General features: G+C 69.1%; 64 protein-coding genes and 2 tRNA genes (2 of these 66 only partly in view). 15 read left to right on the forward strand and 51 right to left on the reverse strand.

The window, feature by feature from the left end:
• Positions 1-979, reverse strand: partial view of an alanine racemase gene (gene alr / locus ACWJIO_RS10625; RefSeq protein ID WP_480313390.1) — the 5' portion only. Its footprint begins 209 nt before the window's first position; the window shows 979 of its 1188 coding nt (coding positions 1-979); its start codon is at positions 977-979; its stop codon lies off the left edge, out of view.
• A gap of 77 nt (positions 980-1056) precedes the next feature.
• Between alr and ACWJIO_RS10630 the strand changes: the two genes are divergently transcribed.
• Complete coding sequence (locus tag ACWJIO_RS10630) at positions 1057-1581, forward strand: HNH endonuclease (RefSeq protein ID WP_186697307.1); 525 nt, start codon at positions 1057-1059, stop codon at positions 1579-1581.
• A gap of 13 nt (positions 1582-1594) precedes the next feature.
• Here the strand turns inward: ACWJIO_RS10630 and prfA are convergent, their stop codons facing one another.
• The 30 genes from prfA to rplC form a co-directional block, all read right to left on the reverse strand.
• The gene (prfA, locus tag ACWJIO_RS10635; RefSeq protein WP_480313314.1) at positions 1595-2692 is read right to left on the reverse strand and encodes a peptide chain release factor 1; all 1098 of its coding nucleotides are present in this window, start codon (positions 2690-2692) and stop codon (positions 1595-1597) included.
• Between the two features lie 77 nt (positions 2693-2769).
• Positions 2770-3045, reverse strand: a complete 276-nt coding sequence (gene rpmE, locus ACWJIO_RS10640; RefSeq protein ID WP_480313315.1) for a 50S ribosomal protein L31 — start codon at positions 3043-3045, stop codon at positions 2770-2772.
• Positions 3046-3095: 50 nt separating this feature from the next.
• Positions 3096-3497: a 30S ribosomal protein S9 gene (rpsI, locus tag ACWJIO_RS10645; RefSeq protein WP_186697304.1), complete on the reverse strand. Its 402-nt coding sequence runs from the start codon at positions 3495-3497 to the stop codon at positions 3096-3098.
• Positions 3494-3946 carry a 50S ribosomal protein L13 gene (rplM, locus tag ACWJIO_RS10650; protein ID WP_480313316.1) on the reverse strand — a complete coding sequence of 151 codons (453 nt, stop codon included), beginning with the start codon at positions 3944-3946 and terminating at the stop codon, positions 3494-3496. The genes rpsI and rplM overlap by 4 nt, the downstream gene beginning before the upstream one ends.
• 74 nt (positions 3947-4020) lie before the next feature.
• The gene (truA, locus tag ACWJIO_RS10655) at positions 4021-4974 is read right to left on the reverse strand and encodes a tRNA pseudouridine(38-40) synthase TruA (protein WP_480313317.1); all 954 of its coding nucleotides are present in this window, start codon (positions 4972-4974) and stop codon (positions 4021-4023) included.
• Positions 4975-5049: 75 nt separating this feature from the next.
• Positions 5050-5400 carry a 50S ribosomal protein L17 gene (gene rplQ, locus ACWJIO_RS10660; protein WP_186697301.1) on the reverse strand — a complete coding sequence of 117 codons (351 nt, stop codon included), beginning with the start codon at positions 5398-5400 and terminating at the stop codon, positions 5050-5052.
• A 37-nt stretch (positions 5401-5437) separates the two neighbouring features.
• Positions 5438-6376, reverse strand: coding sequence for a DNA-directed RNA polymerase subunit alpha (locus tag ACWJIO_RS10665; protein ID WP_480313318.1), 939 nt, complete (start codon positions 6374-6376; stop codon positions 5438-5440).
• A gap of 58 nt (positions 6377-6434) precedes the next feature.
• Positions 6435-6827 (reverse strand): 30S ribosomal protein S11, encoded by a 393-nt coding sequence (gene rpsK, locus ACWJIO_RS10670; protein ID WP_186697299.1) that lies wholly within the window; start codon positions 6825-6827, stop codon positions 6435-6437.
• Between the two features lie 192 nt (positions 6828-7019).
• Complete coding sequence (gene rpsM / locus ACWJIO_RS10675; protein WP_186697298.1) at positions 7020-7385, reverse strand: 30S ribosomal protein S13; 366 nt, start codon at positions 7383-7385, stop codon at positions 7020-7022.
• Between the two features lie 126 nt (positions 7386-7511).
• Positions 7512-7625 carry a 50S ribosomal protein L36 gene (rpmJ, locus tag ACWJIO_RS10680; RefSeq protein ID WP_006173336.1) on the reverse strand — a complete coding sequence of 38 codons (114 nt, stop codon included), beginning with the start codon at positions 7623-7625 and terminating at the stop codon, positions 7512-7514.
• 80 nt (positions 7626-7705) lie between these two features.
• A complete protein-coding gene (locus ACWJIO_RS10685) occupies positions 7706-8266 on the reverse strand; it encodes an adenylate kinase (RefSeq protein WP_480313319.1) in 561 nt (186 codons plus the stop codon).
• A gap of 50 nt (positions 8267-8316) precedes the next feature.
• Complete coding sequence (secY, locus tag ACWJIO_RS10690; RefSeq protein WP_186697296.1) at positions 8317-9636, reverse strand: preprotein translocase subunit SecY; 1320 nt, start codon at positions 9634-9636, stop codon at positions 8317-8319.
• 151 nt (positions 9637-9787) lie between these two features.
• Positions 9788-10237 (reverse strand): 50S ribosomal protein L15, encoded by a 450-nt coding sequence (gene rplO / locus ACWJIO_RS10695; RefSeq protein ID WP_480313320.1) that lies wholly within the window; start codon positions 10235-10237, stop codon positions 9788-9790.
• A gap of 10 nt (positions 10238-10247) precedes the next feature.
• Positions 10248-10904, reverse strand: coding sequence for a 30S ribosomal protein S5 (gene rpsE, locus ACWJIO_RS10700; RefSeq protein ID WP_480313321.1), 657 nt, complete (start codon positions 10902-10904; stop codon positions 10248-10250).
• Positions 10905-10918: 14 nt separating this feature from the next.
• The gene (gene rplR / locus ACWJIO_RS10705) at positions 10919-11284 is read right to left on the reverse strand and encodes a 50S ribosomal protein L18 (protein ID WP_480313322.1); all 366 of its coding nucleotides are present in this window, start codon (positions 11282-11284) and stop codon (positions 10919-10921) included.
• Between the two features lie 32 nt (positions 11285-11316).
• A complete protein-coding gene (gene rplF, locus ACWJIO_RS10710; protein ID WP_480313323.1) occupies positions 11317-11856 on the reverse strand; it encodes a 50S ribosomal protein L6 in 540 nt (179 codons plus the stop codon).
• Between the two features lie 16 nt (positions 11857-11872).
• Positions 11873-12274 (reverse strand): 30S ribosomal protein S8, encoded by a 402-nt coding sequence (gene rpsH, locus ACWJIO_RS10715; RefSeq protein WP_480313324.1) that lies wholly within the window; start codon positions 12272-12274, stop codon positions 11873-11875.
• A gap of 20 nt (positions 12275-12294) precedes the next feature.
• Positions 12295-12834 (reverse strand): 50S ribosomal protein L5, encoded by a 540-nt coding sequence (gene rplE, locus ACWJIO_RS10720; protein WP_480313325.1) that lies wholly within the window; start codon positions 12832-12834, stop codon positions 12295-12297.
• A 70-nt stretch (positions 12835-12904) separates the two neighbouring features.
• Complete coding sequence (gene rplX, locus ACWJIO_RS10725; protein ID WP_480313326.1) at positions 12905-13261, reverse strand: 50S ribosomal protein L24; 357 nt, start codon at positions 13259-13261, stop codon at positions 12905-12907.
• 2 nt (positions 13262-13263) lie between these two features.
• Positions 13264-13629 carry a 50S ribosomal protein L14 gene (gene rplN / locus ACWJIO_RS10730; protein WP_087068059.1) on the reverse strand — a complete coding sequence of 122 codons (366 nt, stop codon included), beginning with the start codon at positions 13627-13629 and terminating at the stop codon, positions 13264-13266.
• Positions 13630-13642: 13 nt separating this feature from the next.
• Positions 13643-13894, reverse strand: coding sequence for a 30S ribosomal protein S17 (gene rpsQ, locus ACWJIO_RS10735; RefSeq protein ID WP_480313327.1), 252 nt, complete (start codon positions 13892-13894; stop codon positions 13643-13645).
• 17 nt (positions 13895-13911) lie between these two features.
• Positions 13912-14136 (reverse strand): 50S ribosomal protein L29, encoded by a 225-nt coding sequence (rpmC, locus tag ACWJIO_RS10740; protein ID WP_480313328.1) that lies wholly within the window; start codon positions 14134-14136, stop codon positions 13912-13914.
• Positions 14137-14138: 2 nt separating this feature from the next.
• A complete protein-coding gene (gene rplP, locus ACWJIO_RS10745; RefSeq protein ID WP_480313329.1) occupies positions 14139-14630 on the reverse strand; it encodes a 50S ribosomal protein L16 in 492 nt (163 codons plus the stop codon).
• Positions 14631-14646: 16 nt separating this feature from the next.
• Positions 14647-15375: a 30S ribosomal protein S3 gene (gene rpsC / locus ACWJIO_RS10750; protein WP_186697285.1), complete on the reverse strand. Its 729-nt coding sequence runs from the start codon at positions 15373-15375 to the stop codon at positions 14647-14649.
• A gap of 20 nt (positions 15376-15395) precedes the next feature.
• A complete protein-coding gene (gene rplV, locus ACWJIO_RS10755; RefSeq protein ID WP_480313330.1) occupies positions 15396-15764 on the reverse strand; it encodes a 50S ribosomal protein L22 in 369 nt (122 codons plus the stop codon).
• Positions 15765-15767: 3 nt separating this feature from the next.
• Entirely contained in the window at positions 15768-16043 is a 276-nt protein-coding gene (gene rpsS, locus ACWJIO_RS10760; protein WP_186697283.1) for a 30S ribosomal protein S19, read from the reverse strand.
• Between the two features lie 35 nt (positions 16044-16078).
• Entirely contained in the window at positions 16079-16942 is an 864-nt protein-coding gene (gene rplB / locus ACWJIO_RS10765; protein WP_480313331.1) for a 50S ribosomal protein L2, read from the reverse strand.
• A 15-nt stretch (positions 16943-16957) separates the two neighbouring features.
• The gene (locus ACWJIO_RS10770) at positions 16958-17260 is read right to left on the reverse strand and encodes a 50S ribosomal protein L23 (RefSeq protein WP_186697281.1); all 303 of its coding nucleotides are present in this window, start codon (positions 17258-17260) and stop codon (positions 16958-16960) included.
• The gene (gene rplD / locus ACWJIO_RS10775; RefSeq protein ID WP_480313332.1) at positions 17253-17888 is read right to left on the reverse strand and encodes a 50S ribosomal protein L4; all 636 of its coding nucleotides are present in this window, start codon (positions 17886-17888) and stop codon (positions 17253-17255) included. Before rplD ends, ACWJIO_RS10770 begins: the two co-directional genes overlap by 8 nt.
• Positions 17889-17902: 14 nt before the next feature.
• Positions 17903-18550 carry a 50S ribosomal protein L3 gene (gene rplC, locus ACWJIO_RS10780; RefSeq protein ID WP_480313333.1) on the reverse strand — a complete coding sequence of 216 codons (648 nt, stop codon included), beginning with the start codon at positions 18548-18550 and terminating at the stop codon, positions 17903-17905.
• Positions 18551-19198: 648 nt separating this feature from the next.
• Here rplC and ACWJIO_RS10785 point away from each other — a divergent pair.
• The 6 genes from ACWJIO_RS10785 to recA all read left to right on the forward strand — a co-directional run bounded on the left by ACWJIO_RS10785 (position 19199) and on the right by recA (position 24913).
• Positions 19199-19663: an NAD(P)H-quinone oxidoreductase subunit N gene (locus ACWJIO_RS10785; RefSeq protein ID WP_480313334.1), complete on the forward strand. Its 465-nt coding sequence runs from the start codon at positions 19199-19201 to the stop codon at positions 19661-19663.
• 20 nt (positions 19664-19683) lie between these two features.
• Positions 19684-20733 (forward strand): Light dependent period protein LdpA domain-containing protein, encoded by a 1050-nt coding sequence (locus ACWJIO_RS10790; protein WP_480313391.1) that lies wholly within the window; start codon positions 19684-19686, stop codon positions 20731-20733.
• 74 nt (positions 20734-20807) lie between these two features.
• Positions 20808-22406, forward strand: coding sequence for an AAA family ATPase (locus ACWJIO_RS10795; protein ID WP_480313392.1), 1599 nt, complete (start codon positions 20808-20810; stop codon positions 22404-22406).
• 214 nt (positions 22407-22620) lie between these two features.
• Positions 22621-22692, forward strand: a tRNA-Gln gene (locus ACWJIO_RS10800).
• 161 nt (positions 22693-22853) lie between these two features.
• Entirely contained in the window at positions 22854-23603 is a 750-nt protein-coding gene (locus ACWJIO_RS10805) for an HAD family hydrolase (RefSeq protein ID WP_480313335.1), read from the forward strand.
• 116 nt (positions 23604-23719) lie between these two features.
• Positions 23720-24913, forward strand: a complete 1194-nt coding sequence (gene recA / locus ACWJIO_RS10810) for a recombinase RecA (RefSeq protein WP_480313336.1) — start codon at positions 23720-23722, stop codon at positions 24911-24913.
• 32 nt (positions 24914-24945) lie between these two features.
• On the opposite strand, the gene ACWJIO_RS10815 is transcribed toward recA, so the two are convergent.
• The 3 genes from ACWJIO_RS10815 to ACWJIO_RS10825 form a co-directional block, all read right to left on the reverse strand.
• Positions 24946-25278 carry a DUF1815 family protein gene (locus tag ACWJIO_RS10815; RefSeq protein ID WP_480313337.1) on the reverse strand — a complete coding sequence of 111 codons (333 nt, stop codon included), beginning with the start codon at positions 25276-25278 and terminating at the stop codon, positions 24946-24948.
• Positions 25279-25373: 95 nt separating this feature from the next.
• Positions 25374-25616 carry a DUF2839 domain-containing protein gene (locus ACWJIO_RS10820; protein WP_480313338.1) on the reverse strand — a complete coding sequence of 81 codons (243 nt, stop codon included), beginning with the start codon at positions 25614-25616 and terminating at the stop codon, positions 25374-25376.
• Positions 25617-25664: 48 nt separating this feature from the next.
• A complete protein-coding gene (locus ACWJIO_RS10825; protein WP_480313339.1) occupies positions 25665-27173 on the reverse strand; it encodes a helicase in 1509 nt (502 codons plus the stop codon).
• A gap of 55 nt (positions 27174-27228) precedes the next feature.
• Between ACWJIO_RS10825 and ACWJIO_RS10830 the strand changes: the two genes are divergently transcribed.
• On the forward strand, positions 27229-28128 hold the full coding sequence (locus ACWJIO_RS10830) for a prephenate/arogenate dehydrogenase (protein WP_480313340.1): 900 nt from the start codon (positions 27229-27231) through the stop codon (positions 28126-28128).
• On the opposite strand, the gene crtD is transcribed toward ACWJIO_RS10830, so the two are convergent.
• Positions 28091-29656 (reverse strand): C-3',4' desaturase CrtD, encoded by a 1566-nt coding sequence (gene crtD / locus ACWJIO_RS10835; RefSeq protein WP_480313341.1) that lies wholly within the window; start codon positions 29654-29656, stop codon positions 28091-28093. The genes ACWJIO_RS10830 and crtD overlap by 38 nt on opposite strands.
• A 35-nt stretch (positions 29657-29691) precedes the next feature.
• Here crtD and ACWJIO_RS10840 point away from each other — a divergent pair, with 35 nt between their 5' ends.
• Positions 29692-30585: a fructosamine kinase family protein gene (locus tag ACWJIO_RS10840; RefSeq protein ID WP_480313342.1), complete on the forward strand. Its 894-nt coding sequence runs from the start codon at positions 29692-29694 to the stop codon at positions 30583-30585.
• 25 nt (positions 30586-30610) lie between these two features.
• Here ACWJIO_RS10840 and ACWJIO_RS10845 read toward each other — a convergent pair whose 3' ends face one another.
• Complete coding sequence (locus ACWJIO_RS10845; RefSeq protein ID WP_480313343.1) at positions 30611-31015, reverse strand: CAAD domain-containing protein; 405 nt, start codon at positions 31013-31015, stop codon at positions 30611-30613.
• A gap of 45 nt (positions 31016-31060) precedes the next feature.
• On the opposite strand from ACWJIO_RS10845, the gene ACWJIO_RS10850 reads away from it, so the two are divergent.
• Together ACWJIO_RS10850 and moeB are read left to right on the forward strand one after the other, a co-directional pair.
• Positions 31061-31510, forward strand: a complete 450-nt coding sequence (locus ACWJIO_RS10850) for a M67 family metallopeptidase (RefSeq protein WP_480313344.1) — start codon at positions 31061-31063, stop codon at positions 31508-31510.
• A 39-nt stretch (positions 31511-31549) separates the two neighbouring features.
• A complete protein-coding gene (moeB, locus tag ACWJIO_RS10855; protein WP_480313345.1) occupies positions 31550-32722 on the forward strand; it encodes a molybdopterin-synthase adenylyltransferase MoeB in 1173 nt (390 codons plus the stop codon).
• 26 nt (positions 32723-32748) lie between these two features.
• Here moeB and ACWJIO_RS10860 read toward each other — a convergent pair whose 3' ends face one another.
• A complete protein-coding gene (locus ACWJIO_RS10860; protein ID WP_480313346.1) occupies positions 32749-33957 on the reverse strand; it encodes a cob(I)yrinic acid a,c-diamide adenosyltransferase in 1209 nt (402 codons plus the stop codon).
• A 115-nt stretch (positions 33958-34072) separates the two neighbouring features.
• On the opposite strand from ACWJIO_RS10860, the gene larE reads away from it, so the two are divergent.
• Positions 34073-34954 (forward strand): ATP-dependent sacrificial sulfur transferase LarE, encoded by an 882-nt coding sequence (larE, locus tag ACWJIO_RS10865; protein WP_480313347.1) that lies wholly within the window; start codon positions 34073-34075, stop codon positions 34952-34954.
• Here the strand turns inward: larE and speD are convergent.
• Positions 34923-35414, reverse strand: coding sequence for an adenosylmethionine decarboxylase (gene speD / locus ACWJIO_RS10870; RefSeq protein ID WP_480313348.1), 492 nt, complete (start codon positions 35412-35414; stop codon positions 34923-34925). The two genes, larE and speD, sit on opposite strands and share 32 nt — an antisense overlap.
• Before the next feature lie 76 nt (positions 35415-35490).
• On the reverse strand, positions 35491-36600 hold the full coding sequence (gene recF / locus ACWJIO_RS10875; protein ID WP_480313393.1) for a DNA replication/repair protein RecF: 1110 nt from the start codon (positions 36598-36600) through the stop codon (positions 35491-35493).
• Positions 36601-36718: 118 nt separating this feature from the next.
• On the opposite strand from recF, the gene ACWJIO_RS10880 reads away from it, so the two are divergent.
• Positions 36719-36792 (forward strand) — tRNA-Arg (locus ACWJIO_RS10880).
• 65 nt (positions 36793-36857) lie between these two features.
• Here the strand turns inward: ACWJIO_RS10880 and ACWJIO_RS10885 are convergent.
• The 8 genes from ACWJIO_RS10885 to ACWJIO_RS10920 form a co-directional block, all read right to left on the reverse strand.
• Positions 36858-37310, reverse strand: coding sequence for an N-acetyltransferase (locus tag ACWJIO_RS10885; RefSeq protein ID WP_480313349.1), 453 nt, complete (start codon positions 37308-37310; stop codon positions 36858-36860).
• Between the two features lie 33 nt (positions 37311-37343).
• Positions 37344-40370, reverse strand: coding sequence for a phosphoenolpyruvate carboxylase (gene ppc, locus ACWJIO_RS10890; RefSeq protein ID WP_480313350.1), 3027 nt, complete (start codon positions 40368-40370; stop codon positions 37344-37346).
• Positions 40367-41527, reverse strand: coding sequence for a glutamate--cysteine ligase (gene gshA, locus ACWJIO_RS10895; protein ID WP_480313351.1), 1161 nt, complete (start codon positions 41525-41527; stop codon positions 40367-40369). Before gshA ends, ppc begins: the two co-directional genes overlap by 4 nt.
• Positions 41528-41547: 20 nt before the next feature.
• Positions 41548-43107, reverse strand: coding sequence for an anthranilate synthase component I family protein (locus ACWJIO_RS10900; RefSeq protein WP_480313352.1), 1560 nt, complete (start codon positions 43105-43107; stop codon positions 41548-41550).
• A 92-nt stretch (positions 43108-43199) separates the two neighbouring features.
• A complete protein-coding gene (gene psaD, locus ACWJIO_RS10905; protein ID WP_480313353.1) occupies positions 43200-43631 on the reverse strand; it encodes a photosystem I reaction center subunit II in 432 nt (143 codons plus the stop codon).
• 127 nt (positions 43632-43758) lie between these two features.
• Positions 43759-45156: a sensor histidine kinase gene (locus tag ACWJIO_RS10910; protein ID WP_480313354.1), complete on the reverse strand. Its 1398-nt coding sequence runs from the start codon at positions 45154-45156 to the stop codon at positions 43759-43761.
• A gap of 13 nt (positions 45157-45169) precedes the next feature.
• Positions 45170-46447, reverse strand: a complete 1278-nt coding sequence (gene rodA, locus ACWJIO_RS10915; protein WP_480313355.1) for a rod shape-determining protein RodA — start codon at positions 46445-46447, stop codon at positions 45170-45172.
• Positions 46448-46456: 9 nt separating this feature from the next.
• Positions 46457-47575, reverse strand: coding sequence for an Mrp/NBP35 family ATP-binding protein (locus tag ACWJIO_RS10920; protein WP_480313356.1), 1119 nt, complete (start codon positions 47573-47575; stop codon positions 46457-46459).
• A gap of 162 nt (positions 47576-47737) precedes the next feature.
• Here ACWJIO_RS10920 and hemF point away from each other — a divergent pair, with 162 nt between their 5' ends.
• Positions 47738-48820, forward strand: coding sequence for an oxygen-dependent coproporphyrinogen oxidase (gene hemF / locus ACWJIO_RS10925; protein ID WP_480313357.1), 1083 nt, complete (start codon positions 47738-47740; stop codon positions 48818-48820).
• On the opposite strand, the gene ACWJIO_RS10930 is transcribed toward hemF, so the two are convergent.
• On the reverse strand, positions 48747-49601 hold the full coding sequence (locus ACWJIO_RS10930) for a dehydrogenase (protein ID WP_480313358.1): 855 nt from the start codon (positions 49599-49601) through the stop codon (positions 48747-48749). The genes hemF and ACWJIO_RS10930 overlap by 74 nt on opposite strands.
• A gap of 34 nt (positions 49602-49635) precedes the next feature.
• The gene (locus tag ACWJIO_RS10935) at positions 49636-50187 is read right to left on the reverse strand and encodes a cofactor assembly of complex C subunit B (protein WP_480313359.1); all 552 of its coding nucleotides are present in this window, start codon (positions 50185-50187) and stop codon (positions 49636-49638) included.
• A 108-nt stretch (positions 50188-50295) separates the two neighbouring features.
• Here ACWJIO_RS10935 and ACWJIO_RS10940 point away from each other — a divergent pair, with 108 nt between their 5' ends.
• Entirely contained in the window at positions 50296-50970 is a 675-nt protein-coding gene (locus ACWJIO_RS10940; protein ID WP_480313360.1) for a ribonuclease D, read from the forward strand.
• Positions 50971-50991: 21 nt separating this feature from the next.
• Here the strand turns inward: ACWJIO_RS10940 and ACWJIO_RS10945 are convergent, their stop codons facing one another.
• Together ACWJIO_RS10945 and ACWJIO_RS10950 are read right to left on the reverse strand one after the other, a co-directional pair.
• Positions 50992-51249, reverse strand: coding sequence for a hypothetical protein (locus ACWJIO_RS10945; protein WP_480313361.1), 258 nt, complete (start codon positions 51247-51249; stop codon positions 50992-50994).
• Between the two features lie 92 nt (positions 51250-51341).
• Positions 51342-51613: the final stretch of a lipid-A-disaccharide synthase-related protein gene (locus tag ACWJIO_RS10950; protein WP_480313362.1), read on the reverse strand. 988 nt of this gene lie beyond the right edge of the window; 272 of the gene's 1260 nt are visible here — the last part of the coding sequence; the start codon falls outside the window, past its right edge — the gene reads right to left on this strand; the stop codon is at positions 51342-51344.

Below are 51613 nucleotides of genomic sequence, written 5' to 3' on the forward strand. Positions count from 1 at the left end.
CCACCTGCGCCAGGCGCTGACCCTCGAACAGCACCTCCATCTGGTTGGAGAGTTGCCGGGGCACCCCGTCGGCATAGCCGATGCCCACCACCGCCAGGCGGCTGGGGCGCGCGGTGTGGAAGCGGTGGCCGTAGCTCACCCCCACGCCCTCAGGCACCTCGCGCACCAGGGTGACCCTGGCGTGCAGGTGCAGGGCAGGCTGCAGGTCGAGCACCCGGCGCAGATGGGGGGCGGGGCTGTGGCCATACAGGGCCAGGCCCACCCGCACCATGTCGTAGTGGAGCGCAGGGCTACGCAGGGTGGCGGCCGAATTGGCCAGGTGGCGGATCCCCGGCTCGAGCCCCTGCTGCTTCAGGTTCGCCAGCACGTTGTCGAAGCGGCGTTTCTGCTCCGCCGTGGTGGGGTCCAGATCCCCGGCCGCGGCGGCTTCCGGCTCGGCGTCAGCGTTGGCGAAGTGGGAGTAGACCCCTGCCAGGTGCACGGCATCCAGCTCCTGGATGGCTCTCACCAGCCTCGGCCCCTCTTGCCAGTCCGCTCCCAGCCTGGTCATGCCCGTGTCGAGCTTCAGTTGCACGGCCATCGGGGCGCCGCCGCCGCTGGCCAGGTTCTGACAGAGCAGGGCCTCCCGCATGCCGCTGATCGTGGGCATCAGCTGCCAGCGCTGGCAGCTGCGCAGTTCCTCGGGATGGCTGAGCCCGCCCAGCACCAGCACCGGCGCCTGGATGCCGGCCTGGCGCAGCTGGATCCCCTCGCCGAGGGTGGCGACCCCGAAGCAGCTCGCTCCCCCCTCCAGGGCGGCCCGGGCCACCACCACGGCACCATGGCCATAGCCATCGGCCTTGACCACGGCCATCAGGGAGCAGTCGGGGCCGATGGCGCGCTTCAGCGCCCGGGCGTTGGCGGTGATCGCCCAGGCCTCCACGTCCACCCAGGCCCGTCGCCGCTCCAGACCGGCCTCCACCAGGGGCAGGCTGGGCAGCCAGCCTTGGTTCGTGGCCTGCGTCACGGATTCCTCAATCCAGCGCAATTAGCATGCCGCGTAATCCCGGCTCTGGCATGGGCCACGTCCTCGTCCTCAACGCCTCCTACGAACCCCTCAACATCACCACCTGGCGGCGCGCCATGGTGATGCTTCTCAAGGGCAAAGCTGAAGGCCTGGAACACGACCCAACACATCTGATCCGCGAGGATACTCTCCTCCCCACGGTGATCCGGCTGCGGCAGTTCGTGCGCGTGCCCTACCGGCAACTGCCGCTCACTCGGCGCAATCTGTTCCACCGGGACGGCCACTGTTGCCAGTACTGCGGCTATGGCGGAGACCAGCTCTCGGTGGATCACGTCGTTCCCCGCAGCCGCGGTGGGCTGGACAGCTGGGAGAACGTGACCACCGCCTGCCTGAGCTGCAATGTGCGCAAGGGCAACCGCACGCCGCGGGAGGCCGGCATGGCCCTGCGCCGCCAACCCCATCGCCCCGCCAGCGGCCTGGGCTATGAGGCCACCCGCCATCTGCGGGCCGGCCGCCACCACGAGTGGGCCAAATACCTGATCGGCGTGGAGTCCGGCGCTGAGCTGCTGGTCTGAGGGCGGCGGCCCCTCAGGCGCTCACCCGGGCGGCGAGGGCATCGAGGCGGCGGTTCTGGTCGGCGGTGATGCAGGCCCCGATCAGGTCCTGGAGCTGGCCGTTGAGAATCGGTTCGAGCGAGAAGTTGCGCCCCAGACGGTGGTCCGTGGTGCGGTTGTCCTTGTAGTTGTAGGTGCGGATCTTTTCGCTGCGGTCGCCGCTGCCCACCTGCGCCAGCCGGTCGGAGCGCTCCCTGGCGTTGGCCTCAGCGAGCTGGCGCTCGTAGAGCTTGGCCCTCAGGATCTCCATGGCCCGCTCCCGGTTCTGCAGCTGCGAGCGCTCCTGGGTGCAGAACACGCGAATGCCGGTGGGTCGGTGGATCAGGTCCACCGCCGTTTCCACCTTGTTGACGTTCTGGCCGCCGGCCCCGCCGGAGCGGGCGGTGCTGATCTCCACGTCGCCAGGCTCGATCTGCACCTCCACCGGATCGGCCTCCGGCATCACGGCCACCGTGGCCGTGGAGGTGTGCACCCTCCCCTGGGACTCCGTGGCCGGCACCCGCTGCACCCGGTGCACGCCCGCCTCGAATTTCAGCTGGCTGAACACGCCCTCGCCCCGGATCGCCAGGATCAGCTCCTTGTAGCCCCCCAGCTCCGCCTCCGAAGCCGACACCGCATCCACCCGCCAGCCCAGGCTCTGGGCGTAGCGCTCGTACATGCGGGCCAGGTCGCCGGCCCAGATGGCGGCCTCGTCGCCGCCGGCACCGGCCCTCACCTCCAGCATCACGCTGCGCTCGTCGCGGGGATCCCGCGGCAGCAGAGCCACGGTGAGGGTCTGTTCCAGGGCGGCGATGGCCCTCGCCAGCTGCTGCAGCTCCTCGCTGGCCAGCTGCTCCATGGCGGTGTCGCCACGGTGCTCGCGCAGCAGCTGGCGAGCCTCGAGTTCTTCCTGCTTCAGCTTCTCGAGCCGCTCGTGATCCCGCACCAGCGGTTCCAGGTGGGAGCGCTCGCGAGCGATCGCCTGAAGTTGGACGGGGTTCGAAGCCACCGCCGGATCCGCCAGTTGCCGCTCCAGGGTCTCAAAGGTGGCCCTGGCGGCCCTGAGGCGGTCATCGAGTAAGGAGGGGTCCATGGGCCAGCGGTTCCGGAGCTGTCAGTGGGGCCGCTCCGGGCTGGGGTGGACCTGCGCGGAGCAGGGCTCCGTCGGGCTCAGGCTTCGGTGGTGTCGGCTTCGGGCTTCGCCTCTGGCTCGGCCTTGATCCCCGCACTGCTGTCGAGGCTGGCCATGCCGTACTTGCGCATGAAGCGGTCCACCCGGCCCTCGGTGTCGAGGATCTTCTGGGTTCCGGTGTAGAAGGGGTGGTTGCCGCTCCACACGTCCACATGGAGCTCGGGAGAGGTGGAGCCGGTGGTCATCACCACCTCTCCATTGCAGATCACCTTGGCATCGGGGTACCAGGTGGGGTGAATGTCGGCCTTGGGCATGGCTGGAAATGTCTGAAGAAGATCGAAGCTCGGTGCTTCGCGATGGAAGATCAGCGCTTCGAGAACTGGGGCGCCTTACGGGCTTTCTTGAGGCCGTACTTGCGGCGTTCCTTGGCCCGGGGGTCGCGGCTGAGGTGACCCTCCGTCTTGAGCGGTTTGCGGTTATCCGGGGACAGCTCGCACAGCGCCCGGGCAGCGCCCTGCTTGATGGCATCGGCCTGGCCGGTGAGGCCACCGCCGCGCACGTTCACCAGCAGGTCGTAGTCGGTGGCGAGCCCCAGGGTGTTGAGGGGGGCTTTGACCGCCGCCAGGTAGACGGGGTTGTAGTTCAGGTAGTTGTCGCCGGGACGGCCGTTGATCGTGACGCTGCCGCTGCCGGGAACAACACGGACACGGGCCACGGCGGTCTTGCGGCGACCGGTGCCCCAATAGACGACGTTGGAGGTGCTCATTGGGCGGCGGCGGCAGGATCGAGGGCGAGGGGCTGGGGCTTCTGGGCGGTGTGGGGATGCTCGGTGCCCTTGTACACCTTCAGCTTGCGGAACAGCTGACGGCCGAGGGCGTTGTGGGGAAGCATGCCCTTGATCGCCTTTTCCACGATGCGCTCGGGAAGGCGGGCCTGGAGGTGGGCGAAGGTTTCGGTCTTCATGCCACCGGGGCGCCCCGAGTGGCGGCGATAGAGCTTCTGGCTGGCCTTGTTGCCGCTCACGCGCACCTTGTCGGCGTTGATGATGATGACGAAGTCACCGGCATCGAGGTGAGGGGTGTAGCAGGGCTTGTTCTTGCCGCGCAGCACGGAGGCCACTTCGCTGGCCAGGCGACCGAGGGTCTGATTCTCAGCATCGACCACAAACCACTGGCGGTCGAGGGAATCAACGGAGGGCAGGGGAGTCTTGTTCATATCGCCTGGTCAGGCACCGGCAGGCCGTAGAGGGCTGGGCAGGTGGTCGGGGTGGCAGGTGGAAACCAAGCCGTTCAAACGACCATACCGCTTGGCCGCGGCGGGCCCTGCGGATCGACGGATAGGCCAGCTGTAACCCCCGGTGAATCGGTGGTGTCGAGCTGATACCGCGGTTGGCAATCATACCAGGCAGCTCTGGGGAACACGGGCTCGGGGTAGCCCACCCGCAGCAGGCACAGTCCGTGGGGTGGGGCGGCCTCCTTCACCGCCTGGCGCTGTTGCTGCCGCCAGCGCTGCTCGAAGGCCGCCGGGCTCAGCCGCCCCTCCCCCACCGCCACCAGCTGCCCCAGCACGAGCCGCACCATGCCGTAGAGGAAGCCGCTGGCCTGCAGCTCCACCCGCAGCAGATCCCCCTGGCGCTCCAGGGCCACCGCCTGGATGGTGGTGCGCGCGTTCAGGCGCCGGCTGCCGGCCTTCTGGAAGGCGCGGAAGTCGTGGTCGCCGAGCAGGCCCTGCAGCGCCGCGTCCATCCGCCGCTCATCGAGCCGGCACTGGTAGCGATGCCAGCTCCAGGGGGCCAGGAAGAGGTTGGGGGCCCGGCCGTTGAAGAGGGTGTAGCGGTAACGGCGGTAGGTGGCCGAGTAGCAGGCATGCCAGTCGGCGGGCACCGTTGACGCGCCCCTGACGCGGATCGTGGCGGGCAGCCGTCCGTTCAGGGCCCGGGCCCAGCGCTCAGCCGGGATCGGCCCGTGGCTGTCGAAATGCACCACCTGGGCGGCGGCGTGCACGCCGGAGTCGGTGCGGCCTGCGGCCCAGGTGCGGGGCCCCGAGCAAGGGTTGGCTGCTGCTGCCGGGAGTGGATCCAGACCCGCGATGGCCCTGTCCAGCGTCTCCTGCACGCTGACTGCATTGTGCTGGCGCTGCCAGCCGTGGAACGCCCCCCCGTCGTACTGCAGGCAGAGGGCGATGCGCTGCCCTGCTGCAGCGTTCAGGGCCGAGCCGCTGTGGGCGTTGGGAAGGCGGTCCATACGAAAAGCCGCAGTGGGGTCACCACCGCGGCCGGGAGAGTGGGCGCCGACGGCGTCGGCTGGACTGCTGGGGGCTCAGACCAACTCGATGATCGCCATTTCGGCATTGTCGCCGCGGCGGGGAACGGTGCGGAAGATCCGGGTGTAGCCGCCATTGCGGTCGCCGTAGCGCTCCTGGGCCTTCTCGAACAGGGCGTGGACGAGCTGCTTGTCGTAGATGTAGCCCATGGCCCGGCGGCGGGCGGCCAGGGTTCCGGCCTTGGCCAGGGTGATCATGCGCTCGGTCTCATCGCGCAGCGCCTTGGCGCGGGCCTTGGTGGTGGTGACCCGCCCTTCGCGGATCAGCTGGGTGGCGAGTCCGCGCAGCATTGCTTTGCGTTGATCGGCGGGGCGTCCCAACATGGGGACTCGGCATTGGTGACGCATCGTTCGTGGGCTCGTGGAAAGGGTCGGGCGCTGCCGTTCAGGCGCTGGTACGGCTCTGGGGCAGGGTGATGCCGATGCGCTCCAGCGCTTCGATCACCTCATCGGCAGACTTGGAGCCGAAGTTCTTGATCTCCAGCAGGTCTTCATAGCTGAAGCCCATCAGGTCGGACACGGAGTTGACCTGGGCACGCTTGAGGCAGTTGTAGGCCCGCACGGAGAGGTTGAGCTCTTCGAGCGGAATCTGGGCTTCGGCGGAAGGCTCGGGTTCATGACCCGGCTCCTCGACCACGCTCAGGGTGGCCAGGGGCTGGAACAGGGCGATCAGCTGGTTGGCCGCCTGGGCCATGGCGTCGTCCGGGGTGACGCTGCCGTTGGTCTCGATCTCGAGCCGCAGCCGCTCGCGGGCCGAGCCGCCCTCGCCCACGGCCGTCTCATCGACGGTGTAGTTGACGCGGTTGACCGGCTTGAACACGGCATCGATCTGCAGCAGATCGATGGCGCTGGTGTCCTCGTTATGGCGATCCACCGGGCGGTAGCCGACCCCCCGTTCCACGTGCACCTCCATCTCGAGGCTGAAGCCTTCGGCCACGGTGGCGATCAGGCGGTCGGGATCGATCACCTGCACCTGGGAGGAGAACTGCAGATCAGCGGCTGTCACGGTGCTGGGGCCGTTCACCACCAGGCGACCGATTTCCAGGTCACGGCTGCGGCTGCTCACCGCCACCTGCTTGCAGTTGAGCAGCATGTCGAGCACGTCCTCGCGCACGCCGGGCACGGTGGCGTATTCGTGGTTGACGCCGGAGATGCGCACGGCTGTGATGGCACTCCCCTCCAGGCCGCCGATCAGCACCCGCCTCAGGGCGTTGCCCAGGGTGGTGGCCTGCCCGCGGTCCAGGGGGCCGATCAGGAAGACACCGGTCTGAGCCCGGTCGTCGGAGACCTGATGCTCGATCCGGTCGATTTGGTAGTGCAGCACGGTCTGAACAGTCGGAAGGTTGGGCGGAAGCTCCCCAGGGAGGGGACGGGGCGACGAATCAGACGCGGCGGCGCTTGGCACGCCGGCAGCCGTTGTGGGGCAGGGGGGTCACGTCGCGAATCAGGGTGATCTCCAGGCCTGCCACCTGCAGGGCGCGGATGGCGGTCTCGCGGCCGGAGCCAGGACCGCGCACCAGCACCTCGATCTGGCGCATGCCCTGCTCCAGGGCGCGGCGCGCGGCCGCTTCGGCTGCGGTCTGGGCGGCGAAGGGAGTGCCTTTACGAGCCCCCTTGAAGCCGCTGGCACCGGCAGAACTCCAGGAGATCACCTCACCGGCGGTGTCGGAGATCGACACGATGGTGTTGTTGAAGGTGCTCTGGATATGGGCAACGCCATTGGGCACGTTGCGCTTGGCCTTCTTGGGGCCCGTTTTCTTGGCTGGCTTTGCCATGGTGGAGAGGCCTGCTGCAGCAGGAGGTGATCGGGGAACGGGGGCAGACCCTGGTGACGCCTGAGCGGTGAAGGCCACCCGGCGGAATGCGGGGGAGGCCACGAGCCGCTCGGAAGACGGCTCGGGACGGTGCTCGGCGGCAGGGCCTGGGTGCTCGGACGGCAGAACCTGAACCAGGCCTGCCGGCCTGGCTTACTTCTTCTTGCCTGCCACGGTCTTGCGGGCACCGCGGCGGGTGCGGGCATTGGTGCGGGTGCGCTGGCCGCGCACCGGCAGACCCATGCGGTGGCGACGCCCCCGCAGGCAGCCGATGTCCTGCAGACGCTTGAGGGCCATGCCCTCCTGCCGGCGCAGGTCGCCTTCAAGGGTGAAGGTCTCGGCGGCGCCGCGCAGTTTCTGCACATCGGCGTCGCTGAGATCCTTGACCCGGATGTCCGGGCTCACGCCGGTCTTGGCGAGGATCTTCTGGGCACGGGTGAGCCCGATGCCATACACATAGGTGAGAGCGATCTCAACCCGCTTGTCGCGAGGGATATCGACGCCGGCAATCCGAGCCACGTAGGAAACGATTCAAGGGTCAGAGGTACCCGCCTGGGGCAGGTGCCCCCGGGCAGGCCCAGGGGAGGCCCGCTGCTGAGGCGGGCGTGATGCAGTGGCCCCGGCTGAGGCCATGCCTGGGCTGGATCAGCCCTGGCGCTGCTTGTGCTTGGGATTGGTGCAGATCACCATCACCCGGCCGTGGCGACGGATCACCCGGCACTTGTCGCACATCTTCTTGACTGAGGCACGCACCTTCATGGGCGTTGTGCTCTCCGATTTTGCAAACCGCCACCGTATCACAGCGGTCAACCACCAGCAGCTGATCCTCCAGGCAGAGCTCAGTCCAGCAGGGCGGTGATCCTGGCGGCGATGGCCTCAACGCTGCCGCTGGCATCGACGCCCTGGAGCAGGCCCTTTTCTTGGTAGTAACGGATCAGGGGAGCCGTCTGCTCGCGGTAGACCTCGAGGCGATGGCGGATCACCTCCTCGTTGTCATCGGCGCGCCCGCGGCTGAGCAGGCGCTGCAGCAGCACGCCGTCCTCAAGCTCCAGCAGCACCACGAGCTCGATCTGCTGGCCGAGCTCCGTAAGCAGGGTTTCCAGGGCTTCAGCCTGGGCCAGGTTGCGGGGAAAGCCGTCCAGGAGCCAGCCGGAGCCCCCCTCCTCCGCCTGGCGTTCCAGACGGCTGCGCACGATCGCCAGCACGAGGGCATCGCTCACCAGTTCGCCGCGGGCCATCACCGCCTCGGCCTGCTGGCCGAGGGCCGTGGCGGCCGTCACCTCCCCCCGCAGCAGGTCTCCGGTGGAGAGGTGGAGCAGCTGCCGCCCGCTGGCCAGCTGCTCGGCCTGGGTGCCCTTGCCGGCGCCGGGCGGGCCGAGGAACAGGAGTCGTTGCTTCATGGCAGGTCGGTGGGGAGGAAGGTCTGGAAGTCGGGGGGCTGGGGTAGGTCCTACTGACGCACCATCCCTTCGTAGCGCTGGGAGATCACGTAGGTCTGCACCTGCTTGGCGGTGTCGATCGCCACGCCCACCAGGATCAGCAGGGAGGTGGCGCCCAGCCCCTGGAAGGTGCGCACCTGGGTGGCGCCCTCAACGGCCGAGGGAATGATCGCCACGGCCCCGAGGAACAGGGCCCCCAGCAGGGTGAGCCGGTTCTGCACACCGCCGAGGTAGGTGGCGGTGGCCGAGCCTGGCCGCACCCCCGGCACGGCCACGCCGCCGCGCTTCAGATTGCTGGCGATGTCCACCGGGTTGACGGTGAGCGAGGCATAGAAGAAGGAGAAGCCCACGATCAGCCCGAAGAACACCAGGGCGTAGAGCCACGGTGTGCTGCTGTTGGGATTGAGCGAGCTGGCCAGCTGGATCAGCCAGGGGCTGCGGGTGAGGTTGGCAATCGTGAGAGGAAGGAACACCACGGCGGAGGCGAAGATGATCGGCATCACGCCGCCTGCATTCAGCTTCAGGGGCAGGTAGCTCTGGCGCGCCGCCAGCAGGTTGGTGCCCCCCACCTGGCGCTTGGCGCTCACGATCGGGATGCGCCTGTTGCCCTCCTGAACGAAGATGATGCCCACGATCGTGAGCAGGAACACCACCACCAGCACCACAATGCCGCCCACGGTGCTGCGGTCGCCGCTCTGGGCCAGCTCGATGGTGGAGCCCAGGGCCCGCGGCAGGGTGGCCACGATGTTCACGAAGATCACCAGGGAGGCTCCCTGGCCGATGCCCCGCTCGGTGATCACCTCGCTGATCCACATCACGATCATCGAACCGGTCACCAGGGCCAGGGCTGTCTGGATCACGAACACCGGCTCCGAGAGCCCTTCGGTGGCGTACTGGCGCAGGATCAGGGCAAACACCGTGCTCTGGAGAATGCCCCAGCCCAGGGCCACGTAACGGGTGATCTGGGCAATCTTGCGGCGCCCGGCCTCCCCCTCGTTCTTCTGCAGGTCTTCAAGCTGGGGCAAGGCTGCCGTGAGCAGCTGAATGATGATCGAGGCGTTGATGAAGGGCAGGATGCCCAGGGCGAAGATGCCCAGGGTGGAGAGCCCCCCGCCGGTGAAGATGTCGAGGAAGCCGATCAGCTGGCCGCCCTGGGCCAGAAACTCCTGAAAGGCCACCCGGTCGATGCCGGGCACGGGGATGTAGATCCCCAGCCGCACCAGCAGCAGCAGCCCCAGGGTGGTGAGCACCCTGTCGCGCAGGCCTTTGGACTGGATCAGCTGGGTGAGGATCTCACCGGCGCTGGGGTTGCGTCCCCGACTGAGAAGCATGGTGGTTGGCTGGAAAAGGGGGCAGGGCGGCCTGGGCAAGCCAGGGGTCAGAGGGTCATCATCAAAAAGCCGTCCACCGCATTCCGGTGGACGGCTCAGACCCTAGGGCGGAGGCTTGTGCGACCCGTGGGGCCGCCGCCGGGCAGGGCGCTCAGATGATCTCGCAACTGCCACCGGCGGCCTCGATCTTGGCCCGGGCGCTGGCGGTGAAGGCGGAGGCCTGCACCGTGAGCTTCACGCCAAGATCACCATTGCCGAGCACCTTCAGCGGGTGCTTGGGGCTGGTGACGATGCCGGCCTTGACCAGGGTGTCGAGGTTCACCGTGCTGCCGGCGGCGCAGTCGGCCAGCCGGGCCACGTTGAGCACCGTGAATTCCTTGCGGTTGATCAGTTCAAAGTGCTTGAGCTTGGGCACCCGCCGGTAGAGGGGCATCTGGCCGCCCTCGAAGCCGGGACGGGTGGGCCGGCCCGAGCGGGATTTCTGGCCCCTCATACCGAAGCCGCAGCTGGCGCCCTGACCCGCGGCGATGCCCCGACCCTTGCGGAGCTTGCGGCGCCGGGCGCCGGGGTTGGCTTTGAGGGATTGGAGAGTGATGCTCATCGGAAGGGCCTCAGGAGTAGATCTGCTCAAGGGAGATGCCCCGCTCCTTGGCGGTCTCCTTGTGGGTGCGGAGGCCCGAGAGGGCTTCCATGGCGGCGCGGGCGTTGTTGAGCGGCGTCTTGGAGCCGAGGCGCTTGGCCAGCACGTTCTTGATGCCGGCCAGCTCCAGCACGGTGCGAATTGAACCACCCGCAATCACCCCGGTGCCTGGAGCGGCGGGCCGGATCAGCACGCTGGCGGCGCCATCGCGGCCATTGCTGAGGGTGGGAATCGAGTTGGAACGGGTGAGGGGCACCTTCACCAGGTGCTTCTTGCCATCGGCTACGCCCTTGCGCACGGCGCCGATCACGTCGCCGGCCTTGCCGACGCCCACGCCCACCTGGCCCTTTTCGTTGCCCACCACGACGATGGCCCGGAAGCTCATCTTCTTGCCGCCTTTGACGGTCTTGGAGACGCGGCGGATCTGCACCACCCGCTCCTGCCATTCGGAATCACGCTCCTGGCCGCGACGGTTGTCGCGCCCCCGGCCACCGCCGCGGCGGTCACCGCGGCCATCGCCCCGGCCACCGCCGCCGCGGCGCTCCTGCTGACCCTCGGCGGCCGCGGGAACTCCGGCTGCTGCGGGCACGGCACCGGTGGATTGAACTTGTTCGTTGGTTTCGGTCATGGTGAAAGTCGGGATCAGAACTGAAGGCCCGCTTCCCGGGCGGCGTCAGCCAGGGCCTTGACCCGGCCGTGGTAAAGGTTGCCGCCGCGATCGAAGACCACCTGGGAAATGCCCTTGGCCAGGGCGCGCTTGGCCACGAGCTGGCCCACCGCTACCGAGGCATCGCAGGTGGCGGCGGTGGTGACGCTGGGGCGCAGCTCCTTGTCCACCGTGGAGGCCGAGCAGAGGGTGCTCTGGGCCCCGTCGTCGATGACCTGGGCGTAGATGTGGTTGTTGGAGCGGAACACAGCCAGGCGCGGACGCTCGGCGGTGCCGTTGAGCTGGCGACGCAGACGGCGATGACGCTTCTGGGTCTGTTGTTTGCGGGAGAGGGATGACATGGCAATACAGAGTAACGACGCTCAGGCAGACCTCATTTCTTACCGGTCTTACCGGCCTTGCGCAGGATGCGCTCGCCCGCGTACTTGATGCCCTTGCCCTTGTAGGGCTCGGGAGGACGGATGGCGCGGACCTTGGCGGCTTCGTTGCCCACCAGTTCCTTGTTGGCACCAGACACCACCACGGTGGTGGTGCCCTCGACCGCAAAGGAGACCCCGTCGGGGGGCACCATCTCAACCTGGTGGCTGTAGCCGGCGGAGACCACCAGCTTTTTGCCCTGGAGGGCGGCGCGGTAGCCCACGCCGACGATCTCGAGCTTGCGGCTGAAGCCCTGGCTCACCCCTTCCACCATGTTGGCCACCAGGGTGCGGCAGAGGCCGTGGCGCTCGCGGCAGAGGCGGCTCACTCCGGTGGGGCTCACCATGATGAGGCCGCCGTCCTGGCTGATCGACACCCCCTCGGGCAGGGTGCGGTTGAGTTCCCCCTTGGGGCCCTTCACGGTCACGTCGAGCCCCTTGAGGGTGACGGTGACCTTGTCGGGCACGGGGATGGGCGCTTTACCAATACGTGACATGAGTCGATCTCCCTGATCAGTAGACGTAGCAGAGCACTTCGCCACCCACGCCCTGCTTGCGGGCGTCACGGTCGCTCATCACTCCCTTGGAGGTGGAGATGATGGCCACACCGAGGCCGCCCAGCACCTTGGGCAGCTGACGATTGTTCTTGTAGATGCGAAGGCCAGGCTTGCTGACCCGCTGGACGGAGCGGATGGTCGGTTGGCGGTGCTTACCGCTGTACTTGAGTTCGACCACGATGTGGCGCAACACCCCTTCGCCTTCCTCGCTGATGGCAGCGATGAAGCCTTCCTGCTGCAGCACATTGGCAATGCTGCGGAGCAGGCGGGAGGCCGGGATCTTGGTGGTCTCGTGACGCTTCTCACTCGCATTGCGGATGCGGGTGAGCATGTCGGAAATGGGGTCGTGATTGGCCATGGGTCAGGTCCGAAGAGGGCTCAGTTGCTGCGGAACGGCATTCCCATCTCGCGGAGGAGGGCCCGGCCCTCTTCGTCGTTACGGGCGCTGGTCACGATCGTCACGTCCATGCCACGGATCGCATCGATCTTCTCGAACGAGATTTCAGGGAAAATGATCTGCTCACGAATTCCCAGGGTGTAGTTGCCACGGCCGTCGAAGCTCTTCGGGCTCACACCGCGGAAGTCGCGGATGCGGGGCAAGGCCAGATTGATCAGGCGCTCCAGGAAGGCATACATGCGCTCTCCCCTCAGGGTGACGGCGACGCCGATGGGCATGCCCTGGCGGATCTTGAAGCCGGCAATCGCCTTCTTGGCCCGGGTCACCACCACTTTCTGACCGGTGATGGTGGCCAGTTCCGTGATCGAGGCCTCGAGGGCCTTGGCGTTCTGGGCGGCTTCACCCAGGCCCCGGTTGAGGGTGACCTTCACCACCTTCGGGACTTCGTGGACGTTGGAGAGATTCAGATCCTTGAGGAGTTTGGGTTGAATCGTCTCCCGGTAGCGCTGTTTGAGGGACATGGCGGGGGAAGAGGTTGCGCTTCTGGGCTGGGTCAGAAGGCGGAGGGAACACGGGAGCAGGGCTGGCGGGTCAGTCGAGAAGCTCGCCTGTTTTCTTGAGGCGGCGCTTTTTGGTGCCGTCTTTGTCCACCACGATCTCGACGCGGCTGGCCACGTTCTTACTGGTGGAATACAGCATCACGTTGGAGGCATGCAGCGAGGCTTCCTCCGTGACGATGCGCCCGGTCTCGCCCTCCTGGGTGGGCTTGACATGGCGGGTGCGCAGGTTGATTCCCTGAACCACCACGCGGTTGTCGTAGGGCAGGGTGCGCAGAACCTCTCCGGTTTTGCCCTTGTCCTTGCCGCTGATCACCTGCACGGTATCGCCCTTCTTGAGACGCATTTTGATGCGCTCGGCGGGCTTGGATTTTGGCGTTGCGGTGGCCATGGTCAGATCACCTCCGGAGCGAGGGACACAATCTTGGTGAAATTGCGTTCACGCAGTTCCCGGGCCACCGGGCCGAACACCCGTGTGCCCTTCGGGTTGTTCTCGTTGCCGAGGATCACGGCGGCGTTGTCATCGAAGCGGATGGCATTGCCGGTGTCGCGGCGCAGGGTGGCCCTGGTGCGCACCACCACGGCCTTCACCACATCCGATTTCTTCACACCCATGTTGGGCATGGCGTCCTTGACGGCGGCCACAATCACGTCGCCGACGTGGGCGTAGCGACGGTTGGTGCCCAGCACGCGAATGCACTGAATGCGCTTGGCGCCGCTGTTGTCAGCGACATTGAGAAACGTCTCTTGTTGAATCATGGCTCGTTTCTCCTCAGGAGGCGGCGGAGGTGTTGAACACCTCGGCCACGGTCCAGCGCTTGGTGCGGCTGAGCGGGCGGGTCTCGGTGATCCGCACCCTGTCGCCGACTTTGCAGCTGTTTTCTTCGTCGTGGACTTTGTAGCGTTTGGTGCGGCTCACCGTCTTCTGATAGATGGGGTGGGGGAAGCGGTTTTCCACCGCCACCACCACCGTCTTGTCCATCTTGTCGCTGACGACGGTGCCGACCCTTTCCTTGAGTGCCATGGGGATCACGGGGGGTATCAGGAGGCTGAATCAGCTGGGGCAGTGGAGCCCTTGCGCTCGTTCTGCACCGTGAGCAGGTGAGCCAGCTTGATGCGGGCTGCCTTGAAGCGGTGCGGTTGTTCCAGGCGGCGGGTGGCCTGCTGGAAGCGCAGGTCGAACAGCTCGCGCCGGGTGGCGTTGACCTGTTCGATGAGGTCGCCGTCGCTGAGCTTGCGCACGTCGGCGATAACGGGAAGGGCCATGGTCAGGACTCCACGGAATGGGCGGGTTCGGCCACCACCGGAGCAGCCGCTGCGGGGGGGGCATCGGCCGCGGCCTCTTGGTCGGCCAGGGCGAGGAACTTGGTCTTCAGGGGCAGCTTGTACTGCGCCAGGCGCATCGCCTCCCGGGCAATGTCCGGGGTGATCTCAGCACCGCCCATCTCAAAGAGAATGCGGCCGGGCTTGATCACGGCCACCCAGAATTCCGGGTTGCCCTTACCGGATCCCATGCGGGTTTCCGCAGGGCGCATGGTGACGGGCTTGTCCGGGAAGATGCGGATCCAGATCTGGCCGCCCCGCTTGACGTAGCGGGTCATGGCCCGGCGGCTGGCTTCAATCTGGCGGGATGTGATCCAGCCGCACTCCTGGGCCTGCAGGGCGAAATCCCCGAAGGCGATGGTGTTGCCGCGCGTGGCGACGCCGCGCATGCGGCCTCGCTGTTGCTTACGGAATTTGACGCGTTTTGGACTCAGCATGGTTCAGGCCTCCTGATCACTCCTGGTTCGAGCGGTCTTCGAACTGTTGCGGCTGCCGACTGGTGCGGCGGCGGGGAGCGGCGCCAACGGGCAGTTGCTCCTTCTGCCCAGGCAACACTTCACCTTTGAAGACCCACACCTTGATGCCCAGCACCCCGTAGGTGGTGCTGGCCAGCTTGGTGGCGTAGTCGATGTCGGCCCGCAGGGTGTGCAGGGGGACCCTGCCTTCCCGGGTCCACTCGGTGCGGGCGATTTCGGCACCGTTGAGGCGGCCGCTCACCTGGATCTTGAGGCCGAGCACTCCGGCCCGTTGGGCCCGCTGCACAGCCATCCGGATCACGCGGCGGAAGGCCACGCGCTTCTCGAGCTGCTGGGCGATGTACTCGGCCAGCAGGAAGGCGTCGGCGTCCACGCGCTCCACTTCCACCACGTTGATGCGGACCTTGCGGCTCGCATCACCGACGGTTTTCTGGATGCCGGTGCGCAGATCCTCAATGCCGCTGCCCTGGCGGCCCACCAGCACGCCGGGGCGGGCCGTTTTCAGCTCCACTTCCAGTTGGTCGGCCTTGCGGGCGATCAACACATCGGAGATGCCGGCAGAGCCGTACTTCTTGTGGATGAACTTGCGGATCCGGTCGTCCTCCTGGAGGAGGGTGGGGTAGGTCTTGCTTGGGGCGTACCAGCGGGAGCGGTGATCCTGGGTGATCCCCAGGCGCAGGCCGGTTGGATGGATTTTGTGTCCCATCGGGTCGGTGTCCTCGGGGGTCAGGCGGAAGGGGCCACAGCGATGCTGATGTGGCAGGTCTGTTTCTTGATCGCGAAGGCGCGACCCTGGGCACGGGGGCGGAACCGCTTCAGGGAAGGACCCATGTCAGCGGTGGCCCCGATCACCACGAGCGTGGCCGGATCGAGGCCGAGGTTGTGCTCGGCATTGGCCACGGCGCTGCGGAGCACCTTGGTGATCGGGCCCGTGGAGCGAAAGGGCATGAACTCGAGCATGATCAGGGCCTCGCGGTAGCTCTGGCCACGGATCTGATCGAGCACCCGCCGCACCTTGCTCACGGAGCCACGGATGTAGCGGCCGTGGGCGAGGGCCTGGTTGGGCGCTGCCTGGTTGGGAGCAGTGTTAGCCATGGATCAACGGCCTCCTTTTTTGTCCTTGATGTGGCCGCGGAAGGTGCGGGTGGGGGCGAATTCCCCAAGTTTGTGCCCCACCATCTGCTCGGTCACGTAAACCGGCACATGGGATTTGCCGTTGTGCACGGCAATCGTGTGACCGATCATCATCGGCAGGATCGTGGAGGCCCGTGACCAGGTTTTGATCACGGTCTTGTCATTGGCAGCGTTCTGCTTCTCAACCTTGCTGAGCAGGCTGTCGGCAACAAACGGACCTTTTTTGAGTGAACGTCCCATAGCGGTTCAGGAGGCGGGCAAAGCGGTGTGGGTCATCAGGAATCGCGTCCGCCACGGCTCCGCTTGGAGGTGCGGCGACGTTTCCGCAGCACAAACCGGTTGCTGGGCTTGTTCCGCTTGCGGGTCTTGTAGCCGAGGGCCGGCTTGCCCCAGGGGGTGACAGGGCCGGAGCGACCGATCGGCGCCCGGCCTTCGCCACCACCGTGGGGGTGGTCGCAGGGGTTCATGACGGAACCCCGCACTTCCGGACGGCGACCCAGCCAGCGCTTGCGGCCGGCCTTGCCCAGGCTGGTGTTGCGCACCTCGGAGTTGCCCACGTCACCGAGGGTGGCGTAGCACTCGCGGCGCACCAGGCGCACCTCGGTGGAGGGCAGCTTGAGGGCGACGTAGTCACCTTCCTTGGCCATCACCTGGGCGCTGGCGCCGGCGGTGCGCACCATCTGGCCACCGCGACCGGCGTAGAGCTCCACGTTGTGGACGCTGGAGCCGAGCGGGATGGACGAGAGCGGCAGGGCATTGCCGGTTTCGATCGGGGCATCGGGGCCCGACACCACCTGCTGGCCGATTTCGATCCCAGCCGGGGCCAGGATGTAGCGCTTCTCGCCATCGGCGTAGAAGAGCAGGGCCAGCCGGGCGTTGCGGTGCGGGTCGTAGTGGATGGCCGCCACCTTGGCGGTCACACCGTGCTTGTCCCGGCGGAAGTCCACCAGCCGGTAGAGGCGCTTGTGGCCACCGCCGCGGTGGCGGCAGGTGATCACACCGCGGTTGTTGCGGCCCTTGCGGCGGTGTTTGGCCACCACCAGGCCCCGTTCCCGGCCGCGGCCGGTGACTTCGGTGAAGTCGCTGGCCACGCGGGTGCGGGTGCCGGGGGTGATGGGGCGGTAGTTACGGATTGCCATGTGATTTCAGACCCCTCAGGACTCAGGGAACAGCTGGATGGCGTTGCCCTCGGCCAGGCGCACCACCGCTTTCTTGACCTGGGCACGCTTGCCAGCGAAGCGGCCGACGCGGCGGGAGCGGCGTGGCGGATTCATGGTGCTGACGCCCAGCACCTTCACATCGAACAGGGCTTCCACCGCTGCTTTGATGTCAGGCTTGGCGGCCCGGTGGTCCACCTCGAAGGTGTACTGATTGAACTCGAGGGCGCGGGTGGCCTTCTCGGTGATCAGGGGCCGGCGGATCACATCCGCGAGCCGACCTGCAAAACGTTCAGTCATCGCCGTAGACCTCCTGAATCTTCGCGAGTGCTTCCTCACTCAGCACCAGCGTGCTGGCGTGGAGCAGGTCGAACACGTTGAGCTGATCCGCGGCGATCAGCTTCACCGTCTTGAGGTTGCGTACGGACTTGCGCACGGCTTCAGACGGGTTGTCGAGGATCACCAGCACCTTGGTGTCCGCCTCGATGCCGAGCCGCCCCAGCGCCGCGGTGATCTCCTTGGTGCGGGGGGTGTCGAGGTCGGTGCCGAAGCCCTTGACCACCGTGATGTCGGCCACGCGGCTCATCAGCGCGGTGCGCAGGGCCAGGCGCCGCTCCTTGCGGTTCATCGCCAGGTTGTAGCTGCGGGGCTTGGGTCCGAAGATCACGCCACCGCCGGGCCGCAGCGGGGTGCGGATCGAGCCCTGGCGGGCCCGGCCCGTGCCCTTCTGCTTGTAGGGCTTGCGGCCACCACCGGCCACCTCGGCGCGGGTCAGGGTGCTGGCCGTACCCTGACGGGCGTGGGCCAGTTGCCGAACCACGGCGCGGTGCACCAGGTCGGTGGCGGAACTCTTCTTGGCGACCTTGAGGTCGAGGGCAGCCTTGCCGGCTTCCCTGCCCTGCCAGTCGCGAATCACACAATCAGCCATGTTCTCGGTTCTCCTCAGTTCCCGGCCTTGGCGCCCACCCGGTTCGCCGGGCAGATGTTGAGCAGGGCTCCGGGCTTGCCGGGCACGGACCCCTTCACCACCAGCAGGTTGCGCTCGGTGTCCACCTTCAGGACCACGAGGCCGCGGGTGGTGATCTGTTTGCCGCCGTAGCGACCCGCCATGCGCTTGCCCGGGTAGATGCGGCCAGGCGTGGTGCCGGCGCCGGTGGAGCCTGGCTCGCGGTGGTTCTTGGAGCCGTGGGTCATCGGACCGCGGCTGAAGCCATGACGCTTCTGGTAACCGGAGAAGCCCCGGCCCATGGTGTCGCCACTCACGTCGACCTTCTGGCCCGCCTCGAAGGCGGAGACAGAGACGACAGCGCCGAGCTCCAGCCCATCGAGACTGTCGACCCGGTACTCCTTGAGATGGCGGAGAACGTCCTCGCCAGACTTGGCAAGGTGGCCCTTGGCGGGCTTATTGACCAACTTCTCGCGGATGTCGCCGAAGCCGAGCTGCACGGCGGTGTAGCCGTCCGTGCTGCAGGATTTGAGTTGGGTGATGCGGCAGGGGCCAGCCTCGATCACGGTGACCGGGATGGACTTGCCTGCCTCGTCGAAGAACTGGGACATGCCCAGTTTCTTCCCAAGAATGCCGATGGACATTAGGTAGGGAGTCAACGCCAGCTGGACCACCGGACGAGTCCGGTGAAGCTGAGGCAGAGGTGGCGGTGGTCTGGCTGGGCCTTGAAAGTTCCGGCCTGGGATCGCCATCGGCCTGGCTGCCTTGAGTAGACAGCTGTTGCCGGTTCACCCGAAGGAGAACAGCACCAGGTGATGGGATGCCCGGATCACGAAGGTCAGGGCGCTAGCGAGACAGAGCGGACTCTGTTCAGCGCGGCTGGGACTGGCCTGGACCGGACTGGCCGCACTCCGGGGAGGGGCTGGCGCGTTCAGGAAGTTTCCCGGCGGGTGGTTCGGAGGATCGTGGTGCAGGCTGGAACCTGACATCGAGACCCGAACAATCCGCACTGGCCGGAGAGATCATCACCACTGATGATCTGGTGCAGAGATCCGGAGGCCCGGCTAGCGGACGGGCACGGATGCGAAGCACAGCGATCAAATGTAACCCATGGCTTGGCTTACCCCTGATGAACCGGCGGCCGGTCGGATCCCGACGGCGGTGTGTCAGCGGCTGCCCTGAGGTGTTCGTGAGGTGCTGCGGCCGCGATTCCTGGCCTGCCGAGCCTTGGCTCCTGGACCGGAACGGGGCTGGGGCTGTCAAACTTGCGGCGAGCCTGAGCCGATCTCACCATGCCACTGCTGCTCTCCGGTCGCGGATTCCGGCAGGATCTCGAAAAAGCAGGGGCCCTTGCCCTGTTCGCACCCCTGGAGGGAGGAGCCGAAACGCGCCTGATGCGCCGGCTTAGGGCCGCCGGCTACCGCGCTCAGATCACCTCAGCCCGTGGGCTCGGCGATCCGGAGGCGTTCCTGATGCAGCTGCACGGCGTGCGCCCGCCCCACCTGGGTCACCAGAGTGTGGGGCGAGCAGCGGCGGTAGGCGAGGTGCATCGGGTGATGCCCCAGCTGGGCAGCCTTCTGGAGGGCAGCGGCCCCATCCTGCTCTGGCTCCTGGAGGGCAAGGTGCTCTCCTCAGGGGAGCTGAGTTCCCTGATCGACATCACCCGGCGGGAGCCGCGGCTGCGCATCGTGGTGGAAATGGGTGGTGCCCGGGAGCTGCGTTGGCAGCCCCTGGAGCAGTTGCTGGTGGCGGCCTGAGCTCCCCTCCAGGCCTGGCCCTGACCCCGGACGCGGCCCTGCGCCAGGGGCGCTGGGTCAAGTGGATCGGCGGCGCCAGCAATCACGATCTGGCCGCCATCGAAGACCTGGCCGGGCTCTACGCCCTGGCCGGGGTCCACTGCGTGGACGTGGCCGCGGACCCGGCCGTCGTGGCGGCGGCCCGTCGGGGGCTCGACTGGGCCGACCGCCACGGCGCCCGGCGTCCCTGGCTGATGCTGAGCTTCAGCGACGGCGCCGACCCCCACTTCCGCAAGGCCTGGTTCGATCCCGGCGCCTGCCCGGCTGACTGCCCCCGCCCCTGCGAGCGGATCTGTCCTGCCCTGGCCATCGGCGAGGCGGCCACCGGTGCCGCCGGGGTGCTGGACGCCCGCTGCTACGGCTGCGGCCGCTGCCTGCCCGCCTGCCCCCATGGGCTGATCGAAGAACGCAGCCAGGTGCTGGAGGCCGCTGCGGTGGCGCCCCTGCTGCGCCAGCTGGCGCCCGATGCCGTGGAACTCCACACCCAGCCGGGGCGCCTGCAGGGCTTTCAGGAGAGGCTGGAGCAGCTGAGGGCCAGCGGTGTGCCGCTGCGGCGGCTGGCGGTGAGTGCCGCCGGCGACCTCACCGCCCGGGAGCTGTGGCAGCGCTATGGGGCCCTGCGCTCCTGCGGCTTTGCGCCCCTCTGGCAACTGGATGGCCGCCCGATGAGCGGTGATCTGGGCCAGGGCACGGCCCATGCCGCCGTGGCCTTGCTGCGGCGCTGGCAGGGGCAGCTGCCCCCGGGCCCCCTGCAGCTGGCCGGAGGCACCAACGGCGCCACCCTGACCCTGCTGGAGCGGCAGCCGGCCCTGGCCCGCGGCTGTGCCGGCGTGGCCTTCGGCGGTGTGGCGCGGCGGCTGTTGCAGCCGCTGCTGCAGGAGGCCCAGCGACAGGGCCGTTCGCTGCTGGCCCTGCCGGAACTCCTGCCCGAAGCACTTCAGCTGGCCCGCTCGCTGGTGGTGCCCTGGCTAGAACGAACAAGCCCACAGACCTGCCCACAGCCTTTGCGGTGCCCTTCTCCGAGCCCTTGACCCCCGCCGCTGATGGCGGGCCGCCGCCGCCTTCCACTCCGTTCAGCCAGCGGGTCACCGATGACCTCGACCGGATGCTGGCCGTGCTGCCGGACCCGGTGCAGAGAGCTCTGGCCAGCCAGGAGCGCCGCCAGCAGCTGCTCGAGGTGGTGCTCGACCTGGGCCGGGTTCCGGAAGCCCGCTACCCGGGGCGGGCCATTGAGCTGGGAGCGCAACCGGTGCAGAGCGCTGACCTGGAGGCGGTGGTGCGTCAGCTGGGGGCGTTCGGCAGCGACAACCGGGCCGGCATCGCCTCCACGCTGCACCGCATCAGCGCCATCCGCAACCGCACCGGCACCGTCGTGGGCCTCACCTGCCGGGTGGGTCGCGCCGTGTTCGGCACGGTGGTGATGGTGCGTGACCTGCTCGATTCAGGCCAGTCGCTGCTGCTGATGGGGCGCCCAGGGGTCGGCAAGACCACCGCCCTGCGGGAGATCGCCCGGGTGCTGGCCGACGACCTCTGCAAGCGCGTGGTGGTGATCGACACCAGCAACGAGATCGCCGGCGACGGCGACATCCCCCATCCGGCCATCGGGCGGGCCCGGCGCATGCAGGTGGCCCGCCCCGAGCTGCAGCACGAAGTGATGATCGAGGCTGTGGAAAACCACATGCCCGAAGTGATCGTGATCGATGAGATCGGCACGGAGCGGGAGGCCCAGGCGGCACGCACCATCGCCGAGCGGGGCGTGATGCTGGTGGCCACGGCCCATGGCAATGAGCTCTCCAACCTGATCAAGAACCCCACCCTCAGCGACCTGGTGGGCGGCATCCAGTCGGTGACCCTGGGAGACGAGGAGGCTCGACGGCGCCGGACCCAGAAGACCGTGCTGGAGCGGGCCGCCGAGCCCACCTTCCCCCTGGCGGTGGAGATGCACAGCCGCCATCGCTGGCTGATCCACAACGAAGTGGCCGGCACGGTGGACCTGCTGCTGCGGGGCCAGGTGGCCCGGCCCCAGGTGCGGGAGCTCGGCCCCGATGGCCGACTCCAGCTCCGGGATCCGCCGCTGGCGACGCGGGGCCCGATCCCCCCGGCAGCGCCCCGTCTGAGCCAGCGCCCCCTGCCGCTGCTGGACCTTGACCCGCTGCCAGCCGCTGTCGGCCTCGAGCCGCAGCCCCTGGAGGTTGAGATGGGCCCGGCCTGCCGGGCCCCGCTGAGGGTCTACGGCGCCGGGGTCAGCCGCAGCCTGCTCGAGCAGGTGGTGCGGGCCCGCCAGCTGCCCGTGGAGGTGGTGGGCAGTGTGGAGCTGGCCGATGTGGTGCTCAGCGCCCGCCAGCAGCTCGGCCGCGATCCCCACGTGCGTCGACAGGCCCAGGACCTGGGATTGCCGATCCTGGTGATCAAGAGTGCCGCCCTGCCCCAGTTGCAGCGCGCCCTGGAGCGGCTGCTGGCCCGCCGCCGCCCAGCCGAGGAACCCGCCCTGGACGCCGCTGCGGCAGACGATGCCCACGCGGCTCTGGAAGAGTGCCGGCTGGCGCTGGAGCAGGTGGTGCTGGCCCGGGGCCAGCCGGTGGAGCTGCTGCCCCGCAGCGGGCGCGTGCGCCAGCTGCAGAGCGAGTTGGCCGGCCGCTACCGGGTGCGCTCAGCAGTGTTTGGCCACGCTGGCGACCAGCGTCTGCGCCTGTTCCCGGCCTGATGCTCCGGAGCGATCGGCGGCCAGGCGTTGACGAAGGACCAGGCGTTGTGGGTAACTAGCTAGGCCCTGGTGAATCTGGGGTGACAGCCGCTCGGAGATTCCTCCCGTGTGGCCTAGCGTTCCTGGGATGCTTCCGCGCAGAGCTCCCTGTCCCTGGGGGATGTTCCCTCAGTGGCCAGTCAGTTCAGCGGCAAGCCCGTCAAGGGGCCAGTAATGGGCCGTCGCCAAGTGGTAAGGCAGCGGGTTTTGGTCCCGCCATTCCTAGGTTCGAATCCTAGCGGCCCAGTTTCAACTCCCTCCCGGCTCAGACCGTGCCCCAGCCTGTCTGTCCCGGCCTGGGCCCACTTCGGTTTGCGTCGCACCGCACCGCACCGCACCGGCCCCCCCTGCCCCGGGCCGTCCCGCCTGGACCGGGGTCTCAGCACCTCCCCCTCTGAGTAAGCCCCGATGGCTGGCTCTCCGCTGCTTGTGTTCGACTTCGACGGCGTCCTGGTCGACGGGATGGCCGAGTACTGGTGGGCGGCCAGCAGCGCCGCCGAGCGGCTGCTGCCCGGCCTGGCTTGGCCGCGACAGCCCCCCGCGGCCTTTGCGCGCCTGCGCCCCCTGATTCACAAGGGCTGGGAGATGGTGCTGATGGCCGCCGAGCTGTCGCGCCACGACCTCGACCTCGAGGGGCTCGTGGCCGGCTACGGCGAGGCCGTGCCCCTGGCCCTGGCCCGCTGGGGCTGGAGCGAAAGGCAGCTTCAGGGGATGCTGGAGCAGGTGCGGACGGAGGCGATCGCCGCCGATCCCGCCGCCTGGCTGGCCCTGCATCGGTTTTATCCCAACGTGGTAGAGCGCCTGCGGCAGCTGGAAGGGGAGAGCAGCGGCTGGGCCGTGCTCACCACCAAGGGCGCCGCTTTCGCCCGCGAGATCCTGCGCGGTGCGGGGCTGGAGCCCCGGGCGCTCTATGGCCATGACCAGGGCAGCAAGCCCGAGGTGCTGCGCCGCTTGCAGCTCGACCACCCCCGGCTCTGGTTCGTCGAAGACCGCCGCCCCACCCTGGAGCTGGTGGCCGCTGATCCGGAGCTGGTGGCGGTGCGCTGTTTTCTGGTCAGCTGGGGCTACCTGGGGCCCCGCGATGGCCTGGAGCTGCCGGCCCGGCTCCACTGGCTCACGCCGGAGCGGTTCGCGGCCCCCCTGGCAACCTGGCCCTGAACCGTTAGAGTACGTGCGTACTAGGCTCGATTGAGACGCCGGCCTTCGCGGGTGGTACTGACAATCCAGTGGTCGCAGGATGGCTCCGCGGCCCGTTCCATCGTTGATCCGATTCCATGCCTGCTGATTCCAAGGCCGCTTCCTACGTCTCTGCCGCTGCCTCCTCGGGGGCTCCGACTTCCCCCGCCGATGTCCGGGCCGCCGCCGAGCGGGACAAGGCGCTCGGCCTGGTGCTCAACCAGATCGAGCGGAATTTCGGCAAGGGCTCGATCATGCGCCTGGGGGACGCCTCCCGCATGCGGGTCGAGACCGTCTCCACCGGGGCCCTGACCCTCGATCTGGCCCTCGGCGGCGGCTACCCCAAGGGCCGGGTGGTGGAGGTGTACGGGCCGGAGAGCTCCGGCAAGACCACCCTCACCCTCCATGCGATCGCCGAGGTGCAGAAGCGGGGAGGCGTGGCCGCCTTCGTGGATGCGGAACACGCCCTCGATCCGGTCTACGCGGCGGCACTTGGCGTCGACATCGAGAATCTGCTGGTGTCGCAGCCGGACACCGGCGAGATGGCCCTGGAGATCGTCGACCAGCTGGTGCGCTCCGCCGCCGTGGACATCGTGGTGGTCGATTCCGTGGCAGCCCTCACCCCCCGGGCTGAGATTGAGGGCGAGATGGGTGATCTGGCCGTGGGCAGCCAGGCCCGCCTGATGAGCCAGGCGATGCGCAAGATCACCGGCAACATCGGCAAGTCCGGCTGCACGGTGATCTTCCTGAACCAGCTGCGCCAGAAGATCGGCGTCACCTATGGCAGCCCGGAGACCACCACCGGCGGCAATGCCCTCAAGTTCTATGCCTCGGTGCGTCTCGACATCCGCCGCATCCAGACCCTCAAGCGCGGCACCGAGGAGTACGGCATCCGGGCCAAGGTGAAGGTGGCCAAAAACAAGGTGGCCCCGCCGTTCCGGATCGCCGAATTCGACATCCTCTTCGGCCGCGGCATCAGCACCCTGGGCTGCCTGCTGGACCTGGCCGAGGAAACCGCCGTGGTGATCCGCAAGGGCGCCTGGTACAGCTACGAGGGCGACAACATCGGCCAGGGGCGCGACAACACCATCACCTGGCTGGAGCAGAACCCCCACAAGGCCTTGGAGATTGAGCAACGCACCCGTCAGATGCTCAAGGAAGGCTCCGAGGTGATGGCCAACTCGCTCAAGCCTCTGGCCGCCGCGGCCAAGGCTGCTGCCGTTGTCCAGGCGGTGAGCCCTGAGGAGGGGCCTGGGGCCCCTGGGGCGGGCGATCTGCCGGTGGCCGGATGACCCAGGCGGGCAGGCTGAGCCCTGAACGCCCCTCAGGCCACGGCGGCCTCAGGGGCGGGGCCGCTCTGCAGCACCTGGGCCACCCGTTGCAGCTCCTGGATGGCCTCGGCGCCTTCCAGCTTGACCAGTTCATGGCCGTTGCGGGACTCAATCCAGCTGATGCCGAAATCGGACACCAGGAACCGCACCATGTGATTGGCGCCGAGATTGGCGACGAAGGAAGCCCCGTGGCCGTCGCGGCCGTCCCCGCAGCTGTAGCAAGTGGCTGCCATGCCTCGGGCCTGGAGGCTCGAGGCCAGGGCCTGGAGGCTCATCACCAGATCTTGAACAACGGAGCGGTACTGCTCCGCGAGCCGGGGAAACATGGCCGAAACTCACTGTCGGCCAACCCTAAGCTTTTCTTCCAATTTGCGTGAGTATGAATGCTCACCTCCTGACGGATGGTCTGGCACATGCCGTCTCAGCCGTCGGCCAGGGCCCACCAGCCCAGGCCAGGGCCGATGAAGCGCACCGTGAGCCAGAACAGCACCAGGGCGCCGATCCCCACCCAGGCGCCCCGGGTGGTGAGGGAGACGAAGCGATCGGCCTGGTTGCGGGTGAGGGGCAGCCAAGAGATGAGGCGCGGCGATGTGTCGGGCGTGGCCGTGCGCTTCGGGGCCCTCGGGGGCAGTCCCTGACTCTCGCGGCGGCGGGCCTCGCCCATGGGTGCAGCTCCTGGAACTCGATGCGTGCGCTCAGGCTACGGCCAGCGTTAGTGGGGCAGCAGGCGGCTGAGATTGACCCAGGGCTCCAGGGCCCGCAGCACCTGGCGTCCCCAGCTCCTTCCCCTCAGGCGGCCGTCCAGCACCGCCAGCCGGCCCCCCTGGCGCCGTAAGCCCCCCACGGCCAGCTGCAGCCGGGTGAGGCCGTCGGGCAGCAGGCGCTCGCGGAACCAGTCGCGCCCCTCCCGGCGCAGGGCCAGCACCTGGGCGGCGGTGAGGGGATCGTCGAGGCTGGCAATGGGCAGGAGCGCCACCACGATCTGAGCAGGATCGGGCATGCGGCCCTGGTGGGTCAGCCACCAGCTCCAGCGGGCGCACACCACACCATGGCTCTCGGGCGTCGTGTGCTCGTGCACCACCCGACTGCCGAATTCGGCCGCCAGGGCGCTGGCCAGGGAGAGGCGCAGTCCCGCATCATCGAGCAGCACCAGGGTGAGGCCCCCCTGGCCGAGCACCAGGCGGCGGCACTGCTCCAGCAGGTGTTCGCCGTAGCGCGGACTGTTGGGCAGGGGCTGGCGCAGCGGGGCATACAGGGGCAGAGGATCTGCCAGGGGCTCCGCCCCCAGATCCACGCAGACGTCGGGATCGAGCCCGAGGGCCGGGCCACCCGGAAGCCGCAGCTGCCCGACCGTGCTGGCCAGCTCCGCCACCACCACGGCGCCCTGCCCCTCCAACAGGCCCTCCAGCACCCGCAGGGGTTCGAGCGGCTGGCGGTGCAGGCTCCACTGCAGCAGCCGCGCGGCCGGCGGCAGACCCCCCACGGAGGCGGCCTCGGCTGCCCTGGTGGGCTCCAGCTCCGTCCAGCTCACCCAGCCATCGCCGCCACTGGATCGCCAGGCCGCCCAGGGCTCGGGCAGGGGATCGAGCAGCCCCAGCAGCTGGCGCAAGGGGGCCTCGTCTTCCGGGGCCAGCAGCAGCGGTCGCCTCGCCCCGCCCGGATGGGCCATCACCTGGCGGCTCATGCGGCTGTACAGCTCGCCGAGGCCGGTCCGCAGCGCGGGATGGGCGCGGGCCAGCCGTTCCCAGTCAGCGGCGTCGAGCCGCAGCGCCAGGCTGACCCTCAGGCGGGAGTCGAGTTGCTCGGCCTCCGGGATCACCAGCTGACGCCCTTTCAGCTGGCCGCTGCGCCAGGCGTTCACCAGCTCAGGCACATCCAGCAGCCACACCTTGGCGTTGCCCGGGTCATCGCCCTCGTAGCAGGGCAGGCTGAGGCCGGCCTTGCTGAGGCGGGCCAGCTCCACCTGCAGCAGGCGCTGCCGCAGGCCCTGGCTGAGCACCAGCACCACCGGGGTCTCGCCGAGGGCCAGCGGCACCAGCAACCCCAGCAGCCAGCTGGGGTCGCTGCCGGGTGTCAGGCGCACCAAGGTGCGGTCGCCTCGCCGCAGGCTGCGGGCCACCAGCCGGCAGAGGCTGAGCTGGTGGGGCCAGGCATCATGAGCACCACGCCCCTCCCGCTGCAGCAGTGCTTTCAGCTCGTGGTGGGCGTGGGCCTCAAGCATCCGCCGTCAGCCGGGGGCCTGAATCGTACGAAGCTGGACGGGTGGCACTGCAACCATGACAACAGCACCGCCGTCGGCGATCCCGCCAGAATCTCCGACCGCCCTGCAGGGGCCTGTCGGCATCGTGGGGCTGGGCCTGATCGGCGGCTCCCTCGGCCTCGATCTGCAGGCCCTGGGTCTCGAGGTGCGGGCCCTGGTGCGGCGCCCAGCCACGGCGGAACGCGCCCGGCAGCGCCAGCTGGCCACGGCGGTGAGCGATGACCCGGCGCTGCTGCAGGACTGTTCCCTGGTGGTGCTGGCCCTGCCCCTCGATGGCCTGCTGGAGCCGTCCCCCCAGCTGGTGCAGGCCCTGCCACCGGCGGCGGTGGTCACCGATGTGGGCTCGGTCAAGGCTCCGGTGCTGGAGCGCTGGTCAGGGTTGCATCCCCGCTTCGTGGCCAGCCATCCCATGGCCGGAACGGCGGCCGCCGGTGTGGAGGCGGGCGTACCGGGGCTGTTTCGCGGCCGGCCCTGGGTGCTGACGCCTGGGGAGGCGACTGAGCAGGAGGCGTCAGCGCTGGTGTGGGCCCTGGCCGAGGCGGTCGGTGCCCGGCCGCTCAGCTGCTCTGCGGTGGCCCATGACCGCGCTGCGGCCCTCATCTCCCATCTGCCGGTGCTGGTGAGTGCCGCCCTGCTGCAGAGCGTTGATGCCGCGGCCGGAGCCCAGGGGGGAGAGCTGCCGGATCTGGTGCGCGCCCTGGCCTCCAGCGGCTTTGCCGACATGAGCCGGGTGGGAGGGGGCAATCCGGCCTTGGGGACCCTGATGGCCCGCAGCAACCGGATCGCCCTCCAGGAGGCCCTGACGGCCTACCGGCTCAGCCTTGAGGCCCTGGAGCACCGCCTCGCCTCGTCCGACTGGGACGCCCTGCAGGCCGACCTCAGCGCCTGTCAGCGGCTGCGCCCGCAGTTTCTGTGAGCTCTTGGGCCACGCTCCGCAGGTCCAGCCGGCGGCCCCGCCGCGCCAGCAGCTGGCGGCTGGCCATCAGTGCCGAGAGGCTCACGCCTGCGGTGCCCTCGCCCGGGTAGATCGCATCTCCACACAGCCACAGGCCCTCGATCGGCGTGCGGCTGGCCAGGCCGAAGGGTCCGAAGTTCCCCGGTCGCTGGCCCAGTCCGCCCACGAAGCCGAAGGGACGGCCGGTCCAGCGGGCAAACCCCCGCGGCGTGGCGAGCTCGCGGTGCCGCCAGGCGGAGGGGTCCAGGCCGAGCAGTTGTTCCAACCCCCGCTGGATGGCGGCCATGGCCCGGGTCTTGGCCGCCCCGTAGGCCTGCCGTTCGAGGCTGAACCAGGGGCGGGCCGGGGTGAACACGCTGGCGATCACGGTGGCCTGCCCCTCCGGCGCCCGGCCGTCGCCGGGCTGACTCACCGACACGAACAGAGCGCCGGGATCGTCCCACGCCAGCTGCAGGTGGCAGGGACAGTCCGCGGGCAGGGCCTGGCGATCCACAGCCCCGTAGAGCACCAGGGCCCCGGAGGGATCAGCCAGCTGGTCGAGCCGGCGTCGGTAGGGCGCCCCCAGGGTGGGGGAGTCCAGCAGCTGGGGCAGGCCCTGGGGCGGGATGGCCAGCACGAGGTCGCGGGCCGTGCGTTCAAAGCCCTCTGCCTGGCGCTGGAGGCCGCAGCGCTGCCCCTGGAGCTGCCAGCCCTCGCCCTGCCGCTGCAGCCGCTCCACCCGGTGCCCCAGGCGCAGGCGACCCCCAGCCTGGTCCAGGGCCTGCTCCAGGGCCGCGCTCAGGCTCTGCATCGAGCCCTCCAGGTGCCAGAGCCCCAGGGGCTCCTGGGCCATGGCCAGCACCGTGGCCCCGTAGAGGGCGGCGGTGCGGTCGGAGGGCTCCTGGGAGTAGAGCCGCAGCTGCAGATCCAGAAAGCGGCGCAGCCGCTGGTCGTGCCCGCAGCCGACCAGGGCCAGCAGGTCGGCCACGCTGGCCGCGGCGAACAGGCCGCTGGCCAGGTTGGCGGGCCGAAGAGCCCCCAGCAACCGGCCCAGATCCCAGCCATTGCGCGGTGGCAGCACAGGGTCCCGGGCTGCGAAGCCCCAGTTGGCGCGGTGCAGGGCCGCGCAGAGGCGCCAGAAGGGCTCACTGCCCGGAAACTGGCTCAGCCGCTCCTGCCGCCAGCGCTCGGGGTCGCGCCACAGCCTGACCGGGGCGCTGCCATCACCCAGGTGCACCACGCAGGCCGGATCGAGGGGACGGGCGGCCGGCAGGTCGATGCCCAGGTGCTGGAAGAGGCGGGCATGGCTGCCGCCGGGCTCCAGGCCGGCCACCTGGGTGGCCCCGACGTCAAACACGTAGGGGCCGCGTCGGAAGGTGCCGGCGCAGCCACCGCACTGGTCGTGGGCCTCGATCAGCTCCACCGCCAGGCCCGCATCGGCCAGCAGCGCCGCGGCCGTGAGTCCGGCGATGCCGGCCCCCACCACCGCCACGTCGAGCACCTCTGCCATGGCGGCATGCTGGCAGGCAGGTCTGCGGCGCCGTGGTGAGTGTCCCCTCCAAGCCCCTGGCCGCCTGGTGTGACGCCCGGCTGGGCTTCCGGCCCATCGCCCAGACCCCCGTAGCAGGCGGCTGCATCCATCGAGCCTGGCGGCTGGTGGATGCCGAGGGCACGAGCGTCTTTGCCAAGACCGGCGGCAGCGGCGCCATGGCGCTGCTGGAGGCCGAGGCCACCGGGCTGGCCGCCCTGGGGGCCTGGCCGCCGGCCGGTCTGCGGGTGCCCCAGCCCCTGGCCCTGGAGCTGGTGGGCGAGCAGGCGGTGCTGGTGCTGCCCTGGCTGGACCTGGCCTCCGGGAGCACTGGGGGCTGGTCGCAGCTGGGTCAGGGCCTGGCGCAGCTGCATCGGGCCAGCAGGGGAGGGGAGGGCGGCCGGGGCTATGGCTTCGAGGCCGACAACTTCATCGGCTCAGCTCCCCAGGCCAACGGCTGGCTCCCCGGTTGGGCCAGCTTCTTCGTGCAGCGTCGCCTGAAGCCCCAGCTGGCCATGGCGGCGGCCCGGGGAGAGGCCTTCGCCAGCGCGGAGGCCGTTCTGGAGCGGGCGCACGAGCGGCTTGCCGCCCATGGGCCGGAAGCGGTGCTCGTGCACGGCGACCTCTGGAGCGGCAATGCCGGGCTGCTCCGCGGCGGCGGCGCGGCCCTGTTCGACCCCGCCGCCTACTGGGGCGACCGCGAAGTGGACCTGGCCATGGCGCAGTTGTTCGGGGGATTCCCCACCAGCTTTTTTACGGCCTATCAGGCCGCATGGCCCCTGCCCAGCGGGGCGGCGGGCCGTGTGGAGCTCTACAACCTGTATCACCTGCTCAACCACGCCAACCTGTTCGGCGGTGGCTACCGCAGGCAGGCCGAAGCGTCGATGCTCAGCCTGCTGAAAGCCCCCTGAGGCCAGGGGGACGGCCAGGAGTCCGTCAGGCCAGATACTCGTTGCGGAGTGTCTGCAGCTTGTTGACCACGGCGCTGCGCTTTTCGCTGGTGGTGAGGTTCTTCCAGCCCCACTGGCCCACCACCACCAGGCCGAGCAGCTCAAGCAGCCCAGGCACGACGGGCAGCAGGTTGACGGTGTCGAGCACGCCCTTGATCAGGATCTGGGCGATGATCACCACCAGCAGGATGCCGCCGGCCTTGCCGATCCGACCCATCTGACTCCAGTCGATCTGGCCGAGCGTCTGGTTGATGGTGCCGAGAACCTCCTTGTAGCGCTCCTTGAACGCGGCAGTGTCGATGCCGTCGCCCGCAGGGGCTTCCGGGGTCGACGTGGAATCAGCGTCGGCCATGGGCTCGGTTTCAACCGTGGGGGTAGGGGTGTCGCTCATGGCCTGGGCCGGGCTCCGGTTCACAGTGACCCATAAGGTATCGGGGTGCCCTCCGACGCGCCAACCGGCCTGGCTGTTGATCCCGGCTTGCTCACCGCCCTGGCCGCCGTGCTGCGCTCCGCTGCGCCCGAAGAGGGCTGCTGCCTGCTGCTGGGCTCGCGCCCGGGGCATGGCGTTGACCAGTGCTGGCAGCTGCAGCGGCTCTGGCCCTGTCTGAACGTGTGGTCGCCTCCCGGGGAGCGGCAGCGCCGTTTCGCCATTGATCCGAGGGAACAACTCTTGGCCCAGCGCTGGGCGAGGCAGCAGGGGCTGCAGGTGCTGGGCTCTGCCCACAGCCACCCGCAGAGTGCTGCGGAACCCTCGCCCACCGACCGGGCCCTCAGCTGCACCCCAGCCCTGATGGTGATTCTGGGTCGCCACGGCGAGACGCACGCCTGGTGGCTTGAAGAGGGGGAAACCCAGCCCAGGCGGCTGCCGTGGAGAATGGAGCATTGACCTGGCCCGAGGCTGTCTGGCCCCGGCCCCTCTCCGCCGATGCTCCCCCCCGACACCACTGGAGTCCAGCTCAGCCCCGATGAGGTGGTGCGCTTTTCGCGCCACCTGATCCTGCCGGAGGTGGGCATGGAGGGCCAGAAGCGCCTCAAGGCCTCCTCCGTGCTCTGCGTGGGCACCGGTGGCCTGGGCTCGCCCCTGCTGCTCTATCTGGCCGCTGCCGGCGTGGGCCGCATCGGCATCGTCGATTTCGACGTGGTGGACCACTCCAACCTGCAGCGCCAGGTGATCCACGGCACCAGCTGGGTGGGCAAGCCCAAGATCGAGTCGGCCAAGGCCCGCATCCTCGAGATCAACCCCCACTGCCAGGTGGACCTCTACGAGACGGCTCTCACCAGTGAGAACGCCCTGGCGATCCTCGAGCCCTACGACCTGGTCTGCGACGGCACCGACAACTTCCCCACCCGCTACCTGGTGAACGACGCCTGCGTGCTGCTGGGCAAACCCAACGTCTACGGCTCGATCTTCCGCTTCGAGGGTCAGGCCACGGTGTTCAATCTGGATGCCGAAAGCCCCAACTACCGCGACCTCTTTCCCGAGCCGCCGCCGCCGGGCATGGTGCCCTCCTGCGCCGAAGGCGGGGTGGTGGGTGTGCTGCCCGGGATCATCGGCGTGATCCAGGCCACGGAGGCGGTGAAGATCATCACCGGCCTGGGCACCACCCTCAGCGGCCGCCTGCTGCTGTTCGATGCCCTGGGGATGAAGTTCAGGGAGCTGAAGCTGCGCCCCAACCCCGAGCGGCCCGTCATTGAGAAGCTGATCGACTACCAGGAGTTCTGCGGCGTGGGCGGCACGGCCCCGGGCCAGGAGGAGGCTGGCAGTGTGCCCAGCATCACGGTGGCGGAGCTCAAGACCGTGCTCGATGGTCAGCTCCAAGACATCCTGCTGCTGGATGTTCGCAATCCCCCGGAGGCTGACATCGCCGTGATTCCCGGGGCGGTGCTGGTGCCGCTTGACCACATCGAGAGCGGCGAGGCCATTGAGCAGGTGCGCCAGCTGGCCGCTGGCAAGCAGCTCTATGTGCATTGCAAGCTGGGCGGCCGCAGTGCCAAGGCCCTGATCGCCCTCGGCCGCCACGGCATTGAAGGGGTGAATGTGAATGGCGGCATCGACGCCTGGAGCCAGGAGGTGGATCCCTCTGTGCAGCGCTACTGAGCTGAGGCACTGCTGAGCCTTCGGGCTCAGTAGTCCACCCCGCGTTTGAGATCCACGCCGCGCTCGGCGTAGTGCTTGTGGCACACCATTTCGGAGTGCACCGTGGCGAGGTCGAAGTAGGCGGGTCGGTTGCGGCAGCGGCCGGTGAGAATCACCTCGGTTTCGGCTGGCTTGCGCAGCAGCGTCTGCACAATCGGCTCCTGGGGCAACAGTTCCAGATCCACGGTGGGGTTGATCTCATCGAGGATCACCGTCTTGTAGAGGCCGCTGGAGATGGCGGCCCTGGCGATCTCCCAGGCCCTCTCCGCCTCCACGTAGTCGATGGGCTGCTGCTGGCCGCGCCACACGATCGCATCGCGGCCCGAGCGCAGGTGATCCACCAGATGGGGGTAGCTCTCGCGCAGGGCGGCGATCGCCGCGTCTTCGGTGTAACCCGTGCCTCCCTTGAGCCACTGCAGGATCAGCACCCGGTGGCTCTTGTCCTGGCTGATGCCCCGCCCGATCGCCTGCAGGGCCTTGCCCAGCGCGCTGGTTGACTTGCCCTTGCCCTCGCCGGTGTAGATCTCGATGCCGTCGAGGCCTGCGGCGGCGGTGGCGGCATCTCCATGGCGGCGATGGGCCCGCATCTCGGAATGCAGATCGGCCAGCTGCACCAGCTGGCGCGGGGCGCCCCGGCCGGTGCAGATCACCTCCATGCCATCGGGCTTGGCGGCCAGGCTGCGGCAGATCTCCTCCCCATCCAGCAGGCCCAGGTCGAGCACGGGGTTGAGCTCGTCGAGCACCACCACGGAGTAGAGGTTGCTGGCGATGGCGCCCTTGGCGATGTCCCAGCCGCGCTGGGCCTCCTGGCGGTCGAAGCGGGTGGCCTGCTCGGCGCTGAAATAGTCGCCCCGGCCGGTGCGCACCTGGTCGATCAGATGGGGAAAACCCTGCTGCAGGGCCTCGATGGCGGCATCCTCGTCGTAGGCCCTGCCAGGGCCCTTGAGGAAGCGCAGCAGCAGCACCCGGGTGCGCTTCTGCTCGCAGATTCCCAGGCCGATGGTGCGCAGCACCACCCCAAGGGCGGCCTGGCTCTTGCCCTTGCCATCGCCGTCATACACGTGCAGCTGGCCATGGGTGCGTTCATCGCGGCCCGAGGCGGTGCGGATGCCGATCCCCGAGGCGCTGCCGCTGGCTGATCCGCCGCCTGCGCTGCCCTGGCCCAGGCGAGACGGCTCGGTGGTGCTCGGACTCATCGCTGCCGTGCTTCGCCGCCGATGCTACCCACCGCAACCAGGCGCTTTGGTGACCAGCCGCCAGCCGCAGCTGCCAGGATCGAATCACGGCCCCCGTCCCCCCGCTCTTGCTTTCTTGACGTTCACCCCCCTGGAGCGCCTGCCCCCCAGCCTCGTGGAAAGGCTGGAGGCGTTGCGGCAGGCCATGGCGGCCCTGCCGCGGGTGGTGGTGGCCTACTCCGGCGGGGTGGACAGCGCCCTGGTGGCGTCCATTGCCGTGGAGCAATGCGGCAGCACGGCGCTGGCCATCACAGGGGTATCGCCGGCCCTGGCTCCTCACCTGCGCCAGGAGGCCGCCGCCCAGGCTCGCTGGCTGGGCATCGCCCACCGGGAGATTGCCACTGCTGAACTGGCTGATCCGGCCTATGCCTCGAACCCCTCTGAGCGCTGCTACGCCTGCAAGCGTGAATTGCATCGGCTGCTGGCACCGGTGGCCGCAGCAGCTGGCGATGCGATCGTGCTCGACGGCGTCAACCACGACGATCTCGGCGACCACCGCCCCGGCATCCGTGCTGCGCGGGAGCACGGGGTGCGCTCACCCCTGGCCGAGCTCGGCATCGGCAAGGCCGGGGTGCGTCAGATCTCCAGAGCCCTGGGCCTGCCCTGGTGGGACAAGCCTGCCCAACCATGCCTGGCCTCCCGCTTCCCCTATGGCGAGCCGATCACCGCGGCGCGGTTGCACCAGGTGGCAGCAGCCGAGGCCTGGTTGCTGGATCGGGGTTGGCCCCGGCTGCGGGTGCGCTGCCAGGGGGAGACGGCCCGCATCGAATTGCCGGAGTCGGAACTCACGGTTGCCCTGGAGCAGTGGCGGGATAGCTCCCGCCGACGGCAGCTGGTGGAGGCCTTCCTGGCCCTCGGGTTCACCGCCGTGGCGGTGGATCTGGAGGGCCTGGTGAGCGGCAAGCTCAATCGCGGCCTCGCCCCTCTCAGGCCGCCTCAGCGGGGAGACGGGTGCTGACCTGGATGGCCCCAGGGGTTTCGCGCCGGAAGCTGGTGAGCTTGTGCTCGGCGGCGACGAGCCCCTCGGCGAGCACGGCACAGGCCCGCTCGGGCATGGTGTGGTCGCCGCAGGTGAACACATCCACCGCCGCGTAGCCGGATTCCGGCCAGGTGTGGATGGAGATGTGCGATTCGGCCAGCAGGGCCAGTCCTGTGACGCCCTGGGGCTCGAAGCGGTGGGTGATCAGATTCAGAAGGGTGGCACCAGCCCGTTTCGCTGCGGCGGTGATGGTGTCCCTGAGAAAGGCTTCGTCGTCGAGCCGGGCGTGATCGCACCCGTAGAGCTCGAGAATGCAGTGTTTTCCGACGGTGTCGGTGATCGGAGCAGGCTGGCTGGAGGCTTGGGCGGCGGCGTGTGCTGCGGCTTGGGCTGCGTTCCATCCGGGGTGGGGATGGAGGCAAGGCAGGGTCTGGATCATCGAATCTGATCAAGGTGGAAGGCAACCTTACGTGACGCCGACTGTCCAGCGAGAGCGGGGCTTCTCAGACCCTGGCTCAGCTCGCCTCGACCACGGCGCCGCCCTGCAGCTGCACCATCTGGCTCTGCTGCCGCCAGCCCGCTCCAAAGGCGCCCAGGTGGGTGGCACTCACCAGACACTGGTGCCCGTCGCCAACGGCCTCGAGCAGCAACTGCTGGCGGTTGGGATCGAGCTCGGCCAGCACGTCGTCGAGCAGCAGCAGGGGCGGTTCGCCGATCACGCTGTGAACCAGCTCCAGTTCGGCCAGCTTGAGGGCCAGCACCAGGGTGCGCTGCTGCCCCGCCGATCCATAGCGCCGCGCCGGTTGGCCAGCGAGGCCGAAGGCGACCTCATCTCGGTGGGGCCCAACCCCGCACTGGCCCAGCCGCAACTCCTCGCTGCGCTGGGCGGCCAGCTGGGCCGCCAGGGCGGCACACCAGGGCTCCTCCGCCTCCTCCCCCTCCAGCTGGGTGCCACTGCGGTAGCTGATCGTGAGGGCATCGCGACCGCCGCTGAGGCGCTGCTGCCAGTTGCTGGCCAGGGGCTCCAGCCGCCGCAGGGCCCGGTGGCGGCGGCGATGCAGGCGCGTGCCCACCAGGGCCATCTGCTGGTCGAAGGCGTCCAGCAGTGCTGCCTGCTCGCGGCCGCCGAGGCCCCGCCGCAGCAGCTGGCTGCGCTGCCGCAACAGGCGGCCATAGCGGCTGAGCAGCTCGGCATAGAGGGGCTCCAGCTGCAGCACCACCCGGTCGAGCCATTGGCGCCGCCCCGCCGGCTCGCCCCGTACCAGCTCCAGGTCGAGGGCGCTGAAGCTCACGCAGCGCAGCGAATCCAGCAGGTCGTGCTGCCGCTCCAGCCCCTTGCCGTTGCGGCGCGCCTGGCGCCCGCCGCTGCGGCGCAGGTCGAGCTGCAGCAGGTCGCCGCCGGTGGTGAGGGCCTGGATCCGGGCCCCACGGCATCCCTGCTGAATCAGGTCCTGATCGGAGCCTGTGCGGTGGGAGCGCAGCGAGCCCAGCAGCTCCACGGCTTCCAGCAAGTTGGACTTGCCCTCACCATTGGGCCCCAGCACCAATAGCCGAGGAGCCTCCAGGCCCAGGTCGAGCCGAGCGATGTTGCGGAACTGCAGCAGCTCGAGACGATCCAGCCTGATGGGTCGGGAGGCGGCCAGCGGCTAGGCTAAGTCTGCAGCGGAGTCGATCCGCCGCCGGCGCCAGCCGAGTCCCCAGAGCCCTGGGCAACCGGCCAGCAACCCCTGAGGGGCGCAGGTTGGGCATGTAGCTCAGTTGGATAGAGCGTCAGATTCCGGTTCTGAATGTCGGGGGTTCGAGTCCCTCCATGCTCGTTGTGGTCAGCCGTTCCCTGTTCCCCTCCGGCCACGGCCGGAGGGTTTTTTCTGGCGGCTGGGCCTCAGAGCCGCAGGCCCATGGCCCGGATCCCGCCGGGATCCACGATGAAGCCCAGGCCTTGCAACGCCTTGACGGCCTCAGGAGGCGCCGACAGGGACACGCTGCAGCCGGAGAGCTCCCGGCGCAGCCGGCCCAGGGCTGCCTGCACCAGCGCCCGCAGCACCCTTTCGCGCTCGGGTTCCCCAGGGGCGCAGCAGAGGTCCCAGAGGTTGGCATTGAGAGCCAGATCACTGGTGACCCGCACGAAGCCCACCAGGCTGCCTCTGGGATCGGTCACCCCCAGGTGCCACAGGCTCCGCTCCAGCACCCGCTGCCAGCGGTCGGCCGATCGCGCCGCTTCGCCTGAGGCCACCAGCAGGCTGTTGAGCAGCTCAGCGGGCGGCCATGGATTGACCACCAGGGCGTAGCCCTCCCCCAACCGGGGCGGAGGGGTCTGGGGACGGAAGGGGATCAACAGGGAGCCCAGGGGAAACGCGTGCAGGAGGAGTCAGCCGGTGTTGCGCATGCCGGCGGCGATGCCGTTGATGGTGAGCAGGGCGCCGCGCAGCAGTTCACTGCGGCTGTAGGTGCGGCCGTCGGAACCGCTGCCGGTAGCTTCGCGCATCGGTGGTTGCCGGTTCTGGTCCCGCAGCCGCCGCAGCAGGGCCACCTGCAGAAAACCGAGGGGCACGATCGTGCGGTTGCGCAGGTCCACCGAGAGCTGCAGGGCCGGATCGCCATCGAGGAGGCGCTGGTGACCGGTGATGGCCAGCACCAGGTCGCGGGTGAGGTCGAACTCGGCGGCGATGGTCTGGAAGATCTGCTCGAAGGCCTCGCGCCGCTCGGGCCGCCCCAGGGCCTGCACGTAGTGGTGGGCCAGGTCGATGTCGACTTTCGAGAGCGTCATCTCCACCTTGGAGATCAGCATCCGGAAGAACGGCCAGCGCTGGTAGAGAAGCCGCAGCAGCTCGATCTGGCCAGGGTCCTGATCCAGCTCCTCGCGCAGGGCGGCCCCCACCCCGAACCAGCTGGGGAGGAGGAAGCGGCTCTGGGTCCAGCCGAACACCCAGGGAATGGCCCGCAGGCTGGAGAGGTCCTTGGCGCCACTCTTGCGCCGCGCCGGCCGGCTTGAAATCTGCAGCTTGCTGATCTCCTCAATGGGGGTGCACTGCTGGAAGAACGCCACCAGATCGGGGTTGTCGTGGACCAGGGCCCGGTAGAAGTCGCGGGAGCGGGCGGCCAGGCGCCCCATCAGCTCGTTCCAGCTCGGCGTGTTGTCCACCGGCGTGCTCACCAGGCTGTTCTGCAGCACAGCGGTGGTAAGGGTTTCGAGGTTGAAAAGTGCGAGCTCCGGCAGGGAGTATTTGGAGGCGAGCACCTCGCCCTGCTCGGTGATCTTGATGCGACCGCTGAGGGTTCCACTGGGCTGGGCCAGTACCGCCTGGTAAGCCGGACCGCCGCCCCGGCTGACGGAGCCGCCGCGGCCGTGGAAGATGCGCAGGGCCACATCGTGCTGGGTGGCGAGCTGCTGCAGGGCGATCTGGGATTTGTGGATCTCCCAGTTGCTGGAGAGAAAGCCGGAATCCTTGTTGCTGTCGGAGTAACCGAGCATCACCTCCTGCAGGGGCTGGCTGGCCTCGCTGGAGGTCAGCAGCCGCCGGTAGAAGGGCTGGCTGAACAGCTGGCCCATCACGGCCGGAGCGCGCTGCAGGTCTTCCACCGTCTCGAACAGGGGCACCACCAGCAGGCTGGTGGTCTGGGCCACCGGATCCACCAGCCCGGCCTCCTTGGCCAGCACCAGCACCTCCAGCAGGTCAGACACCGTGTGACTCATGGAAATCACATAGGTGCTGCAGATGCGGCAACCGAACTCCTGCTGCAGCCGCTGCAGCATCCGCAGCACGGCGAAGGTCTCGGAGGTGGCGGCGCTCCAGCTGGCGGCGGGGGGAAACAGGGGCCGGCGGGTCTGCAGCTCGGCCAGCAGCCAGTCCACCCGTTGCTCCTCCTCCATCTCGCCATACGGGGTGGGCAGCTGCAGGTAGCGGCTGAGTTCGTCGAGGGCGTCGCTGTGGCGGGTGCTCTCCTGGCGCACGTCGAGGCTGGCCAGGCAGAAGGCGAAAATCTGCACCTGGCTGATCAGGTGCTGCAGCGACTCGCAGCTCAGGCCGGTGCCCTCCAGGCTCTGCAGCACCAGCTCCAGATCGGTGCGGAAGTCGTCCACTGAGGCGTAGTGGAGATCCTGGAGGCCAGGGCCCACGGCCAGGTTGCCGCCGATGCCTGGTACGGCGGGAAGCCCGTCGCAGGGTGATTCCCAGCCGGTATCCGCCAGCAGCTGGTTGCGCTGCTGGGTGAGGTGCAATCGCGCCAGCACGTAGCTCAGCTTGAGGCGGTAGGGCTCAAGCCTGTACCGGGCGGCCCGCTCTTCGTAGATGTCGGGAAAGCGCAGCCGGTCCATCTCCAGCGACTCCAGCAGTGCCGGGCTCACCTGGCTCCACTGCATCGAGATGCTGAGCTGATCGCGCAGCTCACCCACCGCCTTCACGTAGCGCTCCAGCATCAGCTGGCGCTGAAAACAGGCGGTGCGCCAGGTGATGTCGGGGGTCACCGAGGGGTTGCCATCGCGGTCGGCTCCCACCCAGGAGCCGAAGGTGCAGAAGGAGTCCCGGGGGGGTTCCACATCGGGATAGCTGTCGGCCAGCGCCCCGGCGATCCGCACCCGCAGTAATGGCATCGCCTCGAACAGCACCTCCTGGAAGAAGTGCAGGGCGTAGTCGACTTCATCGAGCACCGTGGGCTTGAACTGGTGCAACTCGTCGGTGCGCCACCAGAGGCGGATTTCCTCCTCCAGTTGCAGCCGCATGCTCTGGCGCTCGACCCGGTTCAGGTCGCTCTCCTGCTGGAGCTTCTGGATCAGGGTGGCCACCCGCCGCTGCTTGTGCCGCACCGTGTGGCGCACGATCTCGGTGGGGTGAGCCGTGAACACCAGCCGCAGATCCAGGTTGCGCAGCAGGTTTTCGATCTGGGCCGGCGGCACGTTGAGGTTGCGCAGGCGCTCGAACAGCTGCCGAAAGGTGGCGGGCTCGGTCTGGCTGGCCAGGGGCGGCAGGAAGGGGTCGCTGGAGAGTGTTTCCGAGAGGGACTTGAGGCTGTCGAGGTAGGTGTCTTCCTCGATGTGTTGCTCGAGGATATTGACGAGCTGGAAATAGAGAGAAAAGGCCCTGGCGGCGGTAATGGCCTCGGCCAGATCCATCTCCCGGATCAGCCGCACGATGGCCGTGCTGGTGTCCATGCCGGAGGCATCGCCTTCGGCCGCGGGGGTGCCGTCGTCCTCCAGGGGATCACTCAGCCGCTTCAGCCTCAGCAGGCGTTCGGCGTGGTGGGGCGGACACTCACTGCGTAGCACCGTCTGCCAAAGGTCTTCGACCAGTTCCAGGCGCTCACCCAGCAGGCGGGTCGCCCGGCGGGAGGGTTCGGCGACAGGGGGGACCAACTGCCGCATGAAGGCTGGAGTGTCGTGACTTGTGCTGGTGATCATCCCAAAGGACCCTGGGCGGGGTCTGTGCCCAACGTGGCGGCCAGTTGCTGCTCCTGCGCCGCCATGGCGCTGATGTCTTCGCTCAGAATCGCACGAATCGACGTGCCACTCTGCTGACGACGCAGCCAGTCCATGGCCTGATTGCCGTGGCGCAGGAGCGCCTTCAGCGGGGCGAGCCGATCGCCCAGGCCCAGCTCCTCGGCCAGGGGGGCTGCCTCCTCCAGCATCTGCTCGATCCAGGCCCGGGCCTGCACCGCTCTGCCGTCGCGCCAGTGGCTCAAGGTGGCGTCAAGGCTGGAGCGGGCGGCGGCCTGGTCGTTGGCATCGGCGAGCAGGGCCAGCTCCGAGGGATCGAGGCTGCTGGCAAGGAACGGATCGCAGGTCTGGGGATCCCGTTGCACCTGCCACAGCCGCAGCTCCGCCAGGGCCGTGATCGCCAGCAGCACCTGCGGGTCGCTCACCAGATCGCAGATGCGGATCTCCAGCCGGTTCAGGTCGTAGGGGCGGTCGTCGCCATTGGGCCGCACGGAGGTCCAGAGATGCCGCACGTTCTGCATCGTGCCGGCCTGGAGCTGCTGCTCCATCCAGGCGATGTAGTGGTCGTGGTCGCGGAACAGGGGCACCCGCTCCGGCGTGAGGGGGAACTGGAGCCAGCGCTGGGAATGGGCGCCGGTGGCGGCACCGTCGAGGAAGGGGGAGCTGGCGCTGAGGGCGAGCAGCAGGGCGGCCTCGCAGCGCAGCAGCCTCAGGCCGGCGAACAGCGGCTGCATGGCCGTGAGGCCCAGGTTGATGTGCACGCTGGCGGTCACGACCCGGGTGCCGTAGGTGCGCTCGATGTAGTGGTGGTAGGGGTTGTCGGGGTCGGAGCGCTCGAAGCGCTGGCTGTCCCCCAGGCTCAGGGTGCTGCCGGGCAGCAGGGTCAGCCCCCGCTGCTGCAGCCAGCGGCGCAGGCGCAGCCGCGGTTCCAGCAGCAGGGCCAGCTGCTGGTCGTAGTCGGCCTCCGGGGCGGTGACGTATTCCAGATTGCGGCAGTCGGGCTCGGTGACAAACCCCTCCAGGGCCGCGGCCACCTCGGACGAGCAGCCCACCACCGTGCCGTCTGGCCTGCCGGTGTAGAGCTCCACCTCGAAGCCCTTGAGCATCAGCGCTGGCGTCATGGCTGGGGCGGCAGGGTGGCTCACGCCAGACAGGCCAGGGCCTTGAGCATGCCCCGGGCCTTGTTGAGGGTTTCCTGGAATTCCGCCTCGGGCCTGGAGTCGGCCACCAGGCCGGCGCCGGCCTGCACCTGCACCCGCCAGCTGCCGTTCGGGCCCGGCTGCACCACCATCGTGCGGATGGTGATGGCGGTGTTGAGGGCACCCCCGAGGTCCACGGCGCCGTACACCCCGGAGTAGGGCCCCCTGGCGTCGGGTTCGAGGGCATGGATCAGCTGCATGGCCCGGATCTTGGGAGCGCCGCTGACCGTACCTGCCGGGAAGGCTGCCATCAGCAGATCCCAGACGCTGTGCCCATCGCCCAGCAGTCCTTCCACCTGGCTGACGATGTGCATGACGTGGGAGTAGCGCTCGATCACCATCAGATCGGTCACGCTCACGCTGCCGGGGCGGCAGACGCGGCCGAGGTCATTGCGGCCCAGATCCACCAGCATCACGTGCTCGGCCCGTTCCTTGGGATCGGCCAGCAGCTCGGCCTCCAGGGCCTGGTCGCCCGCTTCATCGGTACCCCGGGGCCGCGTGCCGGCGATCGGCCGCAGGGAGGCCCGGATCCCTCCGCCCTCCACCGGATCGGCCTTCACCATCACCTCGGGACTGGAGCCGATCAGGTACCAGCCACCGAAGTTGAAGAAGGCCATGTAGGGCGATGGATTCACCATCCGCAGGCTGCGGTAGAGCTCAAAGGGATCCCGCTCGATCGTGGCTTCGAGCCGCTGGCTCAGCACCAGCTGAAACACATCTCCCGCAGCGATGTGCTCTCGTGAGCGCACCACGGCCGCCTCGAAATCGGCCTGGCTGCGGTTGCTGCGGGTGCGCAGCTCGGTGCCGCTGCGTTCATGCCACTGCAGCGGCACCACTCCAGCGGGAAGGGGGCCCTGCATGCGCTGCTCCAGGGCGGCGATCCGGGCCGTGGCCGCGGCGTGGGCTTCGCCCGGATCGCCACCCCGGCTCAGGTCGGCGTAGGCGACCGCCGTGATCTGCCGCTTCACCTGGTCAAACACGAGCAGGCTGTCGGCGAGCATCCAGCAACCATCCGGAGGCCCCTGAGGGTCGGCGGGGTGCACGGGCACGCTCGGCTCGATCCACTGGATCAGCTCGTAGCCCCAGAAGCCGAACAGGTGCCCCGCCGGCGGCAGCCCTGGCACCGGGGCGCTGCTGAGAGGCCGTAAACACTCTTGCAGCAGCTCAAACGGGTTGCCGCTCAGCTGCTCGCTACGGCCATCGCGCCACTGGCGCTGGCTGGTGGCCCCGCGGCTGGTGAGGGTCCAGAGCGGCTCACTCACCACGTAGCTCCAGCGGCCGATCCGCTCTCCCCCCTCCACCGACTCCAGCAGCACCCCATGGCTGCTGCCGGCACCCACCTTCAGCCAGGTGGTCAGAGGCGTCTCCAGGTCTGCCGGCCAGCGCTTCCAGATGGGGATGAAGGTGAGCCCGGCAGCCACCTGGGCCAGAAAGGTGGGGTCCGAGGAGCCAGCACCCAGGGAGCCAGCAGCCACGGGGTCTGGGCGATCGGACGGGGACATCGAGGAACCGGCAGGCAAAAAAAACGGGGCGCCGGGCCCCGCCTTTCTAAGTGTTCAAGACCAACGACCAGACCCTGGCCGAGACGCTCAGCTCAGGCGTCGTAGGTGTTCTTGCCGGTGAACTTGAGGTTGGCGGGGTTGGTGTTGGCGCCGATGGAGCGGGGGTTGTGGCCCACCATCGGACGGCCCTCGTTCACCTTCTCGGGGAACACGCCATCCTTGGGATGCAGGTACTCTGTGTCACCGCCGGGGAAGATCCGGTAGATCTTGTAGTCCTCGATGCGGGGCTTGAACTTGGTGCGCAGCTGGGTGCCCAGGGCCAGGCACTGCTCTTTTCTGGCGAAATACATGATGTTTTCGCCCTCATTCATCTCGGCAGCGCCGCCGGTGGGCAGTTCAAAGGCCTGGGCCTTGGAACTGGTCCAGGTGATGGCGTACTTCTCTTCAGTTTCGGCGGCGTTGAGCAGGCCGCCGGTGCTGCCGATGTACTTGGGGAGTTGACCGCTCAGTGCCGTTGCTGTCATGACGCGTTCAGGTGTCGGCAGACTGTTTCAGGCGGAAACTAGCACCGTGGTTTTGGCGCTCCGGCAGGCGCTGCACCAGTCTTCACACCCGTCAACAAAACCCCTCGAAACTGGGGGCGCCAGCCGCTCAGGCGGCCGGCACGTACACCGGAAAGAACACGGTGAGTCCACTGCCGCTGCGCTCGGTGAGCCGCCCCCCCAGCCGCTCGAACAGCTGCTGGGTGGCCTGGCGACTGAGCTGCAGGCTGCCGGTGCTCGGATCCCAGCTCAGCACCGGCCCCACCAGCTCCCGTCCCCGCGGCGGCGGTTCGCCGGGCACGGGCGCTGGGCCAGCGCTGCTCAGCTGCAGTTTCAGCCGCGCCCCGGCGGGCTGCAGCGCCAGCCGCACGCGGGTGCCGGCCGGCAGGCTGCGGCTGAAGCGGTCAATCAGACCGCCCAGCATCGTTTCCAGTCGCGCCGGGTCACTGAGTACCTGGGGAAGGCCAGGGGTGATCTGGAGGTCCAGCATCAGGTCACGCCGCGCCAGCTGGCGCTGCCAGAGCCCTTCGAGCTGGCCCAGCAGCTCGCTGAGGTCGGTGCGAGCCAGGGGCAGATCGGCTTGGGCCTGCCCCTGGCCCAGGGGGCGCTGCAGCTCAGCCGCCAGAAAGATCAGGCCGAAGCGGTCGATCTGCTCACTGCACTCGCCATCGATATGCTCCAGGCGCTGGCGCACCACGGCTGGCAGGTCGCTGCGGCGCAGCAGGGAGCGGATCAGGGTGCGGATCGTCGCCAGGGGGGTGCGCACCTCGTGGGTGAGGGCCTCGAGCAGGGCCAGCTCGCTGATCTGGGCTGCAGAGCGGTCGAGCGCTGGGGTCTGGGAGGGTTCGCGGCCGGCGACCGTGGCCAGGGGCTGCAGCGTCAGGCTGGGGGCGATGCTGGCCAGCCGGTCGGCCAGCCGGGGCCAGAAACGCAGCCCCAGGGAGGGCTCACTGTGCAGCGGGCCCAGCCGCTGCACGGCCGTCCGCAGCTCCAGGGCGGCGGCCGGATCGGTGTGCTCCAGCCTCTGGTGAATCAGCGAGAGGGCCTCCGAGAGCACCTCAGGGTCGAAACGCACCACCAGCTGGCGCCCTTCGGCCGGCCCGTCCAGGCACAGGGCCACCTGGAGCTGCGGTGTCACGATCACCAGCAACGGGTCGTCGCCGTCGCCTTCCTCCAGCAGCAGCCTGTGGTAGCTGCCGCCAGGGAGGGCGCCATGGCTCTGGCCTGTGGAGGACTGGAGCAGCCGCGGCGGCCGGGGGGGCAGCAGAGTGGCGAGCGCTGCCGGACTCCACACCCAGCCCTGGAGCCGCTGCAGCAGGGCGGGCTCGTAGAGGGCGGGCAGCGGGGCGGCCAGCCACAGCCCGGACACCTCATCAAGGGGGAGCAGAAAATCCTCCTGCAGGGTGGCCAGGGCCGCCCACCACTGGCGCCGCGCGCCGTCGTCCGTGCTGGTTCCCGGGGGGACCCCCGCAGTGAGACAGTGCCGCAGCTGGAGCAGGCTCACCAAGGTTGGGTTCTCCTTACCGGCGGCTCGGCGAGGTTCGGCCCCGCCGCGCCACCGAGGCGCACAGCCCGAGGGCCATGAAGTTCATCAGCATGGCCGAACGGCCATAGCTGAGGAAGGGCAGGGGAATGCCCGTGATGGGCCCGAGGCCGATTGTCATGTTGATGTTCACCACCACCTGGAACATCAGCATGGCGCCAATGCCCACCACCACCAGCGATTCGACATCGCTGCGGGCCCGGCCGGCGATCTGCAGTAGGCGCCACATCAGCAGCACAAAGCCCAGCACCACGAGCACCGACCCCAGGAAACCGGTTTCCTCGCCGAGGGCGCTGAAGATGAAATCGGTGTGCTGCTCGGGGATGAAGCGCAGCTTGGTGAGGGCCCCCTGCATCAGACCGGTGCCCCAGAGCTGGCCGCTGCCGATGCCCACCGTGCTCTGCAGCAGGTGGTAGCCGCCGCCGAGGGGATCCTGGCCGGGGTCGAGGAAGAGGGTGAGGCGATCCCGCTGGTGCGGCCGCAGCCCGTGGGCCCATAGCCAGGGGGTGAGAACGGCGAAAGCGCTCTGCACTGCCACGGTCACGGTGAGCATCACCCGCTTCCAGGGGAGGCTGGTCCAGGCGAGCCAGCCCATCAGCGGAATCCAGCCCAGCAACAGCCAGGGCATCGTGCCGGCGGCAATCGCGCTCACCAGCGGCGAGAGCAGCAGAACCAGCCAGGCGGCGGGCATGCCGGCCCAGAACAGCATCACCAGCAACACGGCGCCGAACACCAGGGAGGTGCCCAGGTCGGGCTGGACGAACACCAGCAGCCAGGGCAGCCCGATCAGGCCGAGCGGTCGCAACAGATCCACGGGCCGCTCCACAGGGTGGCGGGCCAGCACCTCGGCCAGCAGCAGGATCGTCCCGAGCTTGGCGAATTCGGAGGGCTGCACATAAAAACCGCCGATGTTGATCCAGCTCTGGGCCCCCAGGGCGCTCACCCCCACCAGCCGCACGGCCACCAGGCTGGCCACCATGGCGATGTAGATCGGCCACTTCAAGGCCACCAGGCGCTGCACAGGAATCCTGGCCAGCAGCAGCGCCACCGCCAGCCCCACCACTCCAGTGACCCAGTGTTGATACCAGTCGGCGTAGCTGGCCTGGCGCTGGGTGCTGGCGATCAGCACGCCGGCCAGCAACACCATCGCCATGGGAAGGCCCCAGAGCAGCCAGTCCAGATCGGCCAGAGGACGGCGCCGGGCCGAACCGCCCCCAGAGAACAGGCCGCGACCGCGGCGGGTCAGGCTGAGCATGCCCTGGCTTCAGTGGGGGACGGCCGCCAGGGGCGCCAGTTGCTTGGCCAGGGCCCTGAAGCCGCGAGCCGTGGCGGAGTCCGGTGCCGTGAGCACCACCGGGCGGCCGCCATCGCCGGCTTCGCGCACCGGCATCTCCAGGGGTAACTCAGCCAGCAGAGGCACCCCGGCCTCCTCGGCCAGGCGGGCACCGCCGCCGCTGCCAAAGATGGGGTAGAGCTTGTCGGGTGCATCGGGGGGGATGAAGCCGCTCATGTTCTCCACCACGCCCAGCACGGGGACGCCCATCTGCTGGAACATCGCCAGGCCGCGACGCGCATCGGCCAGTGAGACCTCCTGGGGCGTGGTGACCACGATCACTCCTGCCATCGGCACGGCCTGGGCGAGGGTGAGCTGGGCGTCCCCGGTGCCGGGAGGAAGATCCACCACCACCACATCGCGTTCGCCCCAGTCCACCTGGTAGAGAAACTGGCGGATGATGCCGTTGAGCATCGGCCCCCGCCAGATCACCGGCTGGTTGGCATCGATGAGCAAGCCCATCGACACCATGGCGATGCCACAGCTCTGCATCGGCCGCAACACCTGGGCTGCCCCCTCGCCGCTCACTTCCGGGGTCTGGCCGGCCACCCCGAGCATTGTGGGAGCGTTGGGGCCGTAGATGTCGGCATCGAGCAAGCCCACCCGCAGCCCCCCCTGGGCCAGGGCGCAGGCGAGGTTCACCGCCACCGTGCTCTTGCCCACGCCGCCCTTGCCACTGCTCACCGCGATCACCTGTCTCACCCCCGGGATCTCCTGCCGCTGGGGGGGCTGGCCAGGGGAGCCGCTGGGGCCGTGGCCAGCGCCGCCGATCGGCGCCCCTGAAGCGGCAGCAGCAGCTCCTGCTGCCTCGGGTTGGGCCAGTTCGATCTGAACGTCGCGCACGCCATCGAGGTTGAGCAGGGCCTCGCGGGCCTCGCTGGCGATGCGGTCGCGCTGGCTCTGGGCAAAGCCTGGCAAGGCCAGCCGGATCACGGCCCGGTCACCCTGCAGGCGAGGGTCCTGAACCCAGCCCAGCTCGAGCATGGGGCGACCACTGCCGGCATCGGTGAGGCGGCTGAGGGCGGCACGAGCCTGCTCGACAGTGGCCATCCGATCCGCTTGCACAGGAGTTTGATCCTAGAAGGCACATGCCGAGCCACAGGGTGTGCCCGCCCCGGGCCCTGCGCCGTGACAGTGCCTCTCGAACGCTTGATGAGCGGGCCTGCGGCCTGAAAAGGTGAAGGTGTTTCAGGCCCCTGGGGGCACGGTGTGATGGAGAAGGCCAAGGTGACGTCCGGCCCCGACGGCGGTGCCCCCGCCACCCTGGCGTTGGAGCCGCCCCCCGCAGACTCCCGCCAGCGGGCCCGCACCCTGCTGCGGGGTCTGCAGGATTCGATCTGCGCCGGTCTGGAGCAGCTCGATGGCGAGGGCCGCTTCGCCGAGGAGAGCTGGGAGCGGCCCGAGGGCGGTGGGGGGCGCTCCCGGGTGATGAAGGAGGGCCGTGTCTTCGAGCAGGGCGGCGTGAATTTCTCCGAGGTGCAGGGCTCTGAACTGCCCCCCTCGATCCTGAGCCAACGCCCGGAGGCGAAGGGGCACCCCTGGTTCGCCACCGGCACCTCGATGGTGCTGCACCCCCGCAACCCCTACATCCCCACGGTTCACCTCAATTACCGCTACTTCGAGGCGGGCCCGGTGTGGTGGTTCGGCGGCGGCGCCGACCTCACGCCCTACTACCCCTTCCTCGAGGATGCCCGCCACTTCCACCGCAGCCTCAAGGACGCCTGCGACGGGGTGAATCCTGCCTACTACCAGGCGTTCAAGCCCTGGTGCGACGAGTACTTCCACCTGAAGCACCGCCAGGAAAGCCGCGGCATCGGCGGCATCTTCTATGACTACCAGGACCCTGGCGGCGTGCTCTACAAGGGCCAGAACCCCGAGGGTCCGGCCGCGGCGGCGAGCCTGCGCCAGGGGCCGATCAGCCAGAGCTGGGAGCAGCTCTTCGCCCTGGCCACGGCCTGCGGCCAGGCCTTCCTGCCCAGTTACGTGCCGATCGTGGAGCGCAGGCAGGCCACGGCCTACGGCGATCGGGAACGGCAGTTCCAGCTCTATCGCCGCGGCCGCTACGTGGAGTTCAACCTCGTCTTCGACCGGGGCACGATCTTCGGTCTGCAGACCAATGGCCGCACCGAGTCGATCCTGATGTCCCTGCCCCCCCTGGTGCGCTGGGAGTACGGCTACAGCGCCGAGCCCGGCAGCCGCGAGGCCCTGCTCACCGAGGTGTTCACCCGCCCCCAGAACTGGTTGGACGACCCAGCTCTGGACGAGCGCTGCGCACCGCATCAGGCACTGGGCTGAGGGAGCCCGCGGGGTTGGGCCCCTGCCGCTCCAGACCACGCTCCAGGGCCTCCACCACCCGCAGGGCAATGGCGTTGAGGGTGGCGTCCCGGCGCCTGGGGTCCCGCAGGGCCCCTTCCAGCACCCCCTCCAGCTTGCCGATCTCCAGGATGGCGATGCCACGGCGGGGGGCGCCCAGGCCGTTGCGGTAGAGCAGCGGGTAGGAGCCGAAGGCCAGGGCCAGGCTCTCGTCGAGGCGGCTCGGGTGGCGGTGCAGCGGGGGAATCAGGCCCGAGCCCACCCCGTCGGGACCGTAGGCGTCGTAGTGGATTTCCAGGGCATAGCCGCCGGCTGCGGCGTGCGCTTTGCCCACACTCCAGTTGGTGCGTGGGTCGTCGGCGTCGGCAATGGTGCGCGCCGGCGGGTCGTAGAAGCGCAGGTTCAGGCCCCGCTGCCGGCCCAGGGCCACCACGGCCCGCGCCGTCAGCAGGTTCCAGTGCAACTCATCCCTGAGGCCCGGCTGCATCGGCCTGGCGCCGCGGAGCGCCACCGCCTCGCCGGGCGTGCCGGCGCCGGCGATGCCCTGGGAGTCGGCATGGCCGGCCAGCACCAGGATCTCGGTCTCAGTGCCCAGGGGGCGCAGGCCCACCCAGTCGCGGTCGGGGCCCAGCCGGCTACGCGGGCCGGTGAGGGGGTCGGGGGCGTAGGCCTGGGGGGCCCTCGCCGTGGCGCCGGGGGCCAGCAGCATCGTGGCGAGCCCCAGCAGCAGCAGCAGCGGGCGGGCGGCGGCGGAGAAGGCCATGGCGATCAGCAGGGAGGGGGCTCAGCGGGGCAGTTCAGATCGGCGAGCTCAGCAGATTGCCATCGCTGAACAGGCCCAGCTTGGGGCCCAGCTCCAGTTCCAGGGCGATCAGCTCATCGCGATGGGCCCGCAGGCGCAGGGCACTGCCCGTGGCCTGGTCATGGCTGATCAGGCGCAGCTCCACGGTTTCAGGCCGCTCGGCCCGGCGCCGATACACCACCCCGGCCAGGGGGCCCAGCAGGATCAGCAGCAGCGGCCACCAGAGCAGCCCCGGCTGCACCTGGCGGATCACCAGGCCCAGGGCGCCTGCCCCCACACCGCCCAGCAGCGACAGCAGCAGCGCCAGCGGAAGGCTGGAGCGCACCTGGCCGCGAAAGCGCAGGGAGCGCTGTTCGGGGTCGCTGGCCTCCGCCATCCAGCCCCGCTGCAGCAGCCAGGCGCTGAGGCTGTCGAGCACCTCCAGCGGCGGCTTGGAGGAGCGCACCTCCACGGTGGTGGTGCGGTCTTTGCTGGCGGCGCGCAGGAAGAACACCAGCCCCACCGCCATCAACAGGGTGAGCACCAGGGTGGAGCCAGAGGAGAGCATGGTCTGCCGAAATCCCGGACCATTCTGCTGGCGCAGGCCCGGGGCCGGGAAGTCCCGCTGTGCACGTCCAACATGGGGCCTGATCCCCAGCCGCTTGCCTGCCCCTCCATGACCGCAGCTCCCACCAGCAACCTCCCCGCCCCGGCGCGCTTCGCCGTCTTCGACGGTGATCTCGATGCCGCCTGGGCGGAGCTCTACGCCGGCGCCCGTGCCCTGGCGGTGGACACCGAGGCCATGGGCCTGATCCACGGCCGCGACAGGCTCTGCCTGGTGCAGATCTGCGACGACGACGACAACGTGTGCTGCATCCGGCTGGCCCGGGGTCAGAGCTCGGCGCCACGGCTGCAGGCTCTGATGGAGAGCAGTGCCACCGAGAAGGTGTTCCACTTCGCCCGCTTCGATGTGGCGGCCCTGGCCGAGAACCTCGGCATCGCCGTGGCGCCGATCTTCTGCACCAAGATCGCCAGCCGCCTGGCCCGCACCTACAGCCCCCGGCATGGGCTCAAGGATGTGGTGCAGGAGCTGGTGGGGGTGGAGCTCGACAAGCGGGCCCAGAGCTCCGACTGGGGCCAGGTGGAGGACCTCAGCGAGGCCCAGCTGGCCTACGCCGCCGGCGATGTGCGCTACCTGCTGGCCGCCCGCGACCGGCTGGAGCTGATGCTGCGGCGTGAGGAGCGCTGGGCCCTGGCCGAGCGCTGCTTCCAGTGCCTGCCGGTGTTCTCCGACCTGGATCGTCAGCGGTTCCACCTGCTGTTCGAGCACTCCAGCGGAGGCCAGCGCTGAGCGCCTGGGCCCCGGGGGCGTTCAGTCTTCGAGCATGAAGTGCTCGTCGCGGCCCACCGCTTCCAGCAGGGATGAGAGCCGGGCGTGGCTGTCGCTGCTGCTGGCGGTGGCCTCGGTGAGCAGCTCTTCGGCCAGGGCCTGCTTGCCGGCGGTGTCGCGGATGGCCCCGGCCGCGGCCTTCATCTCCACCCGGCGCCGCGCGGCCCCCAGGCTCACGCCCATGGCGCTGGCCAGCCTGGCGCAGGCCGCGTTGTAAGCCCGATCGGGGATGCCTGCCATGGAGTTGCCCGCCGTGGGTGGGTGATCCCCCAGTATCCCAGCCCCTCCTCCGCTGCCCCTGGGCGGATTCCCTCTGCCTCAGCAGCGGGGCGTCAGGATCCGGCCAGGAGTCGCTCCTCCAGCAGCACGGCCAGGCGCTGGCTCCCCCCGGCCGTTCCCATGCGCCGTCGCCCGGTCCGGCCCAGGGTCTGCCGCAGGCTGGGGTTGGCCAGCAGCGTTCTGAGGCGCTCCGCCAGCTGCTGGGTGCTGTGGCAGGGCTGCACGGCACCGCCCAGCAGCCGGCTCTGGCGCCGCGCGAAGCCCGCCTTGAACTGGGGCCCCTGGCCCGGCAGTGACAGCACCGGCACGCCAAGCCCGGCGAGCT

The organism is Paraciimarium castrense LEGE 11436, from assembly GCF_056633055.1.

Bases quoted from the DNA above. Each gene is read 5' to 3' on its own strand.
- ACWJIO_RS10630 (WP_186697307.1), top strand. From the start codon at position 1,057: ATGGGCCACGTCCTCGTCCTCAACGCCTCCTACGAACCCCTCAACATC.
- prfA (WP_480313314.1), bottom strand. From the start codon at position 2,692: ATGGACCCCTCCTTACTCGATGACCGCCTCAGGGCCGCCAGGGCCACC.
- rpmE (WP_480313315.1), bottom strand. From the start codon at position 3,045: ATGCCCAAGGCCGACATTCACCCCACCTGGTACCCCGATGCCAAGGTG.
- rpsI (WP_186697304.1), bottom strand. From the start codon at position 3,497: ATGAGCACCTCCAACGTCGTCTATTGGGGCACCGGTCGCCGCAAGACC.
- rplM (WP_480313316.1), bottom strand. From the start codon at position 3,946: ATGAACAAGACTCCCCTGCCCTCCGTTGATTCCCTCGACCGCCAGTGG.
- truA (WP_480313317.1), bottom strand. From the start codon at position 4,974: ATGGACCGCCTTCCCAACGCCCACAGCGGCTCGGCCCTGAACGCTGCA.
- rplQ (WP_186697301.1), bottom strand. From the start codon at position 5,400: ATGCGTCACCAATGCCGAGTCCCCATGTTGGGACGCCCCGCCGATCAA.
- rpsK (WP_186697299.1), bottom strand. From the start codon at position 6,827: ATGGCAAAGCCAGCCAAGAAAACGGGCCCCAAGAAGGCCAAGCGCAAC.
- rpmJ (WP_006173336.1), bottom strand. From the start codon at position 7,625: ATGAAGGTGCGTGCCTCAGTCAAGAAGATGTGCGACAAGTGCCGGGTG.
- ACWJIO_RS10685 (WP_480313319.1), bottom strand. From the start codon at position 8,266: ATGAAGCAACGACTCCTGTTCCTCGGCCCGCCCGGCGCCGGCAAGGGC.
- secY (WP_186697296.1), bottom strand. From the start codon at position 9,636: ATGCTTCTCAGTCGGGGACGCAACCCCAGCGCCGGTGAGATCCTCACC.
- rplO (WP_480313320.1), bottom strand. From the start codon at position 10,237: ATGAGCATCACTCTCCAATCCCTCAAAGCCAACCCCGGCGCCCGGCGC.
- rpsE (WP_480313321.1), bottom strand. From the start codon at position 10,904: ATGACCGAAACCAACGAACAAGTTCAATCCACCGGTGCCGTGCCCGCA.
- rplR (WP_480313322.1), bottom strand. From the start codon at position 11,284: ATGTCATCCCTCTCCCGCAAACAACAGACCCAGAAGCGTCATCGCCGT.
- rplF (WP_480313323.1), bottom strand. From the start codon at position 11,856: ATGTCACGTATTGGTAAAGCGCCCATCCCCGTGCCCGACAAGGTCACC.
- rpsH (WP_480313324.1), bottom strand. From the start codon at position 12,274: ATGGCCAATCACGACCCCATTTCCGACATGCTCACCCGCATCCGCAAT.
- rplE (WP_480313325.1), bottom strand. From the start codon at position 12,834: ATGTCCCTCAAACAGCGCTACCGGGAGACGATTCAACCCAAACTCCTC.
- rplX (WP_480313326.1), bottom strand. From the start codon at position 13,261: ATGGCCACCGCAACGCCAAAATCCAAGCCCGCCGAGCGCATCAAAATG.
- rplN (WP_087068059.1), bottom strand. From the start codon at position 13,629: ATGATTCAACAAGAGACGTTTCTCAATGTCGCTGACAACAGCGGCGCC.
- rpsQ (WP_480313327.1), bottom strand. From the start codon at position 13,894: ATGGCACTCAAGGAAAGGGTCGGCACCGTCGTCAGCGACAAGATGGAC.
- rpmC (WP_480313328.1), bottom strand. From the start codon at position 14,136: ATGGCCCTTCCCGTTATCGCCGACGTGCGCAAGCTCAGCGACGGCGAC.
- rplP (WP_480313329.1), bottom strand. From the start codon at position 14,630: ATGCTGAGTCCAAAACGCGTCAAATTCCGTAAGCAACAGCGAGGCCGC.
- rpsC (WP_186697285.1), bottom strand. From the start codon at position 15,375: ATGGGACACAAAATCCATCCAACCGGCCTGCGCCTGGGGATCACCCAG.
- rplV (WP_480313330.1), bottom strand. From the start codon at position 15,764: ATGGCTAACACTGCTCCCAACCAGGCAGCGCCCAACCAGGCCCTCGCC.
- rpsS (WP_186697283.1), bottom strand. From the start codon at position 16,043: ATGGGACGTTCACTCAAAAAAGGTCCGTTTGTTGCCGACAGCCTGCTC.
- rplB (WP_480313331.1), bottom strand. From the start codon at position 16,942: ATGGCAATCCGTAACTACCGCCCCATCACCCCCGGCACCCGCACCCGC.
- ACWJIO_RS10770 (WP_186697281.1), bottom strand. From the start codon at position 17,260: ATGACTGAACGTTTTGCAGGTCGGCTCGCGGATGTGATCCGCCGGCCC.
- rplD (WP_480313332.1), bottom strand. From the start codon at position 17,888: ATGGCTGATTGTGTGATTCGCGACTGGCAGGGCAGGGAAGCCGGCAAG.
- rplC (WP_480313333.1), bottom strand. From the start codon at position 18,550: ATGTCCATCGGCATTCTTGGGAAGAAACTGGGCATGTCCCAGTTCTTC.
- ACWJIO_RS10785 (WP_480313334.1), top strand. From the start codon at position 19,199: ATGCCACTGCTGCTCTCCGGTCGCGGATTCCGGCAGGATCTCGAAAAA.
- ACWJIO_RS10795 (WP_480313392.1), top strand. From the start codon at position 20,808: ATGCTGGCCGTGCTGCCGGACCCGGTGCAGAGAGCTCTGGCCAGCCAG.
- ACWJIO_RS10805 (WP_480313335.1), top strand. From the start codon at position 22,854: ATGGCTGGCTCTCCGCTGCTTGTGTTCGACTTCGACGGCGTCCTGGTC.
- recA (WP_480313336.1), top strand. From the start codon at position 23,720: ATGCCTGCTGATTCCAAGGCCGCTTCCTACGTCTCTGCCGCTGCCTCC.
- ACWJIO_RS10815 (WP_480313337.1), bottom strand. From the start codon at position 25,278: ATGTTTCCCCGGCTCGCGGAGCAGTACCGCTCCGTTGTTCAAGATCTG.
- ACWJIO_RS10820 (WP_480313338.1), bottom strand. From the start codon at position 25,616: ATGGGCGAGGCCCGCCGCCGCGAGAGTCAGGGACTGCCCCCGAGGGCC.
- ACWJIO_RS10825 (WP_480313339.1), bottom strand. From the start codon at position 27,173: ATGCTTGAGGCCCACGCCCACCACGAGCTGAAAGCACTGCTGCAGCGG.
- ACWJIO_RS10830 (WP_480313340.1), top strand. From the start codon at position 27,229: ATGACAACAGCACCGCCGTCGGCGATCCCGCCAGAATCTCCGACCGCC.
- crtD (WP_480313341.1), bottom strand. From the start codon at position 29,656: ATGGCAGAGGTGCTCGACGTGGCGGTGGTGGGGGCCGGCATCGCCGGA.
- ACWJIO_RS10845 (WP_480313343.1), bottom strand. From the start codon at position 31,015: ATGAGCGACACCCCTACCCCCACGGTTGAAACCGAGCCCATGGCCGAC.
- moeB (WP_480313345.1), top strand. From the start codon at position 31,550: ATGCTCCCCCCCGACACCACTGGAGTCCAGCTCAGCCCCGATGAGGTG.
- ACWJIO_RS10860 (WP_480313346.1), bottom strand. From the start codon at position 33,957: ATGAGTCCGAGCACCACCGAGCCGTCTCGCCTGGGCCAGGGCAGCGCA.
- speD (WP_480313348.1), bottom strand. From the start codon at position 35,414: ATGATCCAGACCCTGCCTTGCCTCCATCCCCACCCCGGATGGAACGCA.
- ppc (WP_480313350.1), bottom strand. From the start codon at position 40,370: ATGATCACCAGCACAAGTCACGACACTCCAGCCTTCATGCGGCAGTTG.
- gshA (WP_480313351.1), bottom strand. From the start codon at position 41,527: ATGACGCCAGCGCTGATGCTCAAGGGCTTCGAGGTGGAGCTCTACACC.
- ACWJIO_RS10900 (WP_480313352.1), bottom strand. From the start codon at position 43,107: ATGTCCCCGTCCGATCGCCCAGACCCCGTGGCTGCTGGCTCCCTGGGT.
- psaD (WP_480313353.1), bottom strand. From the start codon at position 43,631: ATGACAGCAACGGCACTGAGCGGTCAACTCCCCAAGTACATCGGCAGC.
- rodA (WP_480313355.1), bottom strand. From the start codon at position 46,447: ATGCTCAGCCTGACCCGCCGCGGTCGCGGCCTGTTCTCTGGGGGCGGT.
- ACWJIO_RS10920 (WP_480313356.1), bottom strand. From the start codon at position 47,575: ATGGCCACTGTCGAGCAGGCTCGTGCCGCCCTCAGCCGCCTCACCGAT.
- hemF (WP_480313357.1), top strand. From the start codon at position 47,738: ATGGAGAAGGCCAAGGTGACGTCCGGCCCCGACGGCGGTGCCCCCGCC.
- ACWJIO_RS10930 (WP_480313358.1), bottom strand. From the start codon at position 49,601: ATGGCCTTCTCCGCCGCCGCCCGCCCGCTGCTGCTGCTGCTGGGGCTC.
- ACWJIO_RS10935 (WP_480313359.1), bottom strand. From the start codon at position 50,187: ATGCTCTCCTCTGGCTCCACCCTGGTGCTCACCCTGTTGATGGCGGTG.
- ACWJIO_RS10940 (WP_480313360.1), top strand. From the start codon at position 50,296: ATGACCGCAGCTCCCACCAGCAACCTCCCCGCCCCGGCGCGCTTCGCC.
- ACWJIO_RS10945 (WP_480313361.1), bottom strand. From the start codon at position 51,249: ATGGCAGGCATCCCCGATCGGGCTTACAACGCGGCCTGCGCCAGGCTG.